The sequence below is a fragment of the Oceanicola sp. 22II-s10i genome, assembly GCF_002210105.1.
Classification (GTDB): Bacteria; Pseudomonadota; Alphaproteobacteria; order Rhodobacterales; family Rhodobacteraceae; genus Pseudooceanicola.
Genome location: NZ_AQQU01000005.1, coordinates 1 through 56,158, shown reverse-complemented (window position 1 = coordinate 56,158; position 56,158 = coordinate 1). Strand labels below are relative to the sequence as shown.

The following is a 56,158-nucleotide window of genomic DNA, read 5'->3' as shown; positions in this document are numbered from 1 at the left end:
GTATTTTGACGGCGTCGCGATAAATGTTACTGGGGGTCTATAATGACTTTTAAGAAATATATGCTGCTCGCGACGGTGGCATCTATGCCGCTGGCCGCATTCGCGGATGAAAACAACGCCTATCTTGACCAATCCGGTCCCGGCAACACCGCAAGTATCGACCAGTCCGGGGGGAGCCGGAACGATGCTGGTTCCGCTTCCGGCAGCATCGAACAGTTTGCAGGCCAACCTCTGACGCAGGTCAACACGCTGACCATCGTTCAGAGCGGTGACGACAACAGCATCGGCCTGACACCGCTGGGCAGCAGCGGAACCGGATTCCGGCAGCAGTCGCAGAAGACCAACGGGTCGAGCGCGGACATCCTGCAGGCGTCGAACGACAACGTCATCGGGTCCGTTTTCCAGAGCACCCGCTTCGGGGGATCCTACCAGTCCGGCAACACCCTGACGGTGGAACAGTCCGGCGGCGACGGCAACACGATCGCCAAGATCACGCAGGACCGCGATGGCGGTGACAATGGCAGCACGGCCGACATCAAGATGCTGGGCGCCGGCAACGCCATCGACCAGGTCACCCAGGTGACGAAAGGCAGCGCGGCGACGCCGCGGCTGGGCAACGATCTGACCGTCACGATTTCCGGCGACAGCAACGGTACCCTGGGTCTGTCGGGTTTCGCGGCCGCATCCGGTGCAACCGACAGCAGCTTCATCCAGGGCACGCGGTACTACAACGGCATTCTTCACAGCAACAACACCGCGAACGTCGACATTTCGGGGTCGAACAACGAATTCGGCGTGACGCAGCTCGGCGATGACAACACCATCGGCACGCTGGATATTGATGGTAACAGCAACCAAGTCGGTACCTACCAGTACGGCAACCGCAACCTGATCACCATCTCGACGCTGTCTGTCGGCAACGACTTCAACAATGTCGGTGTCACGCAGTTTGATGACGACAACGAGGCCGATGTCACCGTGTCGGGCAGCACCAACAGCTTCGGTGTCTATCAGTCGGGTGACAGAAACGGTGTCATGCTGACCGTGGATGGCAGCGGCAACGGACTGGCTCCGCTGAATGCGACCGGTCTTGTCGGCAGCGCGCTGACGGCGTCGAACGGTTCGCTCATGTTCGAGGTGGGCATGATCAAGCAGTTCGGCGACGACAACGATGTGACCGCCGGGTTCTCGGGCGAACGCAATCTGTTCGGCATGGTTCAGGACGGCGCGCTCAACGTCATCACGGCAAGCGTCACCGGGAACGACAACGTGTCGGCGGTGGTGCAGGTCGGCGGCTCCAACGTTGCCAACTACACCCAGGGCGGCAACGGCAACAACGTGGGCATTCTTCAGTAACTGCCCGAACCGTATCGTCCCGAGGGATGAGCAAGCGCCCGCGATCAGGTATCGCGGGCGCTTCGCATATCCGGGCACGTTGACAGCGTTCCCTGTCCTGACCAGTCTGCAGCCGGACAGGGTGAGGGGACGGGAATGAAGACTTACGACTGCGACTGGGTCGACGCGTTCACGGACCGGCCCTTCGGCGGCAACCCCTGCGTGGTCGTGCACGGGGCCGACGATATCTCCGTTCAGAACCGGATCGCGTTGGTGCGCGAAACGCGGCTGTCCGAATGCGCCTATGTGGTCGCCTCGGACCGGGCTGATTTCGGCGCGCGGTATTACCTGCCGGATGGAGAAATCCCGATGGCCGGCCACCCGACCGTCGCCACCGTCGTGTCGCTGGTCAGCCGCGGCATCGTCCCGCTGACGGACGGCCGGGCCGCCTTCACGCTCGAGGTCGGGGCGGGCGTGCTGCAGATCGAGGTGGAACAGGTTGCCGATGGCCCGGCCGTGGTCACCATGACCCAGCTTCGGACGGAGTTCGGCAAGACCTACGATCCGGATCGCATCGCCCGCCTCTTCGGCCTGTCCGGTGAGGATGTGTTGGACACCCCGCAGACCGTCTCCACCGGGTCGCGGTTCTGCATCCTGGCGCTGCGCACGCTCGACGCGCTGCGCCGTGCGGGCCCGGATCATCCCGCGTTCGAGGCGTTTCTTGCCGATCCCGAGACCGACTGCCGGATGGTGTTCTTGACGGTGCCGCAGGGCACGACCCCGGCGGGCGATACATCGTCACGCCTGTTCATGCGCCAGCCGGGCCCGTGGGAGGATCCCTTCACCGGTTCGGCGACCGGCTGCATGGCCGCCTATCTCTGGGCGCGAGGGCACCTGCCGGGCCCATGCTTCGTCGCCGAACAGGGGCACTTCATGGACCGCCCCGGACAGGCGCGGGTCGAGGTGCTGGGGCCGCCAGACGATATTTCAGGGGTCAAGGTCGGCGGGTCGGGCGTCGTGCTGATGCGCGGCAGCCTTGGTCTGTGAGCGGTCAGGGCCAGATGCCGTAGGTCTTTCTGAAGTATTCGATACAGGCGCGGTTGGCGGCGCTGCGGTCCATGCCCGCATGAACGGCCTTGTGCAGCGGATCAAAGACGTCGGCGGGGGCCGTCGGGATGTAGCGGTGGCTGGCATCCAGCCAGATCGGCACGCCGTTCTTGCCCATTTGTCCCGCCAGCCAGACATCGTCGACTGACCGCAGTTCCCACGGAATGTCGTAGGCATCCTCGTCGAAGAACTCGGGCCGCACCATGACGCCACCGTGGCCCAGCACGATGTCGACATAGCCCGATCTGAGGTGCGCACGTCGACCGGGGGCGGGCTGTGGTCGGCCGGTGAGCCGGGTCATGATCCAGCGCTTGAAGCGACGGGTCTGAAAGAAAGGGTCCGTCTTGCGCCACAGGCGCAGGGCGCGCGGCTGATGCTCCCGTTCCATCGTGGCGGGCGCGTCGTCGCGCGCCTCGGTGCCGTCAGTGGCGATCGCCTCGTTCGGGCGCTGTCGACGCATCCTGACGAAACGGGCCGTCCAGTCGCGGGGGTAGAGCACGTCGTCATCGCAGAAGATGATGTCGACATCCTGCCCTTTGAATTCACGCACCGCCGGCAGTGCCTTGGTCGCGGGGCCGTAGTCCGTGTCACAGACGTGGACCTCGACCCCTTCGGGCACCTCGGGCAGGCTGCCGTCGTAATCCGGGAAGCGCGCGTAGGTTTTCGGAACGTAGACGATGATGCGGTCTGCCTTCACCGTCTGGTTCAGCAGGCATCTGAGGGTCGGACCGATCTGGTTGAACCTGGAAGGGATCGTTGACAGCGAAATGATCAGCACATCCAGAACCTCCGTGATGGCCCGCGCAGGCCATACAGCCAAACGGCGTCAAACCAAAGCGGCAATCTGCACCCCGGTCACTTCGCCATATTGGCGTCGCGCCGGGCGCGCGGCGTCACGTCCAGATGGCGAAGGTCTTCCGCAGGTGCTCGGCCGCCTGTCGGTTGATGTCCAGCCGCCCGAAACCCCCGACGACCATGTTCACGAGCGGTTCCGCAAGTTCGGCCTCGGTCGTCTGCACTGTCTGCTGGCCGGCATCGAGCCAGATCGGGATCCCCCGCCGCGCCAGCATTCCCGACAGCCAGACGTCATCGACGTGACGGCAGACGTCCGGAATAACAAAGGCCTCTTCGTCGAAGAACTCGGGCCGGACCAGCACGCCGGCGTAGCCTTCGAAAATGTCCACATATCCGGACCGGATGTGGGCGTGCCGCCGGGGCTTGAGCCCCGGTTTTCCCGTCAGACGTTGCAGCATGGCCCAGTGCATCAGCCGAGCCTGATAGGCCAGGTCCGCCTTGCGCCATGTTCGCATGGCGCGCGGGGTCAGGAGCCCTTTTCGCGCATCCGGCAGCAGGCCGCCGACCTCGAACCCGTCGCCCGCGATGGCCATGCCCGGACGCTTCCGCCCCTGAGACTCGAAACGGGCGGCCCAGTTGCGTGGGTAGAGCCCGTCGTCATCGCACAGCAGGAGGTCTACGGGCTGGCCGGCGAACTCGCGCACGGCAGGCAGGATCTTGGTCGCGGGGCCGAAATCCTCGTCCACGATGCGCAATTCGACGCCGTCGGGCAGGGCGGGAGGCGGTCCATCAAAATCCGGCCAGCGTCGATACTGCCGCGGGATGTACAGGATCACGCGGTCAGGGCGTCTGCTTTGCATGGCAAGCGTGCGGAACATGGGCGCAAGCTTCTGGAACCGCGGCGGGATCGTGGAAAGCGAAACTATCAGCATGTGGCGGGAATCGACCAAGGGGACTCCGCGGCAATATATGCCGATCCGCCGACATTTGGCGTGCCGAAATGCAGGACCGGCGCCCTATTGCCGCCCGCACCGCCGCACTATCGCGGAACCATAAAGGCGGTCAGCTGTTTTGCCCGGACGCCCCAAACAGGAGACATCCCATGAACCGCATCATCTGGCTCGTCGGTCTTATCGTCATCGTGCTCTTCATCCTCGGCTTCCTCGGCCTGCGCTGAGGCCCGGAAACGAAAAACCCCTGCCGGTCGCCGGACCGGCAGGGGTTTCGCAGTTTCAGCGCATCGCGGCTCAGTGCGCGGCGATCAGGCCCATGCTTTCGAGCTTGAGGATCACCTGGTGGGCGCAGTTGTCCACGTCGGTGCCTTCGGTCTCGACCCGCAGCTCGGGCTTTTCGGGAACGTCATAGGGATCCGAAATCCCGGTGAATTCCTTGATCTTGCCTTCGCGCGCCAGCTTGTAGAGCCCCTTGCGGTCGCGGCGTTCGCATTCCTCGATCGTGGTCGCGACGTGCACTTCGACAAAGGCGCCGAACTGCTCGACATCCTCGCGCACGGCCCGGCGGGTGGTGGCATAGGGCGCGATCGGGGCGCAGATGGCGATGCCGCCGTTCTTGGTGATCTCGGACGCGACATAGCCGATGCGGCGGATGTTCAGGTCACGGTGCTCTTTCGAGAAGCCCAGCTCCGAGCTGAGGTTCTTCCGCACGATGTCACCGTCCAGCAGGGTGACGGGACGGCCGCCCATCTCCATCAGCTTGACCATCAGCGCGTTGGCGATCGTCGACTTGCCCGAGCCCGAGAAGCCGGTGAAGAACACGGTGAAGCCCTGCTTGGAGCGCGGCGGCTTGGTGCGGCGCAGTTCCTTGACCACCTCGGGGAACGAGAACCATTCCGGGATCTCCAGCCCTTCGGCCAGACGGCGGCGCAGTTCGGTGCCCGAGATGTTCAGGATCGTGATCTGATCCTTGTCCTCGATCTCGTCGATGGCTTCGTACTGGGCGCGCTCCTGCACATAGACCATGTGTTTGAAGTCGACCATCTCGATGCCCATTTCCTCCTGATGCTGGCGGAACAGGTCCTGCGCATCATAGGGGCCGTAGAAGTCTTCGCCCTTGGAGTTGGAGCCGGGGCCGGCGTGGTCGCGGCCGACGATGAAATGGGTGCAGCCGTAGTTCTTGCGGATCAGCCCGTGCCAGACGGCCTCGCGCGGGCCGGCCATGCGCATGGCGAGCGGCAGCAGGCTCATCGTGGTGGTCGAACCCGGATACTTGTCCAGAACCGCCTCGTAGCAGCGGACGCGGGTGAAGTGGTCCACGTCGCCCGGCTTGGTCATGCCGACGACCGGGTGGATCAGCAGGTTGGCCTGCGCTTCCTTGGCGGCGCGGAAGGTCAGTTCCTGGTGTGCGCGGTGCAGCGGGTTGCGGGTCTGGAACGCGACGACGCGGCGCCAGCCGAGCTTGCGGAAGTAGGCGCGCAGTTCGTTCGGCGTGTCGCGGCGGGCGCGGAAATCATAGTGCACGGGCTGCTGGATGCCGGTGACCGGGCCGCCGAGGTAGATCTTGCCGGCGGTGTTGTGCAGGTAGTTGACGGCGGGATGCGCGCTGTCATCTGCGCCGAAGACCTTCTCGGCCTCTTTCGCCTTGTCCGGCGTCCAGCGGTCGGTGACGGTCATGGTCCCGAGGATCACGCCTTCCTGGTCGCGCAGGGCGATGTCCTGGCCGATCTCGATGCTGTCGGCGAACTTTTCGCTGACGTCGAGCGTGATGGGCATCGGCCACAGGGTGCCGTTGGCCAGCCGCATGTTGTCGACGACGCCGTTGTAATCCTCTTCCGACAGGAAGCCCTTGAGCGGGTTGAAGCCGCCGTTCATCAGCAGTTCCAGATCGCAGATCTGGCGCGGGGACAGGTCCCAGCTGGTCAGGTCGGCGGCTTCGACCTTCAGTTTCTGCGCGCTGTCGTATGACACGAACAGCTCGGGGATCGGTGCAAGGTTGTTCTGCATGAAAGTAGTCCTGTCGTTTAAGGGGATCAGGCGCGCGCCCGATCCAGTCAGTTCGGCATGTAAGCTCTGATATTCGGCGAATTTCCGTGCGAGGAAGCGGTCGGCCAGCCTGGCTTTCTCGGTCGCGCCGCGCATGGTCAGGGTATAGGCGAAGCGCTGGCGCCGGTCGGGCCCCTCGCGTTCGCTGATCGTGATGAACCCGGCCTCTGCGGCGGACCTGAGCTGTGCGTTCAACCGGCCCAGCGACACGCCAATGGCCGAGGCGATGGACCGCTGCGATGCCTGGGGCGCCATGTCCAGATGGCGCAGGAGGCGGAACAGCTGACCTTCCTCGTCAGTGATGATATGGCGTTTCAGGGCGGTCAAGGCGGGCGACTCAAGTGTGTTCACGGCTGAACGCATCACACAGTTCTGCGGCGCAGCAAAGCATTTTCTTTCGGGGCTTAGGATTTTATTCGGCCGGACCACTGGTCAGTGGCCCAGTTGCCACCGCCGGCTTCAGCGCCGGGACAGTATGATCGGCAGTCCGCCCTTGGGGCGGGGAATGGGCAGGCGTTGCCAATGGACCGGCGCATCGCCCGCGGGCGCTATGCGGTAACGGGACAGAATGGCGCGGACCAGCATTTTCATCTGCATCGTCGCAAAGTGCATTCCGATACACTTGTGCGCGCCGCCGCCGAAGGGGGTCCATGCGAACCGGTGGCTGCGATCTTCGGCCCGGTCGGGTGCGTAGCGGTCAGGGTCGAAACGGTCGGGGTCGGTGTAGTGGCGCTCGGACGTGTGGATGACCCCCACCTGGACGTTGATCATCGTTCCCGCCGGGATCGGAATGCCGGCCCATTCGAAGGCGCGCAGGCTGCGGCGCGAGATGACCGGCGCCGGGGGGATCAGGCGCAGGCCCTCCTTCATCACACGTTCGGTGAGCGGCATGCGCTCCAGCATATCAGGTGTGAAGGGGCCATCGCCGAGGGCTGCGGCCTCCTCCGCCACCCGATCCTGCCAGTCGGGATGTTCCGCCAGGGTCCAGATCATGCTGGTCAGTGCGGTGGCGGTCGTGTCATGCGCGGCCACCAGCAGGAAGGTGAAATGCGCGACGATCTCGTCGGTGGTCCAGGCGCGCCCTTCCTCATCCTCGGCGCGGCACATCTCGGAAAAGAAGTCGGTGCCGTCGCCGCCGCGTCGTTCGGTCATCAATTGGGTCAGCAGCCGGGTCATGTCGGCCCTCGCCTTCAGGCCGCGCGCATAGGTGGAGCCGGGCAGGGGCACGCGCAGGATGGCCATCGACGAGGCCACCAGCGCCATGAAGGCCCTGTTCAGCTCTTCCGCGCGCGGATCGTCCAGCGGCAGTCCGGCAAATACGTTGGCGCCCAGCCTCAGCGTCGCATCCTTGATGGCGGGATAGAAGGTCATCGGCGTGTCCACGGGCCATTCGTCGATCAGCGGCCCGATCACCGGCGCCATCAGGTCCAGGTAGCTGTCGAGCGCCGGTTTGCGGAACGCGACCTGCATGATCCGGCGATGCGCCCTGTGGTCGTCGAAATCGCGCAGCATCAGCCCGCCGCTGAAGGTGCGCGTCAGCAGGTCCCAGCCCAGCGTGTTCGAGAAGAGTTTGTCCGGATCGGTCAGCACATATTGCGCCGCTTCCGCCGAGGTGAGCGAGACGCGCCAGCGGCCCATGAAGCGCACACGGTAGACCTCTCCGAACTGCGCCGCGTTGCTGCGTGTGAAGGCTGCGAGGTCCTTCAGGCTATCGAGCGTATTGCCGAAGAAGAGGGTCTGCGGAGGCGCCGGAATATGCGCCAGTTCAGCGGGCGTGGGATCCTTCATCGAAAATCACTCCTCGTAAAACCCCGCCAGATTAAGGCGGAGCCGAAGAGTTTTCACCAGTTTTCTGGGTTTTCGCCGGGGGGCGGCCGTCAGGTCCGCCCGCCGGGCATGGCCGGAAAGCCCTCTACGCCGTCAGCCGCCGACCACGGCCACGGGTGCCTCGGGCGCGGTGCCGTCGGCGACATCGTCATCCACGGCCGCCAGGAAATGCTCGGCGTCGAGCGCGGCCATGCAGCCCATCCCGGCGCTGGTGACGGCCTGGCGGTACTTGTGATCGGTCAGGTCCCCTGCGGCAAAGACACCGGGGATCGATGTTTCGGTCGAGCCGGGCTTCACCTTCACATAGCCGCCGTTGTGCAGTTCCAGCTGGTCCTTCACCAGCTCGGACGCGGGCGCGTGGCCGATGGCGATGAAAACGCCCTTGGCCGGGATTTCGGTCACTTCGCCCGTATCCACGTGCTTCACGCGCACGGCGCTGACGCCCTTGGGATTGTCCTCGCCCACGACCTCTTCCAGCACGTGGTGCCACAGCGGTTCGATCTTGGGGTTCTTCATAAGCCGGTCGATCAGGATCTTCTCGGCCCGCAGTTCGTCGCGGCGGTGGATCAGCGTGACCTTGGACGCGAAGTTGGTCAGGAACAGCGCCTCTTCCACGGCGGTGTTGCCGCCGCCGATGACCACGATCTCCTGCCCGCGGTAGAAGAAGCCGTCACAGGTCGCGCAGGCGGAGACGCCGAAGCCCTTGAAGGCCTCCTCGCTGTCGAGGCCCAGCCATTTCGCCCGCGCGCCGGTCGCGAGGATCACGGCGTCGGCCACATATTCGGTGCCGCTGTCGCCCTTGGCGGTGAAGGGGCGCTTGGAAAGATCCAGATCGGTGATGATGTCCCCGACGATCTCGCAACCCATGGCCTTGGCATGGGCTTCCATCCGGACCATCAGGTCGGGGCCCTGCACCTCGGTGTCGCCGGGCCAGTTCTCGACCTCGGTGGTGGTGGTCAGCTGACCGCCGGGTTCGATCCCCTGCACGAGGATCGGCGACAGCATGGCGCGGCTGGCATAGACGCCCGCCGTATAGCCCGCCGGGCCCGATCCGATGATGAGAACCTTTGTCTTGCGCGTCTCGGCCATAATGCGTCCCCCATGATAGGTGTCAGCGGGATATAGGCGTTCGGCGGGCCGAGTGGAACCCCGCCACGCCTCCGGTCTGGCAGCCATGCGCGGGGCGGTATGCTTGGGAAACGGGCAGGGATATGCGGGCAGCTGCAAGAAAATTTCCCCGCCTTGAAAGAATCTTGCGCGCAGATCCCGCGCTGTTATAAGAATCGCAAATTCTGGGGAGCATGATGATGACGGCGGGGCGGCTCGATCCGATCGACCGAAAAATTCTGGCTGAACTGCAGGCCGACGGACGCATGACCAATGTCGAGCTTGCGCGCCGCGTCGGCATATCGGCCCCGCCCTGTCTGCGCCGCGTGCGCACGTTGGAGGATCAGGGCTACATCCGCGGCTACCACGCCAATGTCGACACGCGCGAACTGGGGTTCGAGGTTCAGGTCTTTGCCATGGTCGGTCTGCAGAGCCAGGCCGAGGCGGACTTGTCGCGTTTCGAGAAGCGCTGCCGCGAGTGGTCACTGGTCCGGGAATGCCACATGCTGAACGGCGAGGTGGATTTCATCCTGAAATGCGTGGCGCCCGACCTGTCGACCTTCCAGACCTTCCTGACCGAGGAACTGACGGCGGCCGACAACGTGGCCAGCGTCAAGACCTCGCTGGTGATCCGCTGCGCCAAGGACGAACCCGGCGTCCCCTTCGACGTGCTCGAGGCACGGCTCGCCCGGAACGCCTGAGCGATCCGTCCGGCTGTCCCGGCGGATGTAATTGCCATCGGTGCCTGCGGCTAACAAGCCTGAACACTCTGCATGCCTTGTCTTGTCGCTGTCCGGCCCGGATGGATGCGCGACGGAGAGTCCGGCGGGCGGCAGTTCAACGTGAGTTGTCGGCGTTAGGGGCTGACCGGGACCAATTGACCAGCCGCTCCCGCCTGATCGGGATGCGGCCGGCTGCTGTTCCCGATCAGGCGCGGAATCAAGGCGAAGCCGCCGCGCCTGGCGCCTGCCCGTCCCGGCGGGTAGGCGCCGTGTCATCCGCGCGATGACCTTGGGCAGACGCGGTTTGTGGCGAGGATAAAGCGCGCCGTTCAGTCGTTGTGGGCGCCCACCCACGGGCAGGTTACCCGGCCGATTGGCTGGGGCAAGGGAAGCCTGCCAAGATGGATGCATTTCCCGACCGGGCGCGGAATCAAGGGCGAAGCCCGCCGCGCCGAGCGCCTGCCCGTCCCTGCGGGTAGGCGCTGTGTCATCCGCGCGATGACCTGTGGCGGAGGAGGTTTCTGGCGGGGATAAAGCGCACCGGTCAATCGGCGGAGGCGCCCACCCACGGGCAGGCACCCCAGGGGTCCGATTGCGTCGAAGGATCCCTTTGCGTCAGCATCGCGATCCGGCACGAACCGGAAACTGGACGGTCGGATATCTTCGCCCTCAGTTCCCCGGCGTCACCGCGATCTTGCCGAAATGGGTGTTCGCCTTCATCTCGTCCAGCGCCTCGCGGATCTGCATCAGCGGCATCGTCCGGTCGATCGGCAGGCTGTAGTGCCCCGCCTCGAAATCCGGCCAGACATCGCGCTGCACCACCTCGTTGATCGCCGCCACGTCCTCGACCGTCCGGGTGCGGAACGTGACCCCGATGTAGTGGATCCGCCGCAGCGCATGCAGGTCGAAGTTGAACTCGCCCATCTGTCCCGCCAGACGGCCGACGTTGACGATCCGGCCCTCGTAGGCGGTGCAGGACAGGGCGTCGTTGATGTAGGGGCCGGACAGCATGTCGACGATCACGTCCACGCCGCGCCCGCCGGTCAGCTCCAGCACTTTGTCGGCCCAGCCCTCGGCGGTCGGGTCGATGGCGTGATCCGCGCCGAATTCCGCCAGCCGCGACCGCCGCGCCTCGGTCGTCGAGGTGCCGATCACCAGCGATGCGCCGCGGCGCTTGGCGATCTGCATCCCCAGCAGGCCGACCCCGGACGAGGCCCCGAGGATCATCACCGCGTCCCCGGCCTTCATCCGCCCGTTGATCAGGACGGCATCGGTCATGGTGCGCAGCGCGACCGGGTAGCAGGTGGCGGTGGTCCACTCCATCCCCTCGGGCACCGGGAAACAGCGCCGGTGATCGGCCACCGCGTATTCCGCGAAACCGCCATTGCCCGAGCACATCACCCGGTCGCCGGGTTTGTATCCCCCGGCATCCGGTCCGGCCGAGACCACTTCGCCCGCCCATTCCAGCCCGATCGGCTGGCCGGAATGGCTGTGGAACCCGTGTCGCCCGCCTGCCGCGATCAGTAGGTCGGCGCGGTTGAGCGAGGCGGCGCAGACCCGCACCAGAACCTCGGTGGGGCCCGGTTCGGGCACCGGCATGTCCCGGATCTCGGGCCCGTTGTCGCCAAGTACGGCGGCTTTCATCGTCATCTTTGCTCTCCTGTCCGGGGGCGGCTCGTCGGACCTTGCGGTCCGCCTCGCCTCAGCCTTCGCGGTGACGCCCGGCGGTGGCGCCCGCATCGACCGGCAGCACGACGCCGGTGATCCAGCGCGCGGCGTCCGAGGCGAGGAAGGCGACCGCGTTGCCCACGTCCCAGCCCGTGCCCTCGACCTGCAGCAGCGACCGGTTCTTGCGGCTTTCGCGCAGCTTGTCGTCCATGCCGCGGGTATAGACCATCGGCGTGTAGACCATGCCGGGGCAGATGCAGTTGACCCGAACCCCGTCGCGCCCGTGATGCGTGGCCATCGCCCGGCTCATCTGCACCACCGCGCCCTTGGAGGTCGGGTAGAGCAGCTTGGGGTGGCCGCCGATCAGCCCCGCGACCGAGGCGATGTTGACGATCGAGCCCGAGCCGCGTTCGATCATCGCGGGCAGGCAGGCGCGCGACATCAGCACCATGGAACTGACGTTGACGCTCATCGCGTGGTCCCAGGCCGCCATGTCGACGTCCAGCGCGGTGCCGTCCGGGCCGCCGAGGCCGACGTTGTTCACGAGGATGTCCGGCGCGCCGAGATCGGCGGTGATGGCCGCGATCGTGGCCTTGCACTCCGCCTCGTCGGCGACGTTGCACTTGTAGACCTTTGCCGTGCCGCCTTCGTCCTCGATCATCTTCAGTGTGGCTTCGGCCCATTCGACGTTCTCGTCGATCAGCGCCAGCTTCGCGCCGAGGCGCGCCATGGTGATCGAGGCGGCCCGTCCGTTGCCGATCCCGTCGGACCGCGACCCGGCTCCGGTGACGACCGCGACCCGGCCGTCGAGCGAAAAGGGCGTCATGCCCGGCTGTGCGGCGCTCATGCGGCGGTCTCCCCGAGCGATGGCTTCAGGCTGGTGCGTGTCATGGTCAATCCTCCCCTTGGTCCGGCCTCCCGCGCCGGATGTCCCGGCCATCATGCTGAACCACGGGTAAATTGGAATACCGGCTCGACGGTATTCGTGCATGTGGCGGGTGATGCGAACGCTGCGGTTCCGGATCGAAAACAATCGGTCACATTCCCGCCCAATTCCGGGGGTAGGACATTCGGGACGAAAAAATATGCGGCCCGTATGCCGTACCGACTGAATCGAGAAGGGTAGATCATGTTCTCCAGAATGATGCAGGTGGCCGCGCTCGGCCTGCTCGCCTTGTTCGCGACGCCGCAGACGGCCTCGGCGCAGTGGTGCTGGTTCTTCTGTTCTGACAGTGGCAGCAGTGGCGGTGGCAGCAGCAGCGGTATCGTGCCGGCGACGCTCGGCAACGGTGCGCTGATGCAGACGATCGAGGAAAGCGTGCCGTTCACGGGCGTGACCCACCTGGTGATCCTCACCGGCAAGGGCGCATTCCCCGACCGGTCCTACGTCCAGAACGGCGACCGCTTGCTGTTCGTGAACAAGGCCTCCGGCTCTATCAAGATCGAAGCCTCGAACGCCGAGTGGAACACCGGCACGCTCGGGAACAAGCAGGGCTTCCTCCTGTTCGTGCAGCCCGGCGTCCAGACCGAATTCCGCAAGGTCACATCCTGGTGGGACAACAATGGCATCAGCGGCGATTTCAAGGTGAACCAGACTCCGAGCCAGGTGAACTATCCGAACTCGCAGGTGGGGATCAATTCGATGCTCGGTCTGCAGAAGGTCCCGACCGCCGTGCTGACCAATCTGCTGTCGGAAATCAACGGTCTCCAGGTCGCGAAAGGTGTCACGAACACCGTTTCCGCATCCACTGGCGGGCTGCTCGGTTCACTCTGAGCGCGTCAGGCGTGCAGCGGTTTGATCAGCCCCGCGCCGCTCGCCCTGTTGGAATTCACTTCGGTCCCGACCCGATACATCTCGATCACGTCATCCGGCGCGGCTGTCATCAGCCGCGCCGCGCCCTTTCCGGCCTCGCCCAGCCACAGCGGCCAGTCCTCGGGCTCGAGGATCACGGGGATCCGGTTGTGGATCTCGGCCATCTTGCCCCCGGCCTCGGTCGTCACGATGGCGCAGGTGGTGAAGCTCTCGTCCCCGCGCGCCCAGTCCTGCCAGATGCCCGCCACCACCATCGGCGCCCCGTCGGCCCGGTGGATGAACCACGGCAGCTTCTTGTCGCCCGCCCGGTCCCATTCATAGAATCCGTCCATCGGGATCAGGCAGCGCCGTTCCCGCGCTGCGGCGCGGAAGGCGGGTTTCTCGGCGATCGTCTCGGCCCGTGCGTTGATCAGCAGGGGGCCGTCGTTTGTCGCCTTGTACCAGTGCGGCAGGAAGCCCCACCTCATCCCCGTCAGCCGCCGCCCGCTTTCAGACAGCGAGACGGACATGACGCTGTTGGTCGGGCAGACGTTGTAATTCGGCACCTCGGGCATGGCGTTGGCGGGTGCGGCTTCGAAAAGCTGCGCCATCGCGTCGGGCGGAAGGGTCACGGCGAAACGTCCACACATGGGCGGACAGGGTAGCGTGACGGCGGCGGGGCGCAATCCCCGGCGATGCGCGTGGGGTAGGGTCCTGTTGCCGGTTTCCGAGGGAAACCGGCAAGCCTCCGGCGGGAGTTTACTTGGCCAGATGAAGCAGGGGATCACGCTCTTGAGGGGCGGGGCGGCGGCTTGTATGGGGACAGGGTCATTGACGGAGGTCGCGATGCCCCAGTTCCTGTCGACCGCGGATGCGGATTTCGAGACGCGGTTCGCCGCGCTGCTCGGCGCCAAGCGCGAGGACAGCCCGGATGTGGACGACGTGGTCGCCGGGATCATCGCGGACGTCCGCGCGCGTGGCGACGACGCGGTGATCGAACTCACCGCGCGCTTCGACCGCCTGGCCCTGACGCCCGACACGATGCGATTCTCGCCCGCCGAGATCGAGATGCACGCCGGACGGGTGCCACCCGCCGAGGCGGCGGCGCTGGAAACCGCCGCGCAGCGCATACGCGCCTACCACGTCCGCCAGATGCCCGAGGATGCCAGCTGGACCGACCCCGACGGCGCGACGCTGGGCTGGCGCTGGTCCGCGGTGTCGGCGGCGGGTCTCTACGTGCCCGGCGGGCTGGCGTCCTATCCGTCCTCGGTCCTGATGAACGCGATCCCGGCCAAGGTGGCGGGGGTCGGGCGGCTGGCGATCTGCGTGCCGACCCCGGACGGAGAGGTGAACCCGCTGGTGATCCTCGCCGCGAAGATCGCGGGCGTTGACGAGATCTACCGGATCGGCGGGGCGCAGGCGATCGCCGCGCTGGCCTATGGCACCGCGACCATCGCGCCGGTCGACAAGATCACCGGCCCCGGCAACGCCTTCGTTGCGGCCGCCAAGCGCCGGGTGTTCGGCCGGGTCGGCATCGACATGATCGCGGGCCCGTCCGAGATTCTCGTGATCGCCGACGGCGACAACGATCCCGACTGGATCGCGCTCGACCTGATGAGCCAGGCGGAACACGACGAAAGCGCGCAGGCGCTGCTGATCACCACCGACGCCGCCTTTGGCCGCGCCGTCGCGGCGGCCGTCGACAAACGCCTCGAAACGCTTGACCGCCGCGCCATCGCCGCCGCCTCCTGGCGCGACTTCGGTGCGGTCATCACCGTGCGCGACCTGACCGAGGCCGCCGCCCTGTCCAACCGGATCGCGCCCGAGCACCTTGAGCTTTGCGTCGCCGACCCCGACGCGCTGGCGGCCGATTGCACCCACGCCGGGGCGATCTTCCTCGGCCAGTGGACGCCCGAGGCCATCGGCGACTACGTCGGCGGGCCGAACCACGTCCTGCCGACGGCCCGCTCGGCCCGGTTCTCCTCCGGCCTGTCGGTGATGGATTTCCTCAAGCGGACGACCATGGCCCGGATGACGCCCGAGGCGCTGGCGGCCATAGGTCCCGCGGCCGAGACGCTGGCGCAGTCGGAAAGCCTCGAAGCGCACGGACTTTCCGTCCGCGCCCGCTTGAACCGGCTCAATGCTTCGTGAATAGTCCGCGGACCGGTTAACCGGCTTGCATTTTTCCTGCTGGCTTTTGCTGCAATGCAGCATAAATAGACGCCAGAAGGGGAGGCCCACGCAAGCCAGAGGGGGTCACTGACCATGTCCCATATTGCGCATATCGAACTGGACGACCGGAACCTTCCGCCGCCCACGCCCGAGATCGAACAGGAACGCAAGGTCGCAATGTTCGACCTGATGGAGGAGAATTCGTTCTCGCTCCCCAAACGCGACGACCGGCTGGTGCCGGACGGGCCCTACAAGGTGGGCCTGTCGATCCGCGAAAAGCGGCTGGTGTTCGACATCCGGACCGAAGGCGACGAACCGGCGGCCGAGTTCCACCTGTCGCTCGGGCCGTTCCGGCAGGTGGTCAAGGACTACTTCGCCATCTGCAAGAGCTACTTCGATGCCGTGAAGACCCTGCCGCCGCACCAGATCGAGACCATCGACATGGCCCGGCGCGGCATCCACAACGAGGGTGCCCGCGTCCTGATGGAGCGGCTGGAAGGCAAGGCCGAGATCGACAGCGACACCGCGCGGCGCCTTTTCACCCTGATCTGCGTGCTGCACTTCGGAGGCTGACCTTGCCGCATCCGCTGCCCCAGTCCGTGCTGTTCTGCTGCGACCACAACGCGGTCAGATCGCCCATGGCCGAGGGCATCATGAAGCACTTCTACGGCACCGGCACCTACGTGCAGTCCGCGGGGGTGCACAACGACCTGGAGATCGACGGATTCGCGATCGCGGTCTGCAAGGAGATCGGGGTCGAACTGTCGCGCCACCGGTCGCGCAGCTTCGACGAGATGCAGAAATGGGGCGACGACCTGGGGTCCTTCGACCTGATCGTCGCGCTGTCGCCCGCCTCGCAGAAACGGGTGCTGGACCTGACGCGCTTTTATCACCTGACGGTCGATTTCTGGCCGATCATGGACCCGACCGCGATCGGCGAGAGCCGGGAACAGAAACTCAACGCCTACCGGCAGGCGCGGGACCAGATCGTCTCCGCGCTCAGGGACCGGTGGGGCGATCCGATGCCGGGGTAAGGCGATGCACGACGTGATCCACCGCTACTTCAACGCCTTCAACGCCAAGGACACCGAGGCGATGCTGGCCTGCGTGACCGAAGACCTCGCCCATCACGTGAACGAGGGGCAGGTCCGCACCGGCCGCGCGGCCTTTGCCGAGTTCTGCGCCCACATGTGCCGCTGTTACGACGAGCGGCTGACCGAGATGGTGATCTTCACCGCCGAGGGCGGCACCCGCGGGGCGGCGGAATACATGGTCAACGGCACCTACCTCGAGACAGACGCCGGCCTGCCCGAGGCGCGCGGCCAGACCTACCGCCTGCCTGCCGGTTCGTTCTTTACCCTGACCGACGGCCTGATCTCGCGCGTGACGACCTATTACAACCTCGCCGACTGGCTGCGGCAGGTGAAGTGACCGAAGTCCGGGTCCTCACCGGCCCCGCCCTGCATGCCGCGCTGGACGATGTCGCGCGGCTGAGGATCGAGGTCTTTCGCGCATTCCCCTACCTTTACGACGGCGACCTCGCCTACGAACGGCGCTACCTCGAAAGCTACCTCGCCCCCTCGGCCATCGTGGCGGCGGCTTTCGACGGCACCCGGATCGTGGGCGCCGCGACCGGCACGGCGATGGAGGATCACTCGGACGACTTCGCCGCCGCCTTCGCCGACAGGCCCGAACCGCTGACCGAGATCTTCTACTGCGCCGAGTCGGTCCTGCTGCCCGAATACCGGGGCAGGGGCATCGGCCACGCCTTCTTCGACGCGCGCGAGGCGCACGCCCGTGCGCTAGGGCGGCGGTTCTCGGCCTTCTGTGCCGTCTCCCGGCCGGACACCCACCCGCGGCGACCGGTTGATTACGCCCCGCTCGATGCCTTCTGGCGCAAACGCGGCTGCGCCCCGCTGCCCGGTGTTTCCGCCAGGTTCGCATGGCGCGAGACGGGGCAGATCAATGAGACGGATCACACCCTCCAATTCTGGATGCGCGGCCTGTGAAAGGCCGAATGGGGCGGGTCAGGGATTCCTGACTGTCTTAAATGGAGCGGCCTGACGTAGCGTAAGGGCGCGCCCCGTTTCGGGCGAATGAATTTTCCAGATCTCAATTCAAGCGCATATTTTCAGGAGGAGATTGTCATGCCCTCGACCAGGGAAGTGGAAGACCTCAAGCTCGTCATTCGGGATGGATACCGGCAACCGGACGCCGAATTCGGCCATGGACCCAAGGATGTCATTCAGTGGCCACTGGACGCCGCCAGCAATCAATGGTGGCGGGCGATCCGCGTCCAACTTCTGGCTTACGCTTATGGCAAGGGCGACGAAGGCTCTGACGACGAGCCGGAATTCGTCACCCTGACACGCATCGACAACAGCAACTTCCTGACGCACGAGCCGCCGGAGGCGGAACCGCCCGAACTCGATTCATGGACCCGCGAGGAAGGTGTCGGGCCGCCTGCGCTGCTGTTCAAGGATCTGGACGACCAGCAGGTTCATGAGTTCCGGGTGACCTCGACGGCGTTCGATTCAGACTCCGATACGGCATGGGCCGGGGTCGTGGAAGGCCTTCAGCAGGACATCCGCACGATTGGTTCGACTGCGATCAGCAGCACGATGCTGTCGCAATTCGCGACACCCGGTGCGTTGCTCAACTTCATCATCAAGCATTTCGGCGATGCGGCAACCGACGATCCGGAACAGATCGGCGGGCCGGAGGTCGTGGTCGATGTGCGTGAAGAGTGGCGCCGGCCTGAAGGCGTGACCGAATGGGAATGCCTGAAGTGGACACTTTTCGAAGGCCGCGATGCAGATGACCCTTGGTATATGGCGCTCTGGCGGATCAACCTGTCCGCCAATGCGGGTGCGCTGATGGCGCGCGCGGCGCCGGATTCCCGAGGCGACGACGTGATCGGCCCTGCTCGGCTGCGCGACATGCTGACCCCGCGCCCCGGCGAACTGGCCGCCGCACGTGTCCTGCGGGGCGAGCCGCGGACCAAGGTGGCCGCAGCGTTCGACATGTCCGAGGCCGAGGTCAGGATGGTGACCCGTGCTTTCCTGCGCCAGCCCGCTTCGGTCATCCGCGAACGGCTGTCGATCGCCGCGCTGGCCGAAGCCGACGCCATGCGCTTGGGCTGAGCGGCGACAGGCGGCCATCCCCCCGGCCTTCGACGTCGGTTCGTTCGCCGGGGCGCTGCCTCTCTGATGGGCTTATGCCGGCCAGGTGTGGGCCCATCGATTCAGCACGACCGTTGCGTTCCGTCAGCTTCTCGACCCGACGCTCGTAAGTGGTCGGCACGGGCCTCCCACGCGTCGCCAGATCGGGCAGGCCCGGTTGCACGCCCCTCCGACAGTGGCACCATCGCGTCACCGACGTTATACCGGCGCCAGACCGACACCGCTCCGGAGCCCCTTATGAAGATCGCCGCCGCCTCCTATCCGCTCGACTGGTTCGCCTCGTGGGCGGAGTACGAGGCCAAGCAGACAGCCTGGGTGTCCGAGGCGGCGGGGCAGGGCGCGGACCTCCTTGTCTTTCCGGAATACGGCGCGATGGAGCTTGTCTCTATCGCGGGCGAGGCCACGGCCGCCGACACGCAACGCGCCATGACGGCGGTGTCCGGGATGATGCCCGACGCGAACGCCCTGCACCGCGACCTGGCCGCGCGGTTCGGGGTGCATATCCTCGGCGGTTCCGGCTCGGTCATCGATGACGGCAAGTTCGTGAACCGCGCGTTCTTCCACACCCCCACGGGCCAGACCGGCTTTCAGGACAAGCAGATCATGACCATGTGGGAGCGTGACCAGATGGGCGTGGTGGGCCAGTCTCCGCTCAGGCTGTTCGACACGGCGCTCGGGAAAATCGCGATCAACATCTGCTACGACTGCCAGTTCCCGCTGCTCACCCGCGCCCTGCGCGAGGCGGACCTGATCCTGATCCCCTCGACCACCGAGGCCGCATACGGCTACTGGCGGGTGCGCATCGGCGCGCGGGCGCGGGCGCTGGAGACCCAGTGCGTGACGGTCATGTCCTCGACTATCGGACCTTACGAAAAGCTTGATCTTCTGGCGACAAGCCACGGCGGGGCCGGGGTTTTCTGCCCGCCCGACACCGGATTTCCCTCCGACGGCATCCTCGCCTCCGCCCCCCAGAACCAGCCCGGCTGGACCTATGCCGAGGTCGATCCCGCCGCCATCGCCCGTGTCCGCGCGACGGGCGTCGTCCGCAACCGCAGCCACTGGCCCGAGTCGGAACCGATGGCCACCGAGGTCGAACGGATCACCCTGCGCTGAGCGCGACCCCTGCGTGTCCCGCATGCCCGGCCCCCGCGTTCTGCCGGGCCGCTCGCGCAATATTGCCTTGAAAAAAGGCCGCGATGGCACCATATCACGCGCACTCGCGCGAAATGCGCGGGCCGCAACGAAGGAGATCACATGGCCAAGGAAGACATTCTCGAATTCCCCGGCGTCGTGAAGGAACTCCTGCCTAATGCGACTTTCCGGGTCGAGCTCGAGAACGGCCATGAGATTATCGCACATACGGCAGGCAAGATGCGCAAGAACCGCATCCGTGTTCTCGCCGGCGACAAGGTGCAGGTCGAAATGACCCCCTACGATCTGACCAAGGGTCGGATCAACTATCGCTTCAAGTAATCCCGCACGGGGCCCCACGGGGCCCCGGCGCATGTCGGCCCGGACGGGGAACAGATGAAACTCATCCTCGGATCCGGCAGCCCGCGCCGCCTCGAACTTCTGGCGCAGATCGGCTTGACGCCCGACGACATCCGCCCCCCCGACATCGACGAGACGCCGCTCAAGGGCGAGTTGCCGCGCCCATACTGCGCCCGCATGGCGCGGGAAAAAGCGCAGGCCGTTCAGGCGGATAGCGATGACATCGTGCTCTGCGCCGACACCACCGTCGCGCTTGGCCGCCGCATCCTTGGCAAGCCCGGCGATGCGGGCGAGGCGGCTGAGTTCCTCTATGCCATGTCCGGCCGCCGCCACCGCGTCGTGACCGCCGTGGCCGTCCGCCGCGGCGATCGCCTGTGGGAACGCGATGTCGTCACCAGCGTGATGATGAAGCGCCTGTCGGACGAAGAGGTGAACGGCTACCTCGCCACCGGCGACTGGCAGGGCAAGGCGGGGGCCTACGGCATTCAGGGTCCCGCCGGGGCCTTTATCCCGTGGCTCTCGGGCAGCTACACTGCCGTCGTCGGCCTGCCTGTGGCCGAAACCGCGAACCTGCTGACCGCGGCCGGATGGCCGCTCTGGAGACCCCTATGAAGGGCATGACGATACTGCTGGGCGAATGGAACGGGGCGGAGGCCGCGGCGCTGCTGCGCGACGGGCGACTCGAGGACCTCGTGATCGACACCGACGCCCCGCGCCCCGGCACCATCTACCGCGCCAAGGCGGACCGGCCGGTGAAGGGGCAGGGGGGCATGTTCCTCTCGACCCCCGACGGCAGCGCCTTCCTCCGTCAGGTCAAGGGCCTCAGCCCCGGCGAGCCGATCCTCGTGCAGGTCACCGGCCATGCCGAGCCCGGCAAGGCGATCCCGGTCACCAGCCGCATCCTGTTCAAGTCCCGCCACGCCATCGTCACCCCCGGCGCCCCCGGCCTGAACGTCAGCCGCGCCATCCGCGACGAGGCCCGCCGTGACGACTTGCTGGCGCTGGCCAACGAGGTTCTGGCGGGCCACCCGGTCCTCGCGCTCGATCCGCCCGCCGGGCTGATCCTGCGCTCCGCCGCCGAGGCGGCCGAGGATCATGACATCGCCACCGACATCGCCGCCATGGCCGATCTCTGCGCCGCCGTCCTCGGCGATCTCGCCGGACAGCCCGAGAAACTGGTCGAAGGCGACGGCCCCCACGATTTCGCCTGGCGTGACTGGCCCGACGCCCCGGTCGACGACAGCGCAACGGCCTTCGCCGACCACGATGTGGCCACTCTGATCGAGGCGCTGCACCGCCCCGAGGTGCGCCTGTCCGGCGGCGCCTCCATGTGGATCGAGCCGACCCGCGCGATGGTCGCGGTGGACGTGAACACCGGCGGCGACACCTCGCCCGCGGCCGGGCTCAAGGCCAATCTCGCCGCCGCCCGCGACCTGCCGCGCCAGCTGCGCCTGCGGGGCCTCGGCGGTCAGATCGTGATCGACCCGGCGCCAATGCCCAAGAAGGACCGCAAGAGCTTCGAAGGTGCCCTGCGCGCCGCGCTCAAGGGCGAACAGTTCGAGACGGTCCTCGCCGGCTGGACCCAGATGGGTCTCTACGAGCTCCAGCGCCAGCGCGCCCGCGCGCCGCTGCCGCCCCTGACGGATGGGCCGGCATGAGCTGCCCGATCTGCAACAAGCCGACCGATCCGGCGACCCGCCCCTTCTGCTCGAAGCGCTGCGCGGATCTCGACCTCGCCCGCTGGCTGAACGGCAGCTACGCGGTGCCCTCAACGGACCCCGAGGACATCGAGGCCGCCTTCGACGCACTCGCCTCGGGCGAGGGTGCCAGGCGTGATCCGGACGATCCCGACACGGGTTCGGGCCTGCACTGAAAAACTGCGAAAACCCCTCTGGACACCGCCCGGAGCCTCGCCTAGAACGCTGCAACCCGGAGGCCCCGCCTCCTCCCGTGCCCGGGTAGCTCAGGGGTAGAGCAGTGGATTGAAAATCCTCGTGTCGGTGGTTCGATTCCGCCCCCGGGCACCATTTTTCCAGCCCGCAAATCGCAATCTGACCTTAAAAGCAAGCTTGGTCAGATGGTTGGGTGGGTTGCGCCAAGTAATTTGCTACAGTTTTTGCTACAAAACTTGCTACAGGTATTGGTTCGATCCAACCGTGTTCCGGCATCTGGAGATCACTGAACAGGACAAAGCATTGGCATGTAGATGGGAAAGTGCCGACCAAGCTTTCCTTCGGTTGGCAACAGTATGATGGGTTCCATGAGGCCGAGGAGTCACGCGATGTAGAGCGACTTGGCGTTGACGAACTCCTTCATTCCGAATCCACCGTGTTCACGGCCGTAGCCGCTGTTCTTGACGCCGCCGAAAGGCATGTTTGGGATGGCGAGGTTGTATTTATTGATACAGACCATACCGGTGTCGAAGTGCTTGGCCGCCAGTTCCTGCGCGCGCTTCGCATCTTTCGAGAAGATGCCGCCGCCAAGGCCGTAGCGGCTGTCGTTGGCGATCCGCATCGCATCCTCGTCATCCTTGGCTCGGATCACCGAAGCGACCGGGCCGAACAGCTCGTCATCGTAGGCGGGCTGACCGGGTGCGACATCGACGAGAACGGTCGCAGGATAATATGCGCCGTCACAGTCTGGCACCTCGCCGCCGCACAGCACCTTCGCGCCTTTTGCGACACTCTCCTCGACCTGCTTGGCGAGGTCGTCGCGCAGGTCTGTCCGGGCCATCGGCCCCAGCCCGCTGTCAGCTTCGGCAGGATCCACCATTTTCATTTGCTTCATCTGATCGGTGAAGCGTTCGACAAATGCATCATAATTGGCCTCGGTCACGATGAACCGCTTGGCGGCCACGCAGGTCTGGCCGTTGTTGTAGAGGCGGCCAGCGACACAGGTCTCGACGGCAAGATCCAGATCGGCATCGTCCAGCACGACGTAGGCATCGTTCGATCCGAGTTCGAGCACGGTCTTCTTCAGATATTTCGCGGCCTGCTGAGCCACCACGCGGCCGGCGGCATCGCTGCCTGTCATGGTGACGCCGCGCACCAGATCATTTGCGATGACCTTGTCGGACTGGTCATGGTCGATCACCAGAACGGTGAACAGGTTCTCCGGCAGCCCGGCGCGGTCCATCAGGTCGCGCAGGAACAGACCGCTTCCGGTGCAGTTCGATGCGTGTTTCAAAAGCACACCGTTGCCGGCCATCAGGTTGGCGACGGCGTAGCGGATGACCTGGTAGCACGGGAAGTTCCAAGGCTGCATGCCGTAGATCACCCCGATCGGTGCGTAGGTGACTACGCCTTGGCCATCGGGAATGTCACGCTCCTCATCCGCCAGTTCCTTTGGTCCCTGAGCGGAGGTAAAATCGCAGATCGCGGCGCAGAGATCGACCTCGTCCCGACCGTCGCCGACCAGCTTGCCGACCTCGCGGGTCATCAACTGGGCGAATTCTTCCTTGCTGTCACGGAGCGCCTGGCCGATCGCCTTGATCTTTGCGGCGCGGTCTTCGAGAGACACCAAGCGCCATTTGTCGAAAGCGTCGTGGCAGGCGCGGATCGCATTGGTCACTTCGCTGTCGGACATGAGGTCGTATGTCTCGATAAGATCGCCGGTGGCGGGGTTTATGGTCTTGATCGGGCTGCTCATGGGACGCTCCTGTTGTGTTCTGGGTCCGTGGAAAACGCATCGCAGCGGGTATGTTTCCCTCTCTTGCGAAAAGTTGAGCGGCGGACTGGCGGGGACTGTCAGGGCATGCGGCTCAGAACGCCGTCTGCCCATCTCGACGAGGCCTCGCCGAAGCAATCGTGCAGACTGTCGGCGGCAATGACGCTTCCAAGCGCGAGGCGCCCCAGAAGGCTCAGCCCCGGAACGGGCTTGTCGTTCCGGTCGATCAGCCGTCCGTCCGGTGCGGTGCGGGCGCCGAGGTCTTCCAGCGTGGTGAGGTAACCGCCGTGTATCAGGCCAGACACCAGTGAGGATGTGACCTTTGTCGGATCAGGCGAGGGCAGGACGCCGTCGATCATGATCTCTGCCGCGGCGCTGTGGTCCCCGTTGGCCAGATGCCAGCCGGTATCGGTGAGCGTGATGTCGGGATCTTTTGCCAGATCGACTGTGACGATCCCGGCCTGGATCAAAGCCAGCAGTTCGCGGCAGGCGCTGACTGGCGGGCCGTAGGAATAGCGTTTAAGCCCCTCGTCGAAGCCGACGATCACCGTCGCCGTCTCTGGTGGCGTATCGGCCGGGTTGTAGCCCTGACGCAGCGGGTCCTGCCATTTCCGCCAGAGCTGCCCGACGGCATACCCGATCGTGGGCGGGAGGCTGCCGTCGGCCATGGCGATGCCCTGCGTCAGGGTCTCCTGCGCCGGGGCGGTTTCCTGGGCTCCGGGATCGGTCCATTCCCGGTCCAACCAGTCGCGGATCGCCGTGTCGTTCGTTCCTTGGGAGAAGGCTGACAGGATGCGGTGGACCGGAGAGATAAGCGCGTCGGTCAGGAGGGCTTTGGCCTCCGCCGCCGATCCGACTGAAGCCTCAAATACGGCCCTGGCGAAAAGCGCGGTCTCGTCCGGGGTCGGTTCGTATCGGGCGTTTATGTCGTCGGTTTCCGGTTTGGGGTAGGGCGGCTGTCCGTCCAGCGAAAACGGAATGATGCAGGCGGGTTCTTTGCCCGAAGGGATGTAGCCATCGTCGGAAAATTCCCCGCCCAGTCCAATCGTCAGCACACGGATGACATCGAAGGACGACAGGGCGAAGCCCCTGACCGCGACTCTGTGCCCAGCCCAATTCTCCGCAGCCGCTTGCAGTCGGCGGGCCGGGTATGCTTCGGCGAGCTCGGCGTCTGTGTGAGCTGCATGCTCCTGCCATTCCGCAAGCTGGTCGTCGGGACGGATCGGAGGCTGGCCGGGAACGATCAGAACCTCGTCATAGGGGCCATGCGATTTTGGCCCGACGCTGAGTTGCCAGCCGTCTTCGCCTCGCAGGACGCGTTCTATGGTCTCCGGCACCCGCGTTATCCGCAGGTGCGACGGGGCGTGCGCCAGTCTCGTAAATCGTTGGTGAAGATATTTGCCAAGATCGGCCCGCGGAGGGAAAGCGTCCTCATCCATTGACGGGGTCATCCAATCGGCGAATGAACGCACGTCGAGCTCAGCCGGTGCCCGAAGATGGATATCCCGGAGTGGAATATTCAGCAAGCAGTGAGTGGGTTCGCGTGGATCAAAGTTCGGACCGGCACCGGGGTGCGCATGGGCATCGAAAATATCGATCTGAAGATGGCGTTCGCTTGATCCTGCGGCTTGCAACAACGCTTCGAGGGCGCCGAGGCCCCTTGGTCCAAGGCCGATGATTGCGATCTTTCCGGCGGTCTGTCTGTCCATAGAATGCTATTCGTTATTAGTTCAGGGTCGGTATAAGCGTGTTTGGCAAAATCCTCAGGTATTGATTGATGCAATGCGATAGACAGACGGCGAACGGGAATACAGGTCTTCAAGGTCGTTCTTGAAATAGCCCGGATCGGAACTCTGGCACTCTCTATTTGGTTCCTCTCTCAACCGAGTTCAAAATTCGAAGACCTGACTGACCTAATGACTGATATTTTACAAACACTTACGACGGAATTTTCCGGACACAGCACGCTGCCCTGGCCGGTGGTCATGGTCCGCATCCTCGGCGCGCTGTTGTTCGCCGCCATAATAGGCTTCGAACGTGAAACCAAAGATCATGCGGCGGGGCTCAGGACCCATATGCTCGTCGGGTTGGCAGCAGCCTGCTATTGCCTTCTGGCCCTTGATCTTGTCGGCAGGGATTTCGGCGATGACGTGCGCATGGACCCAGTCCGGATGATCGAGGCTGTCACGGGCGGTGTCGCGTTTCTGGCGGCGGGTCTCATCGTCTTCACACGCGGTGAGGTCAAGGGGCTGACCACCGGTGCGAGCCTCTGGCTTGTCGCCGCGATCGGGACCGCCACCGGCCTTGGTGTCTGGTCCATAGCGCTGGCCGCGACAGGGCTGTCGCTTTTCATCGTGGGGGTTTTGAAAAAGTTCGAGAGCAGGGTGGCGTGAACGGCCACGCCACGCCGCCGGTCTTAGGTAGAACGGCGTATAGCCCCAGTCAGGGCATAGGCCATCGCGCGGTCTTTCAAACCTTTGGGCTGGTCCAGCCCCATCCGAGCCAGTAGGCCATCCGGCCGTTCTGCGGTCATTCCGTTGAGGATGAGCCTCGCCAGCCCCATGGTATCGCCCTGAATGCCCGACAAAACTGCGAGGGCCGGCAGCAGGCGGCGTTCTTTTGCGTCGAAGTCTGTGCCGAAGGGAAAGTCCGGCAGGTCGAAAGGGCGCAGCCACTGCCTGACCGTGTCGGGCGTGTTGCGCTTTGCCCTTTCGGGCAGGAGATAGTCCGCGGCAATCTTGCCCGATGATTTGGCCCGCTCCATCAGGTCATCCTGAAACCGGCCGTCCGTGATGGCCAGCATGCGGGCAATCGCGTCCTCGTCACGCTGGCCGCGAAGGTCGGCGATCCCGTATTCGGTCACGATGATGTCGCGATAGGCGCGGGGCACGCTTTCATGCGGGTGATCCCAGACGATGTTGGATACCGTCTTGCCCTTGCTTGTCCGGGTTGCGGGAAGCGTCAGGATGGATCGGGCGCCGTCCAGCGCAAAGGCTTGTTCGATGAAGTTGAACTGGCCGCCGATCCCGCTGACCTCCTGCGCTGATGACGTGATATCGCTGACAGCGCCGCCAAGAAGGGTAACCTTCATGGCGGCATTTACGAAACGGGCATCGGTTCGGGCGGCGCGCTTGGCGGGCTCGTTGCCGTAGAGCTGGTTGGTGAAGCTCACCGGCATCATTCGGATTTTGTCCCGTTTAGACTGGGGCAGGGACCGGAGGCGGTGGTAGAAGTCCCGGCAGTCGACGAAGAACCCGGCATGGATTGCGGCGCCATCCACCTCGCGCCGGATGACACCGTTTTCGAACAGGTGAAGAAGGCCGTCGACCAGCATTTCGGTGACGGCATAGAGGCCTGTGTCGAATGCGCCTTCTTCATCGTAGCCCTCTCGTGCGAAAGGATTGGCCGCATGGATTTTCGGGAATCTCCCGGATTGCCGGAGCAGCAGGGCGTGCGCGACGGCGTCACCAATCGCGCCGATGCCGATCTGAAGCGTGCCGCCATCAGGCACCGTGCTGGCGACATGCAGGCCGATCGCATGTTCCGCCAGACCAACCGGACGTTTGACGACTGAGAAGAGTTCGAAGTCCGGCGCGGAGTCGAGACAAAGGTCGACTTCGTCCCGCGGTAGGCGAGCCTCGGGTCCGGACATGGCGGGCAGGTTGGTATTGGTTTCTCCGACGACAAGGAAATCCTGCTGCCCCTCACGCCGGGCGCGCAGCAGGTCCGCAGATATGTCTGTGTTGCAGGACAGGCTGAAATCGTTGCCGAGCGGAGCTAAAAGCTGCATCAGAACGTTCGGCTTCCAGGCGGCCAGCACATCGTAGGCATGGGTGTAGTTCGAGGGGATATATCGCCGCTGCATTACGGGCACGCCGATCCATCGGCCGGCCAGAAGGAAGAACTCGGAGACCTCGATGTTCGGGGGCAGGGTCCCGTCACGCATCATCGTCGCGTAGTCGAGGGCCGGGTATCTGCCGAACAGCCGGTCCGCGGCGGGTTCAAGAAAACGGCGCGCCATGTCCTCGGACATGTCCGGTCGCTCAAGCGTCAGCGCGGTCAGGATCGACAGGCGCGTGTCCGGGCGCTTCGCAACAGCACGAGTGAGCGCGTTGACAAGCGTGACTGGCTTGCCGAGGCCAAGGGGCAGGGCAAGCCGGATGTCGCCCCCGGTCCGGTCGATGATCTCGGCGGCGATGGCGTCGGCTGTGAGCGGCTCAGCCAAGGCTGTCCCAACCGGGATCGGGATCGAACCGCGGCCCGTGTTTCTCGGCCAGTCGCCGCAGTGCGTCAGGGACGTCGCCGCGCACCTTCGCGTAGTGCAGAGGGCCGCCGCGGAAGGGTGCCCAGCCGGTGCCGAAGATCATCGCCGCGTCGACCGTGTCCGCATCCGGCGCGACACCCTTGCGCAGCACCTCGACCGCGGCATTGCACATGGGCAAGACCAGCCGGTCGATCACCTGCTGATCCGGGTCGTCCTCGGGGGTCTCGGGCGGGTCCTCGCTGTTGTAGTCGTAAAGGCCCTTGCCGGCCTTCTTCCCGGTCTCGCCTCGTTCGACCTTCTCGCGCAGCCAGTCGGGCGTGTCTGCAACCGGCGTGTCGAGGCCTTCCTTCAGCGACCGCCCGACCTCGAGGCAGATGTCCAGCCCGACCTGATCGGCCAGCGTCACCGGCCCCATGGGCATGCCGAATGCGAGTGCTGCGCGGTCTATCGCGGCCTTGTCGTGGCCTTCGTCCAGCATCAGCATCGCCTCCATCATGTATGGCGCAAGGACGCGGTTGACGAGAAAGCCGGGGTAGTCGGTGACCCGTGCGGGAAGGCGGTCGATGCCTGTCGTGAACGCCGCCAAGCGGTCGAGCGTGTCCTGCGAGGCGAGGTCGTGAGAGACGACCTCGACCAAAGGCATGCTGCTGACCGGGTTGAAGAAATGCAGACCGGCAAAACGTTCCGGGTCGGGGGCCGCGTCGAGGAGGGAAGCGAGGGGCAGGCTCGACGTGTTGGTCGCGAGGATCGCGCCGGGCTTCATCTCGTTGGTCCGTTCGGCATAGATCGCTTCCTTGACCTCGGTCTTTTCAGGGCCGGCCTCAATGATCAGGTCGGCGCGCGCACGGCCCAAACGATCCGGATCGGGCATCAGCCGGTCCAGTGCATCGCGCGTGTCTATCCCGCTCAGATGCTTGCGCTCGTATATCCGGGTTGCGCGGCGGATCGTCTGACCCAGAGGGGCAAATTCCACGTCCTCTATCGTCACCCGTTTGCCCTGCATGGCGGCCCAAGCGGCGATTTCTCCCCCCATGGCACCAGCACCGATGACGTGGACATGGGCGATGCCGTCCTCGCCCTTGCCTGTCGATTTCAACCGCTGACGCAGGAAGAACACCCGGATCAGGTTCTGCGCCGTGGTGCTGTCCAGCAGGGTCGCGAAGGAGGCGATCTCGGCCTTCTGCATCTCGCCAGCGTCGCCGCCGTGGCCTTCCCACAGGTCGATCAAGGCGAAGGGTGCGGGGAAGTGAGCGCAAGGCGCCTTCTTTTCGCTTTCCGACCGCATCCGCGTCGCCGCAAGGCCGCGCGCCGCGCGGGTGCGCAGGGCCGAGGCGCGAAAGCTGCCCTCATGGTCCAGACGACCGGAGGCTGCCGCAGCAATGGCCGCATCGACATGCCGTTCAGGCACAAGTGCGTCGATGATCCCAAGCTTCCTTGCCTTGCGGTCATGCGCGCTTCGGCCGGTAAGCATCATCTGCATCGCCTCGACGGGGTCGATCAGGTTGGTCAGCCGGAACGTGCCGCCGAGACCGGGATGCAGGCCAAGCTGGATTTCCGGAAAGCCCAGCTTGACGCCGTCCACGCCGATCCGGTGATCGCAGGCCAAGGCCAGTTCGAAGGCGCCGCCGAGCGTCGTGCCGTGCACCACCGCGACGGTCGGGAAGGGCAGGGCGGCCAGCTTGTCGAGCACGCCGTGACCCTGGCGGAGCATCGTCACGGCGTCTTCCCCGCTGAGCTCGGAAAAGCCTTCAATGTCCGCGCCAGCTCCGAACCCGCCGTGCTTGGCGGACCGGATCGCCAGAACATCGGGGCGGGCCATCTTTGCCTCGTCCAGCAGGGTGTCGAGTTCCCTAAGGACCACTTCGGAGATGACGTTGGTGCCTGTGTCGGCGCAGTCGAGCCAAAGAGTGAGGGTTCCGTCACGCTCCTCTCGCCGCCAGTTTGTCGCATCGGGCGCTTTCTGCGCGTCGGTCGTTTCATCAGGGGTGATTTCGTCGAGAACGTCGGTCATGCGGCCTCCAGCAACATCGCGCCGCCCTGGCCGCCGCCGATGCATTCCGTTGCGATCCCGCGCTTGGCACCGCGCGCTTTCAGGGCATTGGCCAGGTGCAGGACGATGCGGTTGCCACTGGTCCCGACCGGATGGCCGAGGCTAATCGCCCCGCCATCGACATTCAGATGCCCTCGATCGATCCGGCCGAAGGCGGCATCGTAGCCCAGAACGTCGCGGCAGAAATCATCGTCCTGCCACGCAGAAAGGCAGGCCAGAACCTGCGCGGCGAAGGCTTCGTTGATTTCCCAGAGGTCAATATCCCCGCAGGCCAGACCGTGGCGTTGTGCCAGAGGCGTGGCGGCAAGAACCGGGCCCAGCCCCATGATGCCGGGATCGAGAGCGGCCCACTGGCTGTCAACGATCCGCGCGATCGGCTCCAACCCATGCGCCTCGACGGCGGTTTCCGAGGCGAGGATCACCCAGGACGCGCCGTCGGTGATCTGGCTGGAATTGCCCGGGGTAACCTTGCCGTAGGGTTTTTCAAAGGCCGGGTCGAGCTTGGCCAGCTTGTCGACGGAGGAATCCGGGCGCACGCCGTCGTCGTGCTCATGCGCCTCTCCGTCGCGGTCGAAGACCGGCAGCACCTCGCCCTTCAGTCGACCTTCGGACTGGGCTGCGGCGAGGCGTCTGTGGCTTTCGACGGCATAAGTGTCAGCGGTCACCCGGTCGATGCCGAAACGATGCGCCAGCACTTCAGCTGTCTGGCCCATGTTGAGTGAGGTGATCGGATCGGTCAGACCACGCTCGAGCCCGATGACGGGAGAGAAGAAATCGGGGCGCACCTCGGCGAAGGCCTTTGCCTTCTCCATAGGCCCTTTCGCGCGGGCCATCTGACCGAACCATTCGGTGGCGTCCCGGCTGTAGACCAGCGGAGCGTGGCTCAGCGCTTCGGTGCCACCGGCGAGGATCATCTCGTGGCTACCGTCGCGAATGTAGCGGAAGGCGGTGTCGATGCTCTGCATGCCCGACCCGCAGTTGATCTGAACGGTGAAGGCGACCTGTTGTTCGCCCATGCCAAGGCGCAGCGCCGCAACGCGGGCAGGGTTCATCTCGTCCTGGATCACGTTCACGCAGCCGAGGATGACAAGGTCGAAGGCGGTCGCCGCAAACGGTTGACGCATGAGCAGAGGCCGTCCAGCCTGAACCGCCAGATCGACCGGAGTGAACGGGCCGGGCTTGCCGCGTGCTTTCAGGAAGGGCGTCCGGGCGCCGTCGACGAGGTAGACGCGGCGGCTCATTCTGCCGCCTCCGGCCAGGTGGCCCGGCTGGGCCTTTCGGGGAACAGACGCGCAAGTTCGTCGGGCGTGTAGTCGTCCACGGCGATCACTTTCTGCACTGCGTCCTCGACCCGCTTTAGCTGTTCGAATTCGGCATCGGACAGGATACCGGCCTCGAGCGCTTCACGCGGCGTTTTGCGGGCGGTGCGCAGCCGTTTCGTGATCGGTTCGGCCTCCATCACCAGTTTGAAAGCTGTATTGAGCAAGCCAAGACCGCTGTCAGGCTTTGGCGGATAGGCACCCTTGACCAGACGCTCGCGCGATGCGCTCGGTTCATAGACGAGTTTCGCCACGGCCTCCGTCACCTTGTCGGACGGACCCCGTGCGCGTGCGCCAGGTCGGATGATCGGGCGCAGCATCCAGCCGACCCATTTCGCTGGCATGTTGGCGATGGTCTCGTCGAGCGCCCGGCCGATGCGGGCAAAGCCTGTGTCGGCGGCGTGGTGCACGAGCGGCAGGTCTTCCTCGTTGCGGCCTTCATCCTCCCAACGTTTCAGCGTGGCGGCGATCAGATACATTTCCGACAGGGCGTCGCCGAGGCGGGCAGAGATCATCTCTTTCCGCTTGAGGGCCCCGCCGAGGGTCAGGAAGGCCATGTCGGCGGTCAGGGCGAAGGCCGCGGACCAGCGGGACAGGCGACGATAGACCGGAGCAACCTTGCCCGCATCCGATGGCGCAACGCCGCGCCCGGTCCAGGCAGACCAGCCAGCGCGGAACGTGGTGCGGACGGAGTGGTTCACATGGGCCCAGAAGTGCCTGTCGAAATCAGCGAGCGACTTATCTTGGTCGGGCTCCTGGAGAGCCTGCATTTCGTCCAAGAGGTGGGGGTGGGCCCGGATTGCGCCCTGACCGAAGATGATCAGGTTGCGGGTCACGATGTTGGCGCCCTCGACCGTGATCCCGATCGGAATGGTCCGGTAGATCGGTTGCAAATAGTTCAGCGGGCCGTCGATAACCGATTTGCCGGAGTGCACGTCCATCGCGTCGTTGATCGCGTCGCGCATCCGGTCGGTCGCATGGTATTTCATGATGGCCGAGATGACGGCCAGCTTGTGTCCTTCGTCCAGCGCCGCCGTGGTCAGCCGACGGCCAGCGTCGATGACATAGGCGCTCGACGCGATCCGGGCCAACGGCTCCTGCACCCCGCCAAAAAGGCCGATGGGCAGGTTGAACTGGGTGCGGATGCGGGAGTAGGCACCTGTTGTATGCGCCGCCATGGCTGTCGCCGCCGCCGACAGAGAGGGCAGGGATATGCCGCGCCCGGCGGCCAGTGCGCTCATCAGCATCATCCAGCCGCGTCCCGCATAGTCCGGTCCGCCGATAATGTGGTCGAGCGGGATGAACACGTCTGTGCCGGTGGTCGGGCCGTTCTGGAACATGGTGCCCGAGGGGAGGTGGCGTCGTCCGACCTCGACCCCAGGCAGGTCGGTCGGGACGAGAGCGCAGGTGATGCCGTGTCTTCGGTCTCTCCCAACAGGCCTTCCGGATCGCGCAGCTTGAAGGCGAGCCCAAGGACCGTGCAGACCGGGGACAGGGTGATGTAACGCTTGGCCCAATTAAGGCGGATGCCGAGCACCTCTTCACCGTTCCACTGGCCTTCGCAGATGACCCCGTCGTCAGTCATCGCCGAGGCGTCGGAGCCGGCATCTTCGCTTGTCAAACCGAAGGCGGGAAGCTCCTTGCCGTTGGCCAGCCGGGGTAGCCATTCCTTCTTCTGGTCGTCGGTGCCGAACTGGAGGATCAGTTCACCGGGGCCGAGGGAATTGGGAACCATGACGGTCACCGCCGCAACGACCGAATGACTCGATGTAGCGCACCACCTCGGAGTGGGCGTAGGCGGAAAATCCAAGCCCCCCGTGCTCTTTGGGGATGATCATACCGAAGAAGCCGTTTTCGCGCAGGAAATCCCCCGCCTCGGAGGGAATGTCGCCGGTGTGGTGGTCAATCTCCCACGGGTCGATCATTTCGCAGAAGGCGCGGCAGGGGCCGTCAATGAAGGCGGCTTCTTCGTCGGTTAGTTGCGGCGCCTTCATGTTGCGCAGTAGAGTCCAGTCCGGTTTCCCGGTAAACAGTTCGGCTTCGAAGTGGACGTCGCCGGAGTTGATCGCTTCGGCTTCGGTCGCAGACAGGGTTGGAAGCACCCCTTTGGCCCATTTGTGAATTGGTCGGGTGAGGTAACGTTTCCGAAATGACATCTGCGATCCTCCTGCATTGGGAACGCTCTCGCTTCGGAGGAGGTTCCTGACAGATCGGGAAAGCCTCGGAACCCTGCCCGCGAGGTCTCCGTTGGCCTTCCATACTTCTGAAGGAGGAACGTCATGAAATATGGTTGGAGACTTATATTCATTCCGCTTTGGGCCCTGTGCATTGCGGGCGCGGCGGTAACTGCGTTCCTGGCGCTCGGATGGGTCGGTTGGGAGGCTTTTGCCGTGGCTGCGGTCATGGGCGCGGTGGCCGGTATCCCGGCGGGACTATGGAACACTCACAAGGTCCGGCGCGACGATCCTGCGTGGTCCTGAACTCTGTCGAGCCATCCTGAGGGAATGCAGCCGGGATGGGCGAAGGCGGTGTTATGGGCCAGCCGGGATCGTCGCGCTGGCCTGACAGGCCCGGGAACTTTTGCGCACCACTCACGTTCTCGTGTCATGGTCGCAATCATGAGCGTGCGATGCGCTCGCCGCAGTCCGTATGGACATATTCTGATTTTGAGCGTCCCGCTTTTGGCTTTAGCCGGTTGCGGGGGAGAACAGTCCTCACTGAATCCAGCCGGGCGCGATGCCCTTTCGATTTCCACACTTTTCTGGGTGATGCTGGGTGGCGCCGTGGTGCTCTGGTTGCTGGTGAATGGCGCGTTCTATTACTTGTCTCGCGTCAGGACGGGCGAGTTCGATCAGCGATATGCCCGCCATATCCTAATAGGCGGCGGGATCGTGTTGCCGGTCGTCGTGCTGACCGCGCTTTTGGTCTGGGGCCTGAGCATATTGCCCGACCCGCGCCGCCCGGGTGACGGGCTGGTGGTCCGGGTGACGGGCGAGCAGTGGTGGTGGCGGGTGGAATATTGGCCTGAGGGGGCGGATGCACCTGTCCTCACAGCCAACGAGATCCGTCTGCCGGTCGGGCAAAGGACCGAAATACATCTGACCTCCGACAAGGTCATTCACTCGTTCTGGATACCCGCACTCGGCGGGAAGATGGACATGTTCCCCGGCCGCGAGACGATGATCAGTCTGCTCCCCGAAAAATCAGGAACATATCGCGGCCAGTGCGCCGAATTCTGCGGTGCGTCGCACGCTTGGATGGCCTTTGCCGCCGTCGTGATGGAACCCGCCGACTTCGACCGGTGGCTCGCGTCCGAGGCCGCCGATGCGGTCCCCCCATCCACCGACGCCGCAGCACGAGGCGAGCGGCTGTTTCGGTCCGAGGGCTGCGGTGCCTGCCATGCTGTGCGCGGCACCGAAAACATCGGGCAGGTCGGGCCTGACCTGACCCATGTGGGCAGTCGGCAGACCCTCGGTGCCGGGCGGTTGAAAGTCACTATTGATGACCTTTCGACCTGGATCAGTCACACGGACGTTCTCAAACCCGAGGTAAAGATGCCGACCTACGATCTTGAACTCGATCAGCTTTCCGATCTCGCCGCATATCTGGAGGGATTGAAATGACGCGCCCGTCCGGTTTGCCGCAGCCCGAGGGCCCGTATCCTCCGACCGACGAGATGTTGGCTGAGCCGGTACCCAAGGATGTGCAGGAGGCTCAGGCAAAACGGTTGCGGGCCGCCTGGGAGACGCCGAAAGGCTGGCGATATGTTACGGCGGTCAACAACACCGAGGTTGGCAAGTGGTATTGTCTGACAGCGCTGGTCTTCATGCTGCTCGCCGGGGTTATGGCGCTGATCATCCGGCTGCAACTGGCGGTTCCGGAAAACGATCTGGTCTCTGCCGACCGTTTCAATCAGCTCTTCACCATGCACGGATCGGCGATGATGTTCCTCTTCGCCGTGCCGATGTTCGAGGCGGTTTCGATCCTGTTGCTGCCGGGGATGCTCGGGGCGCGTGACATGCCGTTTCCTCGGCTCTCGGCCTTCGGTTACTGGTGCTTCCTGATCGGCGGGGTCTTCGTCATCGGCTCGATCTTCTTCGACGCCGCGCCACGCGCCGGGTGGTTCATGTATCCGCCCCTGGCGACCGAGGACGAGGGGCCGGGGTCGGACATCTGGCTGCTTGGTCTGTCGTTTATCGAGGTGGCGTCGATCGCGGCAGCGGTGGAGTTGATCGTCGGCACGTTGAAATGTCGGCCGCCCGGCATGAGGGTGAACATCATGCCGCTCTACGCCTGGTATGTGCTGGTGGTCGGGGGAATGATCCTTTTTGCCTTCCCGCCGCTGATCGCAGGGGATTTCCTGTTCGAGCTCGAACGCTCCTTCGACTGGCCCTTCTTCGATCCCACACGCGGCGGCGATCCGATGTTGTGGCAGCACCTCTTCTGGATCTTCGGTCATCCGGAGGTCTACATCATCTTCCTGCCCTCCATCGCCATCGCCGCGATGATAATCCCGACCGTCGCCCGCCGCCCGATCTTTGGCTATTCCTGGATCGTGCTGTCGGCCGTGGGCACGGGGTTCCTGAGCTTCGGGCTCTGGGTGCACCACATGTTCACCACGGGGTTGCCGTCGATTTCGCTTGGTTTCTTTTCGGCGGCATCTGAGGCGGTGGTGATCCCGACCGGCATCCAGATCTTCGCCTTCCTCGCCACGCTGATGGCGGGGCGGGTGAAGATGACGCTGCCGATGCTGTGGATCTCGGGGGCGTTGGCGATCTTCACCATGGGTGGGCTGACCGGCGTGATGCTGGCGCTGGCACCTTTCGATTTTCAGGCGCATGACACTTACTTCATCGTGGCGCACCTGCATTACACGCTGTTCGGCGGCATGGTCTTTCCGGTGATCGCCGGGGTCTATTACTTCTTCCCGTTCATCCAGAAACGGCTGATGTCGGACCGGCTGGGGAAATGGGCCTTCTGGCTGACCTTCAGCGGGTTCAACCTCTGCTTCCTGCCGATGCACCTGACCGGGCTCTGGGGCATGCCGCGCCGGGTCTATACATATCCGGGCGGGCTTGGATGGGACTGGCTCAACCTGATCTCGACCGTCGGAGCCTTTGTCATTGCCGCAGGGTTCGCGACCTTTGTCTGGGACCTGATCCGGCCCAAGCATAAGCAGGCGCAGATCCCGCGCAATCCATGGGACGGGGGCACGCTGGAATGGACCCATGACGTGCCCGAAGAGGCCTGGGGCGTGCGGTCCATCCCACATGTGACGACGCGCTATCCGCTCTGGGACCAGCCCGACATGCTGGCGCGGCTGGATGCGGGGCGCTACTACCTGCCTGATGCGGAGGAGGGCAAACGCGAGACGCTCGTCACGTCGGTCATCGATGCAGAGCCGGTGCAGGTGCAGCGGGTCACCGGGCCGACGTGGATTACGCTCTGGGCCGCGGCCTTCACGGGCGGCGCCTTCATTTTCCCAACCTTCAGCTGGTATACGCCCGCGACCATCAGCGGGGCGCTGGCGATCTGCTGCATCATCTGGTGGCTCTGGACGGCAACCGCACAGGTGCCCGAGGCGGACAGCAAGGATGTTGGGCTCGGGCTGCGCCTGCCGACCTATTCCGCCGGTCCGGCCTCTGTCGGGTGGTGGGCCATCTGGATCACCATGCTGGGGGATGCGACGGCCTTTGCTTCGCTGGTCTTCGGGTTCTTCTTCTACTGGACCGCGTCGCCCGATTTCCCGCCCGACGGTGCGGCCCATGCGGTGCCGGGCCTTATCGCGCTGGCGGCAGCGGCCTTTGCGGTAAACTGGGGGCTGACAGTCGGGGCCAGACAGTTGAACAGGGCAGGGCGGGTGACCCCGGCGCGGATCTGCCTCGTTGGAGCACCGCTGGTGGCGGCCGCCGGGGCCGCGGCGCTGATCTACGCGGTGGTGGAGCTGGAGCCGGCGTCCCATGTCTATCCGGCGATCCTTTGGGCGCTTGCGATCTGGATCGCCGTCCATTCCGGGGCCGGGGTCATCATGCAGGTCTACTGTCTGGCCGGATCGCTCTTCGGCAAGCTGACGCCGCGCTATGATGCCGACATCTGGAACGTCTCGCTCTTCTGGCATTTCGTCACGATCTCGGCGCTGGTGACCTGCGCGGTATTGGGCCTGGCACCGGGGGCGCTATGACGGAAGAGCATCAGCCACGCCGGGATGAGGACCAAAAGGAGTTCGCCGAAGAACAGGCGAGTCTGTTCAAGATCACGCTCGCGCCGCTGATTTGGGCCGCGCACTTCGCCGCCTGCTATGGGCTGGTCGCGGTCACTTGTGCGAAGGGATGGGATATCGATGCCGTCCGGTTCGGTCTGCTGGTGGCCAGCGGGGCCGCGCTTTGCGGGATTGGCTGGGTCGGCTTGACGGCTTGGCGGCAGTGGAATGTCGCACAAACTGGAGATTTCGTGAACCGTGGCGGGCGGGCGGAGGACCGGCACCATTTCCTCGGCCACGCCGCCTTCCTCCTCTCGATCATCTCGCTGATTGGTGTGGTCTTCGTCTCCCTTCCGCTGGTGCTCATCGGGGGGTGCCAATGAAGGCGGGTCTCCTCATTCCCGCGCTTTCGCTGCTGGCCTTCGTCTGGTTGGTTCCGCTGGACAGATACATGCCGATCTTCGCCGCGCATATGATCAGGCACATGGTGCTGGTCGCCCTGGCGGCGCCTCTGCTCGTGCTTAGCCTGCCGGATGCCGCCGATCGGATGGCGGTGCCGCCGCTCGCCGCAGCCCTTGCAGAGTTCGTCTTGGTCTGGGGCTGGCATCTGCCTGCCGCGCATGCCCTCGGGCGGTTGCAGGGTCTGGGGTTTGCGGCCGAACAAGTCAGCTTCCTGGTTGTTGGCCTATTGGTCTGGGCAAGCTGTCTGCGGCGTGACCAGCCCCTCGCCGGGGCAGGGGGGCTGTTGCTGACCTCGATGCACATGACCTTGCTGGGGGCGCTGCTGGTTCTGGCGCCGCGCGACATCTATGCCGAGATCTGCGGCACTGCGCCCGACCTCTCGGGTCAGCAGATCGGGGGGATGCTGATGCTGGCCATCGGAACTCCGGTTTACCTGATCGCGGGTCTGTGGCTGACCGGGCAGGCGTTGCGGGAACGGGGGACGGCATGAGGCGTGGTCTGCTGACACTTGCAGTGCTGGGCGGGCTCGGCCTTGCGGGCGCGGCGGCGATCGTGGGGTTCGGCCTTTACAACGTTTCGGCGCAGGTGGGGCATCTGCCCGGTGTGTCCTGGGTGCTGCACACGACCTTCCGCAACTCGGTCAGCCTGCGCGCACCCGCGCCCGAGGAGGTGCCGCCGCTGGACGACCCGGACCTGATCGCCCTTGGCGCCGGGCACTACGCAACGGCCTGCGCGATGTGCCACGGCGCTCTGGGTGAATTGCAAAGTGCAACCGCCCGCGCCATGGTGCCCGCGCCGCCGCCGATCAACGAGGCCGTCGCTCATTGGGAAGCTAACGAGCTGCACTGGATCGTCGAGAACGGGGCAAAGATGACCGGCATGCCGGCCTGGCCCGCAGAGGCGCGAGGTGACGAAGTCTGGGCCGTCGTTGCGTTCCTAAAGTCGATCAAACGCGATACGGCGCCCCGGATGCCTTCGCCAACCCTCACCGGCACGGCCTATTGCCAAAGCTGTCACGGAGATATCGGTGGCCCGGTGCCCCGGCTGGACATTCAGTCTGCCGAATACCTCGAAGCGCAGCTTATAGCCTATCTGACCGGAGATAGGCCGAGCGGGATCATGGCGCAGGCGGCTACTCGGGTGCCCGAGGACAGCTTTGCAGAACTGGCGGAGGCGTTCTCAAACAAGCCCGCCGCCCCGGTTCTGGACCCGGTGCCGGGCGAAGGGCCGGGCGCGGCGCTGGCGCGGGCGGGCACACGTGATGTGCCTGCCTGCCTCGCCTGCCACGGTGGACAGCAGCCCAGCAAGGGCCCGCGCCTCTTCGGTCAGAACGAGGCCTACCTCTTGGCCCAGTTGAAGCTCTGGCGGGACGGAACCCTTGACCATGATGCGCTCATGGCCGCGGCGGCGCGGGATCTGACGACCGAGGATATCAAGACCCTGAGCCGCTATTTTGCTGGTGTCGGGCGATAGATAAGCCGACGGCGACCGGAACATCGCGGATCACGTAGCGTTGATCTGTCATCCACGCACCATTTCCAAGCCAGCCGGAGGCCTCGATGCCATATCTCCGTTTTGCCCTCATGATCCTTACGTCTACCATCGTCATGCTGGTTCTGATGTATCTGAACACCTACTCCTCCGCGCATGTGTTCTATTCCGAAACACGCGTCTACATGGCGATCCTGATGGGGGGCGTCATGGCGATCGTCATGATGCTCTGGATGTGGGGGATGTATCCGAACCGGACAGCCAACTTCGCTATTCTCGCGGGGGCTGTCGTCGTGTCGGGGGTCGCGCTCTGGCTCGTGCGGAGTCAGGCGACCGTCTCGGGCCCGAGTTACATGCGGGCCATGATCCCGCATCACTCGATTGCGATCATGACCTCGGAACGCGCTGGAATCGAAGATGCCCGCGTAGCGCGACTGGCCGATGAAATCGCGTCGGCTCAGCGCAAGGAAATCGCCGAGATGCGCTATCTCGTGGCCGAGACCGCAGCCGGCCGGACCGTCGCGGATGCGTTTCAGGATGATCCGGCCCGTGTCGGGACGATGGAGGACGCGCGACGCAACGTGCAGCTGTCGCCCCTTGATCCGGCGCCGGTTACCCGTGAGGATGCCGCAAAGGTGATCTCCGGGATGGGTTGTCAGTTCCGCCGTGCGCCCGAAGCCGATCCGATCCTGTGGACGGACGGCGCGGGACAAGCGGTGGCCCAGGTCAGTGGCGTGCTTCTGCCGCTGGAAGGTGAGGATGGGACGTGGGAGACCCAAGGTCTCAGCATCTCCGTCGCGTCGAGGGACGATCCGGATTTCCGGTCTGACGCGACCCTGACCTTCGCCTTCGATCCCGGCCCCTCGTCGGGGTATCGCGGGTGGTGGTCCTGCGACGGCTGACCGGATCAACCGGAAATTTGTTGGGTGTCCGCAAATCGTGTCAGGCACCCCTACAGTGCACAGGATGTGACCCGCGTTGCGGCTTTCTTGAAGACGGGCCGCCTTGAACTGACTCCATTTACTATTATATGATAACTATCACGTTATAGCAAGTGGCGGGTGTCATGGCTGAAAGACAGTCTACGGAGCTTTACGAACTGGTTGATCTGATCCACGCGGTAGCGCGGCGGCTCCCGGCACCGCTCGATCTGGAGCCGGGGCCCTGCACCCCGATTGAAATCAGCGTGATGCGGTTCGTCGGGCGAAACCCCGGAGTATCCGCCCGTGCCGCGGCCGATGCCTGCGGACTGCCGACCAGCAATTTTGCACGCGTGTTGAAAAGTCTGGTGGCGAAAGGTCTGCTGGAACGGCGGAGTGATCCGAACGACGCGCGAATAGTGCATCTGCACCCGACCGACCTGGCCGACAAGAACAGCCTTCGCATGCGCGAGCATTGGGCAGCAGCCCTGAACGGTGTCGGGCTGGAGCGTGACACGGTCGCAGCGACGACGCAGGCACTGCGCCGCATCGAAGCGCGCCTCTCAGACCAGCCGCCGGCGGGCGGCCGCCACGATATGAATGGCCGGAAGCAAAGGAGACCGACCGATGACGGATGAGCTCACCTTCGATGTCACCTCCAATGGACTGCAATCCACGATCCGAGGTCTGCACGGGACCCCGAGTGCACCGTTACCCTTCCTCGACGGCGTGGTAGTTCGCGCTTTCGTGCTTGAGAGGCCGCAGGGCAACGTCATCGTCTACAATGCCCCGGGCATCAGTGAGGCTGCTGACGAGATCCGTGAAATGGGGTGGCCTGAGTGTCTTCTCATGAACCACCATCATGAAGCGATGTATGGCGCGCCGCGCCTCGATTTGCCTGTCTGGATCAATGAGGCGGACCGTGCCGATGTCGACATGGCCATCGCGGGCACCTTCTCGGAACGCCACATGATCGATGATGATCTGGAAGTTATCCCGACCCCCGGTCATACGCCGGGAACGACGACTTTCCTCTGGAACAACGGCGAACATCGTCTGCTTTTTCCGGGGGATAGTCTGTGGGTGCAGAATGGTGAGTGGAAGGCGGTTGTGCTCGGCGACAGCGATCGGGCGGCCTATATGGGCAGCCTCGCGGCGTTGAAGGAGATCGATTTCGATATCCTCGTGCCCTGGGGTGTCGAGCACGGTGCGCCTTACGGCTATGCCGTGACCCGGGAAGAGGCCACGTCGAACCTCGACCGGATTATCGGGCGGCTTGAAGCCGGGGAGAATGCCTGAGCGAGCGCGGGAAGTCGTCCCGTGTGTCGGCTCGGTCTACAGTGCCACCACGAGCACGATCAGCGCGATCACGGCGACGGCGGCAATGACGAGAACCCGCGGACTTAATCTGTTGCCCTGCAATCCTGCCGGACCTTTCTTTCTGTCTTCCGGTTTTGCGCGCGGAGTTTCGACAGCAGCGGCCCGTTTGACCTGATCGCGGTCCGGCGGGTGCCCTCCGGCCTCGTCATCTGTGCCCAAGGGGGCCGCCGCAGGGTCGGAGAACGCGACCTTGTCGCCGGTTCCGCCTCTGTCGATCTCATCGCGCAGTTGGGCGGACGTCTCGGTCGTGCGGTCTTCGGGGGCTTTCGTCTTGTTATCGGTCATAGGATGTGCTCCTCGCTCCCACATGATCAACGGCAGTCTGCTTGCAGAGTTCCAGCGACGCCAACGCGGGGCGGCCATCTGTCTGGGGGAGGTGGGAGCTGAAGAAACAGTTGCGGCTGTCCACGACCAACCCCGCAGGATCAGCAGGTGTAGCGGCGGCGGCAAGACCAAGGTCTGCCGCCGCGCGCCTTGCTATTCAGGGCGTTCAGTTCTCGGGAAGGGCCCAGGCGATCACTTCGTCGCCAACAGGCGTTTCCATGAAATGATGACCCATGGCCGACACCATCACATATTGGCGACCATCGACCTCGTAGGTGATCGGGTTCGCCTGTCCACCAGCTGGCAGAACTGTCGACCAGACGGTCTCTCCGGTCTCGATATCGATTGCCCTGAACAGGTTGTCCGTCGCCGCGGCGATGAAGACCAGTCCGCCAGCGGTCACCACGGACCCGCCGTTGTTCGGCGTGCCGATGTCAAAGGGCAGGAAGGACGGGATGCCGAACGGACCATTTCGCCGGGCCGTGCCCAGAGGGCGGTCCCAGAGGGTTTCGCCGGTTTCAAGGTCGATCGCGCGGATACCGCCGTAAGGAGGACGCGTGCAAGGCACCCCAGTCAGGTCGTTCCGCCAACCCGCATTGACGCTGATCCCGTATGGGGAGCCGGATTGCGGGTCTGCGGCACCTTCGGCATTGGCTCCGCCGCTTTCGCCAGTCTCCATCTCGTTGATCGGCTTGGACGTCACCTCATCACGCGGCACAAGCCGGTTGTAATTGGGCACATCGTTGTAATTGGCGATAATGATCCCGCGGTCCGTATCGATCGCCACCGACCCCCAGTCGGACCCACCATTATAGCCGGGATACTGGATCCACGGTTTGTCGGTTGAAGGCGGTGTGAAGAACCCGTCGTAGTTCGCGCGGCGAAACTGAATGCGGCACCAGAGCTGGTCGATCGGGGTGAAACCCCACATGTCCTTTTCTTCCAGCGGATCCTTTCGCAGTGTGTGCCACTCGCTTACCGGCTGCGTATCTGAAATGTATTCCGGTTCGACTTCACCTTTCGGCAGGTCGGTCAGTTCCCCGACCGGCGTCAGCGGCTCACCGGTCTCTCGGTTCAGGATGTAGATGTCACCCTGTTTGGACGGCAGAAGCACCGCCGGGGTGCCCTGATAGTCGATCAGCGAGGCCTGAGAGCCAAGGTCGTAGTCCCAGACGTCGTGGCGCACGGTCTGGAAGTGCCAAGCCTCTGCGCCGGTGGTCGCGTCCAGTGCGACGAGCGACGTGGCGTATTCGTTCTCGGCATCGCTGCGGTTGGAGCCGTAATAATCGACCGAGGAATTGCCCATTGGCAGGTAGACCAGTCCGAGCTCTTCATCCGCGACGGCCGTGGTCCACATGTTCGGCGTGCCGCGGGTGTAGACCTCGCCCTCCGGCGGGCCATTGCGGTTCTCATCCGGTGCAGCCAGGTCCCAGGCCCATGCCAGTTCACCGGTCACAGCGTCATAGCCGCGGATCACGCCTGAGGGTGCGTCTTCTGCCTGACCATCCTTGACCTGTGCACCGGAGACGACGATGCCACGCACAATGGCTGGGGGGGCGGTGACCGCATACCAGCCGGGCACGCGTTCGCCGATATCCTGCCACATGTCGACAGTGCCGTTTTCTCCGAAGTCTTCGCACGGCGCTCCGGTTTCGACGTCAACGGCGACCAGCTTGGCGTCGAGCGTCCCCTGGATCACGCGTGTTGCGCAGGCATCGCCTTCGGCAGCGTCGGGATTGCTATAAACCGAAACGCCACGGCATGTGGCGCCATAGGGGATCGCGTCGTTCGGCACGCCCGGATCGAAACGCCAGTTTTCCTCTCCCGTGGCGGCATCGACTGAAATGAGGATGTTCATCGCGGAACACATCAGCAGGTCGTCACCGACCTTGAGGGGCGTGACTTCGGGTGAATATTTGCCTTCCGCCGTGCCTTCGGGAAGATCGCCGGTGTGGAAGGTGAACACCTGTTCCAGCTGATCTACGTTTTCGGGCGTGATCTGGTTGAGCGGTGAATAGCGAGTCGCCTGTGCATCGCCGCCCCAGTAGGGCCAGTCGGTCCCGACCTCCATCAGCGGTTGCGCGGCTGTGGCGAAGGCGTCGTCTGCCGTGTCGTCTTCCGTGGTCTGTTCTGCGGGGGGCTGCGAAATCGTCGCGTTTTCTGTGGGGGAGGGACCTTCGGCGGCACCGGTCGTGGGTTGCTGCGTGTCGGGGGTGGTCGCCTGCTGTGCCTGAAGCGGCAATGTGCCAGCCAGAAGGACGGCAGCGGCAAAGGGGACAAAACGTGTCATCTGAAGCTAATCCGTATCAAAGTTTGGAGGGGTGGCGTCTCAATGCGGGTATGCAGAGCAGCACGAGGACGAGGATCAAGGTCGGAGCGACAAGGCGCGGGACTTCGGCCCACCAATTGGTTCCGACTTCCCACCAGGCCCAGGCAACCGTTCCGACCCACACCACGAGGTAAAGCCAGACGGCTTCCATCATGTAGCGGTTCAGCAGTATGCCGGTGGCAGCGAGGCCAAGGCCGGCGAGGCCGTAATACCAGCTCCCTCCAAGAAGGATCAGCCAGACGCCGCCGGCCAGAATGACTGCACCGAACAGGACACAGACCCAGCCGAGGATCTTGACGCCCCAAGAGGTTTCATGTCCGGGGGGATTGGCGGGGGATGCGGCGATGTCGGACATGGGGGCCTCCTTCTGATCGGTCGAGGATAATCAAGCGCACAGGGGGGCGCTTGATAGACCAACGGGTTGTCTGCTGGTCTGTTCCGTTCCGGGCCGGAAACGTCGCAAACGTCCGAGCCGGATCAGACGAAATAAAGCGTGACCGGAACGACCAGAAGCAGACCGAAAGACAGACAGGCAAGCACGCCGTCTCGGGTAAGGAGGCTCGCTGCGAAAAGGGCGATGACGGCGGATGCGATGGACCCGGAAGTCGGCACGATCTCCATGAACGGCATGAAGAGCGTCAGCAACGCAATGAGGATCATCGGCAACCAGAGCCATGGCCGGTGGAACAGGAACGTCAGTCGCGGTTTGATGAATCGTTCGACCGATGTGACCGGTTTTCGCAGCCAGTTGACGCCGCGCTCCACTTTGTCTGCGTCCATGCGTTTGCGGGAGACAAAGTCGGGGAGCCAGACGCTCTCTCGTCCGATCATCATCTGGATGATCAGAAGCAGAACCAGCATCGCAACCACCGCCGTGACCCCGGGAATGGCACTGGCCGGAGAGGTCGAGATCAGTGAGAAAATCAGCATCACCGAGGCGAAGGATGCGCGGCCCAGTTTGTCGACGACATGCTCGACCGTAACGCTTTCGCCGTCCAGCGACGCCTCGAGGGTGTCGAGGACATCGCTTAACGCGTGTGTCGGATCACTCGCCGTATCACCCATGTGGCCAGCCCACCCCGCTACGATGGCAGTGCGGCCAGCACCCGGTCCGGCGTCGCGGGCATGTCCCGCACGCGCGCCCCGCAGGCGTTATAGACCGCATTCAGGATCGACGCGCCGGCTCCGCAGATGCCCAGCTCTCCGATCCCCTTGGCCTGCGTCGGACCGGCCCAGTCGTCCAGTTCCTCGACGAAATGCACCTCAAAGGGTGGCACGTCGGCGTTGACGGGCAGGTGATAGCCCGCAAGATCCCGGTTCACGGCATGGCCGTCGCGGCGGTCGTGCGTCAGCTCTTCGGTCAGAGCCATCCCAATGCCCCAGGTCATACCACCATGACACTGCGACCTGGCTGTGCGCGGGTTGAGGATGCGGCCGGCTGCGAAACTGCCCAGCATGCGCCGGACGCGGACCTCGCCTGTGACATCGCTGACCGCGACCTCCGCGAAATGCGCGCCGAAGGTGGCCTGCCGGACCTTTTCCGCCGCCTCGCCGGGTTCGACATGGCCGTGGCCCGTAATCGGCTCATGCGACAGCAGATCGCGCAGGGAGGCGCGCTTATTGGCATAGGTGGCCATGCCGTCCTGCAAGGTCAGTTCCGCTTCGGAACAACCGAGCCGGTCGGCGATCTGCTTGCGGATCTCCATCCCCGCCAGCCAGACGGCGGTGCCAGTCGAGGCCGCACCGAACGACCCGCCAGAGCCGGAGCCGGGCGGGAATCGGGTGTCGCCCAGTTGCACTTCGACGCGATCCAGCGGGAGGCCCAGCAATTCGGCGGCGATCTGCCCGAAGATCGCGTAACTCCCAGTGCCAATGTCGGTCATGTCCGACATCACGGTTGCGCCGTCACGCGTCAGGTTGATACGCGCCTCGGCCTCGATCACCATGTTGACGCGGAAGGCGGCGGCCATCCCGGTGCCGATCCACCACTCGCCCTCGCGCTGCTGGCGCGGCGTGGCGTGGCGGTGCGACCAGCCGAAGGCGTCTGCGCCTTGGCGCAGGGCCGCTTCCAGACGGTGCGAGGAGAAGGGCTTGCCGCTCTCGGGGTCTTTCTCGGGGATATTGCGCACGCGCAGGTCCACCGGATCAACCCCTGCTGCCTGCGCCAGTTCATCCATCGCGACCTCGAAGGCAGTTACGCCGACAGATTCCCCCGGTGCGCGCACCGAGCCGGCTGCGGACCGGTGAATGCGCGCGATCTTCATGCCGAGCGTCCGGTTCGCGGCGGCATAGGCGAAGTGGCTGCCCTGAATGACGGGTTCGGAAAATTCCTCGTCCGGTAGGTTCGACACCAGCGCTTCGTGGCCCAGCCCTGTCAGGCGGCCTTCGGCATCGGCGGCCAGACGGATGTGCTGGCGGGTTTCGGAACGCCGGGTGTTAACCTCGAACACGTTGCGGCGGTGTTGGACGACGCGCACGGGCTGTCCCAGTTCCATCGCGGCGAGCGCAGCCGCGACGCAATCCGCTGAAATACCAAGTTTGGACCCGAAGCCGCCGCCGACATAGGGCGCCAGCACGCGGACATTTGCAGGGTCGAGCCCCACGCTGTCGGCCAGTTCATTGCGGTTGAACTTCAGCATCTGGAGTGATCCGCGCAGCGTCAGTGTCTCTCCATCCCAGTGCGCGGTGGCCGCGTGCGGTTCCATTGCCGCCGATACCATGGAGGGTGTGGTGTAGACGGCATCGATCCTGAAGGCCGCCTCGGACATGGCCCGGTCCAGATCGCCGATCTCCGTCTTCTTGTCTTCGGGCTCCTCCGGCTCGACTGCATCGGGCAGGACCGGCACGTCGTCTTCTTCGACGGATACAACCAGCGCCTGCGCCGCATGGCGGGCCTGTTCGAAGCTGTCGGCTACAACAAGCGCGATTGGCTGACCGACGTAGGCCGCTTGGTCGACACCCTGAACCGGGGCTTCATTCGCGGTGCCCTGGGCGGCGTTGCGGATCATGCGCCGGTCCCGCAAAACGCTGCGGACACCGTGCATGGCGCGCACCTGCTCGAGGTTCGGGCAGGAGACCGCCCCGACTTTTGGCGCGCGGACGAGGAACCCGTGCAGCATATCGTCGGCCTGTTCCTCTGCCGCGTATGTCGCGCTCCCGGCTACCTTGAGCCATCCGTCGGGTCGGTCGTTGTCATGCCCCAGCACGCTCTGTGTAAGGCCGTCGGCGCGGTGATCGGGATGCGGTTCGTCGATCTTCAGATCAAAAGTCATTGGGTCATCTCCGTCAGGGTCGCGGTCAGCAGGCGGCGGACAAGTGTGTCCTTGAATTCCAGCCCCTCACGCAGGACAGCGTCCTTCATCAGAATGTCTCCGGCCTTTTCGAAAAGCGCTGTGGTGGGGGCTTCTCCGGTCAGCAGATCCTCGACGTCGTGATCACGCCATGGCCGCGTGCCGATGCCACCGAACGCCAGCGCGACGTTCGAAATAAGATCATTCTCCATCCGCACGGTCGCGGCGACCGAGACCAATGCGAAAGCATAGGAGGCGCGGTCCCGGACCTTGCGGTAGGTCTGCCTGCCGCCGAAGGGGGCGGGGAGGATCACGCCAGTGATCAGGTCACCGGCGCTCAGCGTCGTTTCGCGATCCGGGCGGTCGCCGGGCAGCCGGTAAAAGTCGTCGAGGGCAGTCTCGCGGCGGGTTCCGTCCGCACCCTCAAGCTCGACCGTCGCGTCGAGCGCGCGCATCGCCACCGCCATGTCGGACGGGTGCAGGGCGAGGCAATGCTCGGAGGTCCCCAAAACCGCATGGTTGCGCATCTCTCCGCCGAAAGCCGCGCAGCCAGAGCCGGGCCTGCGTTTGTTGCAGGGCGTGGCAGTGTCGTAGAAATAAGGACAGCGGGTCCGCTGGAGTAGGTTGCCACCGGTGGTCGCCTTATTCCGAAGCTGTCCGGAGGCCCCCGCGAGGAGGGCGCGCGCCAGCACCGGATAGTCCCGACGAATGCGCAAGTCGGCCGCGAGGTCAGAGTTGGTCACCGTCGCCCCAACGTGCAGACCGTCGCCGTGCGGCTCGATCCGGTCGAGGCCCAGCCGCGAGATATCGACGAGAGTATCGGGCGCCATCACCTCGAGTTTCATAAGGTCGATCAGGTTGGTGCCCCCGGCGATGAAGGTCGCGCCGTCACGGGCGGCGCCATGGGCACCAGAGAGGGTGTCGGGGCGCTGATAGTCGAAAGGTCTCATTCCGCAGCCTCCGCGTGACCGGCGTCTTCCTCGGCAATTTCGAGGATCGCCGCGTTGATCCCCGGGTAGCAGGAGCATCGGCAGATATTGCCGCTCATTCGTTCGGCCAGCTCCTCCCGGGTCAGCGCGTAGGGGCCGTCGAGCGTTTCGCTGACATGGCTCGGCCAGCCATCTGCGATTTCGCGAAAAACAGCGGTGGCGGAGCATAGCTGCCCTGGCGTGCAATAGCCGCATTGCATACCGTCATGACGCACAAATGCAGATTGCAGGGGAGAGCGACCATCCTTGCAAAGACCTTCGACCGTTGTGATCTCGTCGCCGTCGTGCATCACGGCGAGGCTCAGACACGCATTGATCCGGCGACCGTCGACAAGCACCGTGCAGGCTCCGCATCGACCGTGGTCGCAGCCCTTCTTGCTGCCCGTCAGGTTCAGGTGGTCGCGCAGGGCATCGAGGAGTGTCACGCGCGGGTCGATATCGAGCGAAAAAGGCGACCCGTTCACGGTGAAGGACGTTTTCATGGAGCTCTCCTTTGGGGTGCTACCAGCCCAACGAATGAGAGAGGCCTCCGTTCCAACAACGGAATGTGCAGTCAACTCGGATGGGAGACCGCGAGACCGTGCAAGGCGGCGTCGTCGTAGTAGATCAGCCTGAGCGGCGGCAGCTATTCGGCACGCAGAACTACGCGGCCGCCTTCTTTTCAATGAGCAGCCCGTGTTCGTCCGCCATGGCCTTCGCAGCCGCTCTCAATTGCCGACAAGCTTGTCGAGTTTTTCGATACGTTGCTCCGACAGGCCCGTCGGGGAGGGACGGTCGATATCAGACCAGCGCCTTTCCGCCACATCGGCAATGCCAAATGCATCTGCGGATTTCAACTTGGCCAGTTCGCTCCAGGCGACCGGCGCCGCCACGGGTGCGCCCGGGCGGGCGCGAAGAGAGAAGGGCGCGATGGCGGTGGCCCCGCGCTCGTTACGCAGCCAGTCGATGAAGATCCGGCCCTCGCGGCGCGCCTTTGACATGGACGCGGTGAACCGATCGGGCTGGGTTTCGGCCAGATGGGTCGCCAGCACGCGAGAGAAAAGCTTGACCGTATCCCATCCCGCGATGCGGCGCAGCGGAACCACCACGTGAACGCCCTTGCCTCCGGTCACCAGCGCCCAGCTTGGCAGGTCAAGCTCGGACAGCATGTCGCGCAGGTCGGTCGCGGCAGAGGTGACGTCTGCAAAAGGAAGGCCCTCGTCGGGGTCGAGGTCGAAGACTATGCGATCCGGCTTTTCAAGATCGTCGCGTTGCGCCCCCCAAATGTGAAACTCCAGCGTGCCCATCTGCGCTGCGCCGACGAGACCGCCGGGGGTGGTGACATACATATGGTCCGCCCGGTCGCCGTCCGACCCCTCGATGCTGAGTGACTTGATATCCTTCGGAAAGCCCTTGGTCGCGTGTTTCTGGAAGAAGCGTTCGCCGTCCAGTCCCTCAGGCAGCCGGACCAGCGACAGGGGATGGTCGGCGGCTGTGTCCAAGATGCGGTCTGCCATCCTTTCGTAGTATTCCGCGACTTGCCGCTTCGTGACCTTGGCGTCGGGATAGACGATGCGGTCGGGATGGCTGATGCCGATCCCGGCAATGGCGGCGCGGTCTTCCGGCATACGGTCCTCTTCCAAATTCACGGTTTTCGCGGGCTTGTCGTCGCGCAGCGCAATGAACACGGCATGGCGCAGGCGGCCATCGGCGGTTATCTCGGCATAGCGGACCTCGGCCACCAGCTTGGGGGTGATCCAGGTGACGCCGCTGGCCTCCGAGGGCTCGACCTCTGCCGGAGGTGTCTTGCGCTCAAGCCCGGACATCGCGGCCGCCAGCGCCTCCATCGTGTCCTCGTCGAAGCCGGTGCCGACCTTGCCCACGTAAACCACATTGTCGTTATAGTAGGCACCCAGAGCCAGCGAGGCGAAGGCACGCCCGCGCTTGTCGCTCTTCTGCCAGCCCAGCAGGACGAATTCGTCGCGGCGTTCGCATTTTATCTTCAGCCAGCCCCGCGTGCGGGTGCCGCGATAGGGCAGGTCGGAGCGTTTGGCGATGATGCCTTCGCCGCCCGCCTTGCAGATGGTGGCGATGGCCTCGTCCGGGTCGGCGTCGATGACCGGCGACAGCTCGACAGGCCCGAGAGGTGGGGCAGGGCGGAGCAGGTCCTCCAGCGCCGCGCGGCGGTCGCGGAGGGGCTGGTCCGTAAGGAGTGTGCCGTCCAATTCCAGCAGGTCGAAGGCGTAGAATTTGAACGGACCGCCCGCCTTGATCGCCTTCTGAAGGTTCGAGAAACCGGCCAGGCCTGCCCCGGCGACGATCTCTCCGTCGATCAATGCAGAACGGCAGTCCAGAGGATCGAAACCGGTAAGAAGCGCTTCGAAGCGGTCTGTCCAGTCGTGCCCGTTCCGGGTGAAGACCCGCGGCCCGCCTTTGCCGAGGGCGACAAGCGCGCGGTAGCCGTCGAACTTCACCTCGTGCCACCAATCGTCGCCTTCAGGCGACTCATCGACCAGCGTTGCCAGCTGCACCTTGCGGAACGCTGGCCGTTTGCCATCCCGATCGTTCGCAACCGGAGCCTTGTCGGCGGCGATCTCCCGCAGCGTCCGGTTGGTCGAGGCGCTGCGCCGGTAACGGTCCACCGGATCGCGGTGTCCGGCGGCCTCATCCTCTTCCTTCATCAGGAGCCAGTTTTCGCGGCCCTTGTCGCCGGATTTCTTTCCGTCCATCCGGACGAGGTGCCAGCCCCCGGTCAGGCGCTGCCCGTGCAGGCGGAAATGAAGATGGCCCTTCTTCAGCCCCTTTTCGACGGGCTCCACCGGTTGCCAGTGCCCGATGTCGAACAGCATGACCGTGCCGGCGCCATAATTGCCCCTGGGGATCGTCCCTTCAAAACCGAGGTAGGACAGGGGGTGATCCTCTGTCCGGACGGCAAGCCGTTTTTCGGCCGGGTGGAAGGAGGGGCCGCGCGTGACCGCCCAGCTCAGCAGCGCGCCATCCCACTCCAGCCGCAGGTCGAAATGCGTCCGGGTCGCCTCGTGCTTCTGCATCGAATAGCGCAGGGCGAGGGATGTCCCGGTGCTCGTTTCCCGTGGTTCCGGCGTTCGGTCGAAGTCGCGTTTCTCAATATACCGGTCGAGCCGTCCCATCAGGCGGACTTCTTGCTGCGCGAGGAGCGTGCGGTTTTCTTCCCGCCGCCATCCTTCTTCAGGCTTTCTTTCAGGGCTGACATCAGATCGACCACGTTGTCCGAACCGCCACCCGATCCGTCGTCCCCGGCCTTGGTGCGCGGGGTCTTCTTGTTCTTCCGCTTGCGGTCGATCAGGTCCCGCAAGGCGGAATCGTAGTGATCCTCGAAGTTCTCGGCATTGAACGCCTTGGTCTTGCGGTCGATCAGTTCGGTCGCGACAGAAAGCAGTTCCTTGTCGGCCGGATCGTCCTCGATATCTGAGAACAGCGGGTCGGCGTTCCGGATCTCGTCGGCATAATGCAGGGTCTCAAGCAGCAGGCCATCGCCACAGGGGCGGATCGCGCAGAGATACTCCTTCCCGCGCATCGTCAACTGACCCAGCCCAATCTTTTCCGATTGGCGCAGCGCGTCGCGAACGACGCGGTAAGCGTCTTCTGCCAGGTCGTCACTGGGCACGATGTAGTAGGGCCGATCAAAGTAGAGCGGAGGTATCTCGCAATTGCCGACGAATTGCACCAGTTCCAGCGTCTTCTTCGTCTCCAGCTTGATCGCGTCCAGTTCTTCCGGCTCGATAAGCATGTATTCGTCATCGCCCAATTCGTAACCCTTCAGGATGTCTTCGCTCTTGACTGGGCCGACGCCGGGGACGGTTTTCTGGTATCGCACCCGTTTGCCGGATGGTCCATGGATTTGCCGGAACGAAACGCGGGCCCCGGATTTGGTTGCCGCATGAATCTCCACCGGGATCGAAACAAGCGACAGGCGAAGCTGCCCCTTCCAGATTGCGCGTGATGAAGCCATGGTTTTCTCCGATGCCGTTGCCTTGACAACGCAGATGTGGTTGAGTTTGTTCAATGTTGGTGGGATGAAATGCCTTGATCTGCCGGAGCCTGAACGACATCCGAGGTTGAGAGGCGAAGTGGCGAAGCTGTGCCTGGGGCTGAGTTACTTCGCCATATTAAGGGTCTCGCTGCTGAGTTTTCGTGTCGATTTTGAACTATCGCTTGGGGCGGGGCGCGATGAAATTCGATCAAATCGGACTTGAGCAGGCCTTCGGATTTGCCGGGTTCGGTAGGTGGGAAATCGAACCGGCGACCGGCTCCATGGTGATTGACGAGCAATGCCGGGCCTTATTCGGCGCCAACGCCGAAGAGGCGCAGTCCAGGGATGCGGTCATCGCCCGGCTGTATCCGGAAGACCGGGATCGGGTGGCATCGGCGTTGGCAAACCTTCAGTCTGTCGGTGACGTTTTTGACGAAACCTTCCGCGTCATTCTTCCAAACGGTCGCCAGCGTTGGATCCGAGGGATAGGTCAGCTCGGTCTACACTCCGGACAACCACGTATTCTGGGCGTGAGCATGGATGTGACAGAGGAGCAGGAACTGCGAGCGCAACGGCAGCTCCACCTCGACGAGATGAACCATCGGATTAAGAATCTGTTCGCTCTGGTGTCCTCGATGATTTCCAGCGCCGGGCGGGAAAGCCAGAGTAAGGAAGATCTCATCGCAAACCTAAGAGGGCGGGTCTCAGCGCTGGACCGTGCGCACTCTATGATGCTCCGGACGGACACGTCAAAGCCGCTGCCGCTCCGGGAACTGATCGACAATGTTTTGGCTCCCGCGCGAAGTGATCAATCCATCGTCGCGCACGGTGACGACGTCATGGTTCCCGCGCAATCGATTACTTCGTTTGTGCTCATCATCCACGAATGGGTGACGAATTCAGCTAAGTATGGTGCGCTGAAGCATTTTGAAGGGGAGATCGAAATCGCATGGACAGTCATCGACGGGGCGCTTGAACTGATTTGGCGAGAGAAGGTGCCAGATTACAACGACGACGCGGAGAAGGGGTTCGGCTCGCGTCTCCTTCAGGCATGCGCATTGCAACTGGGCGCCGAGAAGAAGCGTTGCTTCGAGGACGGATTTCTGACGATCCGATTGAAGTTTCCCGTTGGCGAATAGAAGACTGATTTGAGGAGGGCACTTGCGCCTGTCCAGACTTTCAAATGCCACTCGTCGGGGCGTTAATTTCAGGTGAGCGGGATAGTGTTGAACCTGGCCAAATTTTGGAGGGGCTTTAGTCGGTAATGATTTGGGATTGATAGTCGAAATTTACTTAGGCCCCGCCAATGGTGGCGAGGCCTGACTGCGAATTACAGGTAGTATCGGAGCTCAGTCAGCCTTGCTCCATACCACAAGAGCATCGAGTTGTATTTCCTGCCCGGATGGCATGCTTCTTCCAGGTGGCGAACCATGCGATCGATTGCTTCCCTCAGTCGCGGAACATCAGGACTCGGCGCGTCGACCGCGACCAATGCCTCATAGTAGGGTTCCAGGGCAGCGTCGCCGCACACAAAATACAGCAATTCGCCGAGTCCTCCGCCATTCAGGGCCAGAAAATCTGTAACCTTCTCTGCCGCAGCGTTGGAGAAAGAGCTCATGGGAACAACGGTCATTACCGTCTCCTTCGGCATCGAGCGCACGCCGTCAGGGCCGCTTGAAAACTCGTGCCGTCAAGCGCCGTCGACGAGCATTGTCGACGGCTTCAGACTGCATCATGCAGCCGTTCTGATCCCGGGATCGTCATCGGACAGCGTTCTTGCGAGTGCTTCGGCAAGGAACTCGGTCAGGCAACAGACATCTTCGATCCATGGATCGGCCGGGTCGATACGGGCAAAATATGTTGCTTCCGGCCGCTCCAGATCGTCCACATGGCGCAGCGACAATACATCGAGTAGGTCAGACGCAATCCGTATCGCGCGGCGGGTAGGGCGAGAGTCCAGCCTGAGTTGATCAAGCAGATCCTCTGCTGCTTCTTCGCCACGCTTGCCAGCGAGCAGAGTCGCGGCGTTTGTTAGTGCTTCCCTGTAAAGTGCCATGAATAGATGGAGCGGTGAGACTTGGTCCGGTTTGCAATTCGGGTTCGTGAACATGGAGTTTCCTTTCGGGTGGGTCCCGGCTTTGCGCCGGGGTCAAGCACTCCAAGTCCCCTTCCGCATTTTCCCTGAGCGGGGCTGGTTGCGGGCCAGCGATCTCTCACCCGAGGAGATCGATGACCTGCACACCATACATCGCTCTTCCCTCGCACCCGTCCACTCATGAGCGCTCGTTGCACGCGAGCATTCTTCTGGATTTTGAAGTTGCAGACCCACGTGTCCTCTCGCTTCGACTATTTCTTGGCTGAGGTAGCGTCCACATCGTGAAAACCCGCCAATATCGGGTTTGGACAAACACATTCTCCGATAATGTGGCGCAGACTGTTTGAGAGTGTTGCTGTCCAATGTGGGTTTCATCGGTAGATGCCGCGGAAAAACCGGACAAACCCCCGATGTCTGGAAATGAAGCCTGAGTGACATGCTCCCCTGAAAAGTCCGCGGTTTGAAGTTAGCCTGTTCTCCAGACGAGGAGGCAGACGATGAAGAGAAGCCGGTTCAGCGAAGAGCAGATCATTGGCATCCTGAAGGAGCACCAGGCCGGGCTGGGCGCGAAGGAGCTGTGCCGCAAGCACGGAATCAGCGACGCGGCCTTCTACAAATGGCGCTCGAGATATGGCGGCATGGAGGTGTCGGACGCCCGTCGGCTGAAGGCGCTGGAGGCCGAGAACGCGAAGCTGAAGAAGATGCTGGCCGAACAGATGTTCAATGTTGCGACGCTGAAGGAGATGCTGGGAAAAAACTTCTGACGCCCGGTTCGAGGCGGCGTGCCATGGACTGGGCCTTAAAGGAGAAGAGCTATTCGCAGTGGCGGGCCTGTGCATTGGCCGGGATCGATCCGCGCGTGTGTCGGCGACAGCTGGTCAGGCCAGAGGGCGGGGAGTTGCGCAAGCGGCTGCGGGAACTGTCCGGCGAGAGCCAGTGGTTTGGATATCGGCGTCTTCACATCCTGCTGCGGCGGGAAGGCTGCGCGCTGAACTGGAAGAAGCTCTACCGGATCTACCGCGAGGAGGGCCTCACTGTGCGCAAGCGTGGGGACTGCAAGCGGGCGCTGGGAACCAGGGCGCCGATGGCGATCCCTCAAGTGCCGAACCAGCGCTGGTCTCTGGACTTCGTCTCGGACTGTCCGTCGTCAGAGTTTTTCGGACTTCTGGGGCCGTTTTGTAACGAAGGCTCT

Annotated in this window: 51 protein-coding genes, 1 tRNA gene and 1 pseudogene; 27 read left to right on the top strand and 26 right to left on the bottom strand. The window is 64.2% G+C overall.

Features of this window, described 5'->3' with window-relative positions; all coding sequences use genetic code 11:
- Positions 1-42: 42 nt before the first annotated feature.
- On the top strand, positions 43-1,356 hold the full coding sequence (locus ATO6_RS13750) for a hypothetical protein (protein ID WP_141102001.1): 1,314 nt from the start codon (positions 43-45) through the stop codon (positions 1,354-1,356).
- Positions 1,357-1,491: 135 nt separating this feature from the next.
- Entirely contained in the window at positions 1,492-2,382 is an 891-nt protein-coding gene (locus ATO6_RS13745; protein WP_088624593.1) for a PhzF family phenazine biosynthesis protein, read from the top strand.
- A 4-nt stretch (positions 2,383-2,386) separates the two neighbouring features.
- On the opposite strand, the gene ATO6_RS13740 is transcribed toward ATO6_RS13745, so the two are convergent.
- The 5 genes from ATO6_RS13740 to trxB all read right to left on the bottom strand — a co-directional run bounded on the left by ATO6_RS13740 (position 2,387) and on the right by trxB (position 9,152).
- The gene (locus ATO6_RS13740) at positions 2,387-3,220 is read right to left on the bottom strand and encodes a glycosyltransferase family A protein (RefSeq protein WP_088624592.1); all 834 of its coding nucleotides are present in this window, start codon (positions 3,218-3,220) and stop codon (positions 2,387-2,389) included.
- Positions 3,221-3,335: 115 nt separating this feature from the next.
- Positions 3,336-4,115 (bottom strand): glycosyltransferase family 2 protein, encoded by a 780-nt coding sequence (locus ATO6_RS13735; protein WP_141102000.1) that lies wholly within the window; start codon positions 4,113-4,115, stop codon positions 3,336-3,338.
- 369 nt (positions 4,116-4,484) lie between these two features.
- Positions 4,485-6,587 carry a bifunctional sulfate adenylyltransferase/adenylylsulfate kinase gene (locus ATO6_RS13730; protein ID WP_254919155.1) on the bottom strand — a complete coding sequence of 701 codons (2,103 nt, stop codon included), beginning with the start codon at positions 6,585-6,587 and terminating at the stop codon, positions 4,485-4,487.
- Between the two features lie 108 nt (positions 6,588-6,695).
- Complete coding sequence (locus ATO6_RS13725; protein ID WP_088624589.1) at positions 6,696-8,024, bottom strand: cytochrome P450; 1,329 nt, start codon at positions 8,022-8,024, stop codon at positions 6,696-6,698.
- Positions 8,025-8,156: 132 nt separating this feature from the next.
- Positions 8,157-9,152, bottom strand: a complete 996-nt coding sequence (trxB, locus tag ATO6_RS13720) for a thioredoxin-disulfide reductase (RefSeq protein ID WP_088624588.1) — start codon at positions 9,150-9,152, stop codon at positions 8,157-8,159.
- 218 nt (positions 9,153-9,370) lie between these two features.
- Here trxB and ATO6_RS13715 point away from each other — a divergent pair, with 218 nt between their 5' ends.
- Positions 9,371-9,871 carry an Lrp/AsnC family transcriptional regulator gene (locus tag ATO6_RS13715; RefSeq protein WP_088624857.1) on the top strand — a complete coding sequence of 167 codons (501 nt, stop codon included), beginning with the start codon at positions 9,371-9,373 and terminating at the stop codon, positions 9,869-9,871.
- A 690-nt stretch (positions 9,872-10,561) separates the two neighbouring features.
- Here ATO6_RS13715 and ATO6_RS13710 read toward each other — a convergent pair.
- On the bottom strand, positions 10,562-11,542 hold the full coding sequence (locus tag ATO6_RS13710; protein WP_217899004.1) for a zinc-binding dehydrogenase: 981 nt from the start codon (positions 11,540-11,542) through the stop codon (positions 10,562-10,564).
- Between the two features lie 52 nt (positions 11,543-11,594).
- Positions 11,595-12,407 carry an SDR family NAD(P)-dependent oxidoreductase gene (locus tag ATO6_RS13705; protein WP_217899003.1) on the bottom strand — a complete coding sequence of 271 codons (813 nt, stop codon included), beginning with the start codon at positions 12,405-12,407 and terminating at the stop codon, positions 11,595-11,597.
- A gap of 282 nt (positions 12,408-12,689) precedes the next feature.
- On the opposite strand from ATO6_RS13705, the gene ATO6_RS13700 reads away from it, so the two are divergent.
- Positions 12,690-13,334, top strand: a complete 645-nt coding sequence (locus ATO6_RS13700) for a hypothetical protein (RefSeq protein ID WP_141101999.1) — start codon at positions 12,690-12,692, stop codon at positions 13,332-13,334.
- A gap of 5 nt (positions 13,335-13,339) precedes the next feature.
- Here the strand turns inward: ATO6_RS13700 and ATO6_RS13695 are convergent, their stop codons facing one another.
- On the bottom strand, positions 13,340-14,002 hold the full coding sequence (locus tag ATO6_RS13695; protein ID WP_088624855.1) for an SOS response-associated peptidase: 663 nt from the start codon (positions 14,000-14,002) through the stop codon (positions 13,340-13,342).
- A gap of 196 nt (positions 14,003-14,198) precedes the next feature.
- Here ATO6_RS13695 and hisD point away from each other — a divergent pair, with 196 nt between their 5' ends.
- The 12 genes from hisD to ATO6_RS13635 all read left to right on the top strand — a co-directional run bounded on the left by hisD (position 14,199) and on the right by ATO6_RS13635 (position 22,224).
- Positions 14,199-15,503 carry a histidinol dehydrogenase gene (hisD, locus tag ATO6_RS13690; protein WP_088624585.1) on the top strand — a complete coding sequence of 435 codons (1,305 nt, stop codon included), beginning with the start codon at positions 14,199-14,201 and terminating at the stop codon, positions 15,501-15,503.
- A 114-nt stretch (positions 15,504-15,617) separates the two neighbouring features.
- On the top strand, positions 15,618-16,097 hold the full coding sequence (locus ATO6_RS13685) for a UPF0262 family protein (RefSeq protein WP_088624584.1): 480 nt from the start codon (positions 15,618-15,620) through the stop codon (positions 16,095-16,097).
- 2 nt (positions 16,098-16,099) lie between these two features.
- A complete protein-coding gene (locus tag ATO6_RS13680; RefSeq protein ID WP_088624583.1) occupies positions 16,100-16,558 on the top strand; it encodes a low molecular weight phosphatase family protein in 459 nt (152 codons plus the stop codon).
- A gap of 4 nt (positions 16,559-16,562) precedes the next feature.
- Entirely contained in the window at positions 16,563-16,955 is a 393-nt protein-coding gene (locus ATO6_RS13675) for a ketosteroid isomerase-related protein (RefSeq protein ID WP_088624582.1), read from the top strand.
- The gene (locus tag ATO6_RS13670) at positions 16,952-17,533 is read left to right on the top strand and encodes a GNAT family N-acetyltransferase (RefSeq protein ID WP_088624581.1); all 582 of its coding nucleotides are present in this window, start codon (positions 16,952-16,954) and stop codon (positions 17,531-17,533) included. The genes ATO6_RS13675 and ATO6_RS13670 overlap by 4 nt, the downstream gene beginning before the upstream one ends.
- Before the next feature lie 138 nt (positions 17,534-17,671).
- Positions 17,672-18,667 (top strand): hypothetical protein, encoded by a 996-nt coding sequence (locus ATO6_RS13665; RefSeq protein WP_088624580.1) that lies wholly within the window; start codon positions 17,672-17,674, stop codon positions 18,665-18,667.
- A 276-nt stretch (positions 18,668-18,943) separates the two neighbouring features.
- Positions 18,944-19,819 (top strand): carbon-nitrogen hydrolase family protein, encoded by an 876-nt coding sequence (locus ATO6_RS13660; protein WP_088624579.1) that lies wholly within the window; start codon positions 18,944-18,946, stop codon positions 19,817-19,819.
- Positions 19,820-19,960: 141 nt separating this feature from the next.
- Positions 19,961-20,179, top strand: coding sequence for a translation initiation factor IF-1 (gene infA, locus ATO6_RS13655; RefSeq protein ID WP_010137880.1), 219 nt, complete (start codon positions 19,961-19,963; stop codon positions 20,177-20,179).
- A gap of 54 nt (positions 20,180-20,233) precedes the next feature.
- Positions 20,234-20,809: a nucleoside triphosphate pyrophosphatase gene (locus ATO6_RS13650; RefSeq protein ID WP_088624578.1), complete on the top strand. Its 576-nt coding sequence runs from the start codon at positions 20,234-20,236 to the stop codon at positions 20,807-20,809.
- Positions 20,806-21,855 (top strand): ribonuclease E/G, encoded by a 1,050-nt coding sequence (locus tag ATO6_RS13645; protein WP_088624577.1) that lies wholly within the window; start codon positions 20,806-20,808, stop codon positions 21,853-21,855. The genes ATO6_RS13650 and ATO6_RS13645 overlap by 4 nt, the downstream gene beginning before the upstream one ends.
- Positions 21,852-22,070 carry a DNA gyrase inhibitor YacG gene (locus tag ATO6_RS13640; RefSeq protein ID WP_088624576.1) on the top strand — a complete coding sequence of 73 codons (219 nt, stop codon included), beginning with the start codon at positions 21,852-21,854 and terminating at the stop codon, positions 22,068-22,070. The genes ATO6_RS13645 and ATO6_RS13640 overlap by 4 nt, the downstream gene beginning before the upstream one ends.
- A 79-nt stretch (positions 22,071-22,149) precedes the next feature.
- Positions 22,150-22,224, top strand: a tRNA-Phe gene (locus ATO6_RS13635).
- A gap of 247 nt (positions 22,225-22,471) precedes the next feature.
- On the opposite strand, the gene ATO6_RS13630 is transcribed toward ATO6_RS13635, so the two are convergent.
- Together ATO6_RS13630 and ATO6_RS13625 are read right to left on the bottom strand one after the other, a co-directional pair.
- Positions 22,472-23,845, bottom strand: coding sequence for an NAD-dependent succinate-semialdehyde dehydrogenase (locus ATO6_RS13630; protein WP_088624575.1), 1,374 nt, complete (start codon positions 23,843-23,845; stop codon positions 22,472-22,474).
- 98 nt (positions 23,846-23,943) lie between these two features.
- Positions 23,944-25,572: an FAD/NAD(P)-binding protein gene (locus tag ATO6_RS13625; RefSeq protein ID WP_088624574.1), complete on the bottom strand. Its 1,629-nt coding sequence runs from the start codon at positions 25,570-25,572 to the stop codon at positions 23,944-23,946.
- 207 nt (positions 25,573-25,779) lie between these two features.
- Between ATO6_RS13625 and ATO6_RS13620 the strand changes: the two genes are divergently transcribed.
- The gene (locus ATO6_RS13620) at positions 25,780-26,256 is read left to right on the top strand and encodes an MgtC/SapB family protein (protein ID WP_088624573.1); all 477 of its coding nucleotides are present in this window, start codon (positions 25,780-25,782) and stop codon (positions 26,254-26,256) included.
- Between the two features lie 23 nt (positions 26,257-26,279).
- On the opposite strand, the gene ATO6_RS13615 is transcribed toward ATO6_RS13620, so the two are convergent.
- The 5 genes from ATO6_RS13615 to ATO6_RS25450 form a co-directional block, all read right to left on the bottom strand.
- Entirely contained in the window at positions 26,280-28,088 is a 1,809-nt protein-coding gene (locus tag ATO6_RS13615) for an acetyl-CoA hydrolase/transferase C-terminal domain-containing protein (protein WP_088624572.1), read from the bottom strand.
- Positions 28,081-30,138 (bottom strand): 3-hydroxyacyl-CoA dehydrogenase NAD-binding domain-containing protein, encoded by a 2,058-nt coding sequence (locus tag ATO6_RS13610; RefSeq protein ID WP_088624571.1) that lies wholly within the window; start codon positions 30,136-30,138, stop codon positions 28,081-28,083. Before ATO6_RS13610 ends, ATO6_RS13615 begins: the two co-directional genes overlap by 8 nt.
- The gene (locus tag ATO6_RS13605; RefSeq protein ID WP_088624570.1) at positions 30,135-31,418 is read right to left on the bottom strand and encodes an acetyl-CoA C-acetyltransferase; all 1,284 of its coding nucleotides are present in this window, start codon (positions 31,416-31,418) and stop codon (positions 30,135-30,137) included. The genes ATO6_RS13610 and ATO6_RS13605 overlap by 4 nt, the downstream gene beginning before the upstream one ends.
- A complete protein-coding gene (locus ATO6_RS13600; RefSeq protein ID WP_254919154.1) occupies positions 31,415-33,013 on the bottom strand; it encodes an acyl-CoA dehydrogenase in 1,599 nt (532 codons plus the stop codon). Before ATO6_RS13600 ends, ATO6_RS13605 begins: the two co-directional genes overlap by 4 nt.
- Positions 33,014-33,202: 189 nt before the next feature.
- Positions 33,203-33,652, bottom strand: coding sequence for an acyl-CoA dehydrogenase family protein (locus ATO6_RS25450; RefSeq protein ID WP_254919153.1), 450 nt, complete (start codon positions 33,650-33,652; stop codon positions 33,203-33,205).
- A gap of 450 nt (positions 33,653-34,102) precedes the next feature.
- On the opposite strand from ATO6_RS25450, the gene ATO6_RS13590 reads away from it, so the two are divergent.
- The 8 genes from ATO6_RS13590 (at position 34,103) to ATO6_RS25075 (ending at position 41,867) form a co-directional block, all read left to right on the top strand.
- Complete coding sequence (locus ATO6_RS13590; RefSeq protein WP_254919152.1) at positions 34,103-35,119, top strand: c-type cytochrome; 1,017 nt, start codon at positions 34,103-34,105, stop codon at positions 35,117-35,119.
- On the top strand, positions 35,116-37,677 hold the full coding sequence (gene ctaD / locus ATO6_RS13585; RefSeq protein WP_088624568.1) for a cytochrome c oxidase subunit I: 2,562 nt from the start codon (positions 35,116-35,118) through the stop codon (positions 37,675-37,677). The genes ATO6_RS13590 and ctaD overlap by 4 nt, the downstream gene beginning before the upstream one ends.
- On the top strand, positions 37,674-38,078 hold the full coding sequence (locus tag ATO6_RS13580; protein ID WP_088624567.1) for a hypothetical protein: 405 nt from the start codon (positions 37,674-37,676) through the stop codon (positions 38,076-38,078). Before ctaD ends, ATO6_RS13580 begins: the two co-directional genes overlap by 4 nt.
- Positions 38,075-38,647: a cytochrome c oxidase assembly protein gene (locus ATO6_RS13575; RefSeq protein WP_088624566.1), complete on the top strand. Its 573-nt coding sequence runs from the start codon at positions 38,075-38,077 to the stop codon at positions 38,645-38,647. The genes ATO6_RS13580 and ATO6_RS13575 overlap by 4 nt, the downstream gene beginning before the upstream one ends.
- Complete coding sequence (locus ATO6_RS13570; RefSeq protein ID WP_088624565.1) at positions 38,644-39,630, top strand: c-type cytochrome; 987 nt, start codon at positions 38,644-38,646, stop codon at positions 39,628-39,630. The genes ATO6_RS13575 and ATO6_RS13570 overlap by 4 nt, the downstream gene beginning before the upstream one ends.
- A gap of 86 nt (positions 39,631-39,716) precedes the next feature.
- Complete coding sequence (locus ATO6_RS13565; RefSeq protein WP_088624564.1) at positions 39,717-40,550, top strand: DUF305 domain-containing protein; 834 nt, start codon at positions 39,717-39,719, stop codon at positions 40,548-40,550.
- A gap of 164 nt (positions 40,551-40,714) precedes the next feature.
- Complete coding sequence (locus ATO6_RS13560) at positions 40,715-41,206, top strand: MarR family winged helix-turn-helix transcriptional regulator (RefSeq protein ID WP_088624563.1); 492 nt, start codon at positions 40,715-40,717, stop codon at positions 41,204-41,206.
- On the top strand, positions 41,196-41,867 hold the full coding sequence (locus ATO6_RS25075) for an MBL fold metallo-hydrolase (RefSeq protein WP_088624562.1): 672 nt from the start codon (positions 41,196-41,198) through the stop codon (positions 41,865-41,867). The genes ATO6_RS13560 and ATO6_RS25075 overlap by 11 nt, the downstream gene beginning before the upstream one ends.
- Before the next feature lie 36 nt (positions 41,868-41,903).
- Here the strand turns inward: ATO6_RS25075 and ATO6_RS13550 are convergent, their stop codons facing one another.
- The 9 genes from ATO6_RS13550 to ATO6_RS13510 form a co-directional block, all read right to left on the bottom strand.
- Positions 41,904-42,233 (bottom strand): hypothetical protein, encoded by a 330-nt coding sequence (locus ATO6_RS13550; RefSeq protein ID WP_088624561.1) that lies wholly within the window; start codon positions 42,231-42,233, stop codon positions 41,904-41,906.
- Positions 42,234-42,438: 205 nt separating this feature from the next.
- Positions 42,439-44,562, bottom strand: a complete 2,124-nt coding sequence (locus ATO6_RS13545; protein WP_088624560.1) for a pyrroloquinoline quinone-dependent dehydrogenase — start codon at positions 44,560-44,562, stop codon at positions 42,439-42,441.
- A 16-nt stretch (positions 44,563-44,578) separates the two neighbouring features.
- Positions 44,579-44,956, bottom strand: coding sequence for a glucose dehydrogenase (locus tag ATO6_RS13540; protein WP_088624559.1), 378 nt, complete (start codon positions 44,954-44,956; stop codon positions 44,579-44,581).
- A 122-nt stretch (positions 44,957-45,078) separates the two neighbouring features.
- Complete coding sequence (locus ATO6_RS13535; RefSeq protein ID WP_088624558.1) at positions 45,079-45,666, bottom strand: exopolysaccharide biosynthesis protein; 588 nt, start codon at positions 45,664-45,666, stop codon at positions 45,079-45,081.
- Between the two features lie 17 nt (positions 45,667-45,683).
- Complete coding sequence (locus ATO6_RS13530) at positions 45,684-47,873, bottom strand: xanthine dehydrogenase family protein molybdopterin-binding subunit (RefSeq protein ID WP_088624557.1); 2,190 nt, start codon at positions 47,871-47,873, stop codon at positions 45,684-45,686.
- Entirely contained in the window at positions 47,870-48,841 is a 972-nt protein-coding gene (locus tag ATO6_RS13525) for a xanthine dehydrogenase family protein subunit M (protein WP_088624556.1), read from the bottom strand. The genes ATO6_RS13530 and ATO6_RS13525 overlap by 4 nt, the downstream gene beginning before the upstream one ends.
- Positions 48,838-49,362 carry a 2Fe-2S iron-sulfur cluster-binding protein gene (locus tag ATO6_RS13520; protein WP_088624555.1) on the bottom strand — a complete coding sequence of 175 codons (525 nt, stop codon included), beginning with the start codon at positions 49,360-49,362 and terminating at the stop codon, positions 48,838-48,840. The genes ATO6_RS13525 and ATO6_RS13520 overlap by 4 nt, the downstream gene beginning before the upstream one ends.
- 225 nt (positions 49,363-49,587) lie before the next feature.
- Complete coding sequence (gene ligD / locus ATO6_RS13515) at positions 49,588-52,008, bottom strand: DNA ligase D (protein WP_088624554.1); 2,421 nt, start codon at positions 52,006-52,008, stop codon at positions 49,588-49,590.
- Positions 52,008-52,904, bottom strand: coding sequence for a Ku protein (locus ATO6_RS13510; RefSeq protein WP_254919151.1), 897 nt, complete (start codon positions 52,902-52,904; stop codon positions 52,008-52,010). The genes ligD and ATO6_RS13510 overlap by 1 nt, the downstream gene beginning before the upstream one ends.
- A 164-nt stretch (positions 52,905-53,068) precedes the next feature.
- Here ATO6_RS13510 and ATO6_RS13505 point away from each other — a divergent pair, with 164 nt between their 5' ends.
- Positions 53,069-54,010 carry a sensor histidine kinase gene (locus ATO6_RS13505; protein ID WP_141101998.1) on the top strand — a complete coding sequence of 314 codons (942 nt, stop codon included), beginning with the start codon at positions 53,069-53,071 and terminating at the stop codon, positions 54,008-54,010.
- A 191-nt stretch (positions 54,011-54,201) separates the two neighbouring features.
- On the opposite strand, the gene ATO6_RS13500 is transcribed toward ATO6_RS13505, so the two are convergent.
- Together ATO6_RS13500 and ATO6_RS13495 are read right to left on the bottom strand one after the other, a co-directional pair.
- Positions 54,202-54,504: a hypothetical protein gene (locus ATO6_RS13500; protein WP_088624552.1), complete on the bottom strand. Its 303-nt coding sequence runs from the start codon at positions 54,502-54,504 to the stop codon at positions 54,202-54,204.
- A 99-nt stretch (positions 54,505-54,603) separates the two neighbouring features.
- Positions 54,604-54,981, bottom strand: a complete 378-nt coding sequence (locus tag ATO6_RS13495) for a hypothetical protein (RefSeq protein WP_088624551.1) — start codon at positions 54,979-54,981, stop codon at positions 54,604-54,606.
- Between the two features lie 482 nt (positions 54,982-55,463).
- Between ATO6_RS13495 and ATO6_RS13485 the strand changes: the two are divergent.
- Positions 55,464-56,158 (top strand): annotated as a pseudogene (locus tag ATO6_RS13485) (transposase); the annotation flags it as partial.

Excerpts from the sequence above, each read along its gene's own strand:
- ATO6_RS13750 (WP_141102001.1), top strand. The coding sequence starts at position 43 with ATGACTTTTAAGAAATATATGCTGCTCGCGACGGTGGCATCTATGCCG.
- ATO6_RS13745 (WP_088624593.1), top strand. The coding sequence starts at position 1,492 with ATGAAGACTTACGACTGCGACTGGGTCGACGCGTTCACGGACCGGCCC.
- ATO6_RS13735 (WP_141102000.1), bottom strand. The coding sequence starts at position 4,115 with ATGTTCCGCACGCTTGCCATGCAAAGCAGACGCCCTGACCGCGTGATC.
- ATO6_RS13725 (WP_088624589.1), bottom strand. The coding sequence starts at position 8,024 with ATGAAGGATCCCACGCCCGCTGAACTGGCGCATATTCCGGCGCCTCCG.
- trxB (WP_088624588.1), bottom strand. The coding sequence starts at position 9,152 with ATGGCCGAGACGCGCAAGACAAAGGTTCTCATCATCGGATCGGGCCCG.
- ATO6_RS13715 (WP_088624857.1), top strand. The coding sequence starts at position 9,371 with ATGACGGCGGGGCGGCTCGATCCGATCGACCGAAAAATTCTGGCTGAA.
- ATO6_RS13710 (WP_217899004.1), bottom strand. The coding sequence starts at position 11,542 with ATGACGATGAAAGCCGCCGTACTTGGCGACAACGGGCCCGAGATCCGG.
- ATO6_RS13705 (WP_217899003.1), bottom strand. The coding sequence starts at position 12,407 with ATGAGCGCCGCACAGCCGGGCATGACGCCCTTTTCGCTCGACGGCCGG.
- ATO6_RS13700 (WP_141101999.1), top strand. The coding sequence starts at position 12,690 with ATGTTCTCCAGAATGATGCAGGTGGCCGCGCTCGGCCTGCTCGCCTTG.
- ATO6_RS13695 (WP_088624855.1), bottom strand. The coding sequence starts at position 14,002 with ATGTGTGGACGTTTCGCCGTGACCCTTCCGCCCGACGCGATGGCGCAG.
- hisD (WP_088624585.1), top strand. The coding sequence starts at position 14,199 with ATGCCCCAGTTCCTGTCGACCGCGGATGCGGATTTCGAGACGCGGTTC.
- ATO6_RS13685 (WP_088624584.1), top strand. The coding sequence starts at position 15,618 with ATGTCCCATATTGCGCATATCGAACTGGACGACCGGAACCTTCCGCCG.
- ATO6_RS13675 (WP_088624582.1), top strand. The coding sequence starts at position 16,563 with ATGCACGACGTGATCCACCGCTACTTCAACGCCTTCAACGCCAAGGAC.
- ATO6_RS13665 (WP_088624580.1), top strand. The coding sequence starts at position 17,672 with ATGCCCTCGACCAGGGAAGTGGAAGACCTCAAGCTCGTCATTCGGGAT.
- ATO6_RS13660 (WP_088624579.1), top strand. The coding sequence starts at position 18,944 with ATGAAGATCGCCGCCGCCTCCTATCCGCTCGACTGGTTCGCCTCGTGG.
- infA (WP_010137880.1), top strand. The coding sequence starts at position 19,961 with ATGGCCAAGGAAGACATTCTCGAATTCCCCGGCGTCGTGAAGGAACTC.
- ATO6_RS13650 (WP_088624578.1), top strand. The coding sequence starts at position 20,234 with ATGAAACTCATCCTCGGATCCGGCAGCCCGCGCCGCCTCGAACTTCTG.
- ATO6_RS13645 (WP_088624577.1), top strand. The coding sequence starts at position 20,806 with ATGAAGGGCATGACGATACTGCTGGGCGAATGGAACGGGGCGGAGGCC.
- ATO6_RS13640 (WP_088624576.1), top strand. The coding sequence starts at position 21,852 with ATGAGCTGCCCGATCTGCAACAAGCCGACCGATCCGGCGACCCGCCCC.
- ATO6_RS13630 (WP_088624575.1), bottom strand. The coding sequence starts at position 23,845 with ATGAGCAGCCCGATCAAGACCATAAACCCCGCCACCGGCGATCTTATC.
- ATO6_RS13625 (WP_088624574.1), bottom strand. The coding sequence starts at position 25,572 with ATGGACAGACAGACCGCCGGAAAGATCGCAATCATCGGCCTTGGACCA.
- ATO6_RS13620 (WP_088624573.1), top strand. The coding sequence starts at position 25,780 with ATGACTGATATTTTACAAACACTTACGACGGAATTTTCCGGACACAGC.
- ATO6_RS13610 (WP_088624571.1), bottom strand. The coding sequence starts at position 30,138 with ATGACCGACGTTCTCGACGAAATCACCCCTGATGAAACGACCGACGCG.
- ATO6_RS13605 (WP_088624570.1), bottom strand. The coding sequence starts at position 31,418 with ATGAGCCGCCGCGTCTACCTCGTCGACGGCGCCCGGACGCCCTTCCTG.
- ATO6_RS25450 (WP_254919153.1), bottom strand. The coding sequence starts at position 33,652 with ATGTCATTTCGGAAACGTTACCTCACCCGACCAATTCACAAATGGGCC.
- ATO6_RS13590 (WP_254919152.1), top strand. The coding sequence starts at position 34,103 with ATGGTCGCAATCATGAGCGTGCGATGCGCTCGCCGCAGTCCGTATGGA.
- ctaD (WP_088624568.1), top strand. The coding sequence starts at position 35,116 with ATGACGCGCCCGTCCGGTTTGCCGCAGCCCGAGGGCCCGTATCCTCCG.
- ATO6_RS13580 (WP_088624567.1), top strand. The coding sequence starts at position 37,674 with ATGACGGAAGAGCATCAGCCACGCCGGGATGAGGACCAAAAGGAGTTC.
- ATO6_RS13575 (WP_088624566.1), top strand. The coding sequence starts at position 38,075 with ATGAAGGCGGGTCTCCTCATTCCCGCGCTTTCGCTGCTGGCCTTCGTC.
- ATO6_RS13570 (WP_088624565.1), top strand. The coding sequence starts at position 38,644 with ATGAGGCGTGGTCTGCTGACACTTGCAGTGCTGGGCGGGCTCGGCCTT.
- ATO6_RS13565 (WP_088624564.1), top strand. The coding sequence starts at position 39,717 with ATGCCATATCTCCGTTTTGCCCTCATGATCCTTACGTCTACCATCGTC.
- ATO6_RS13560 (WP_088624563.1), top strand. The coding sequence starts at position 40,715 with ATGGCTGAAAGACAGTCTACGGAGCTTTACGAACTGGTTGATCTGATC.
- ATO6_RS25075 (WP_088624562.1), top strand. The coding sequence starts at position 41,196 with ATGACGGATGAGCTCACCTTCGATGTCACCTCCAATGGACTGCAATCC.
- ATO6_RS13550 (WP_088624561.1), bottom strand. The coding sequence starts at position 42,233 with ATGACCGATAACAAGACGAAAGCCCCCGAAGACCGCACGACCGAGACG.
- ATO6_RS13545 (WP_088624560.1), bottom strand. The coding sequence starts at position 44,562 with ATGACACGTTTTGTCCCCTTTGCCGCTGCCGTCCTTCTGGCTGGCACA.
- ATO6_RS13540 (WP_088624559.1), bottom strand. The coding sequence starts at position 44,956 with ATGTCCGACATCGCCGCATCCCCCGCCAATCCCCCCGGACATGAAACC.
- ATO6_RS13535 (WP_088624558.1), bottom strand. The coding sequence starts at position 45,666 with ATGGGTGATACGGCGAGTGATCCGACACACGCGTTAAGCGATGTCCTC.
- ATO6_RS13530 (WP_088624557.1), bottom strand. The coding sequence starts at position 47,873 with ATGACTTTTGATCTGAAGATCGACGAACCGCATCCCGATCACCGCGCC.
- ATO6_RS13525 (WP_088624556.1), bottom strand. The coding sequence starts at position 48,841 with ATGAGACCTTTCGACTATCAGCGCCCCGACACCCTCTCTGGTGCCCAT.
- ATO6_RS13520 (WP_088624555.1), bottom strand. The coding sequence starts at position 49,362 with ATGAAAACGTCCTTCACCGTGAACGGGTCGCCTTTTTCGCTCGATATC.
- ligD (WP_088624554.1), bottom strand. The coding sequence starts at position 52,008 with ATGGGACGGCTCGACCGGTATATTGAGAAACGCGACTTCGACCGAACG.
- ATO6_RS13505 (WP_141101998.1), top strand. The coding sequence starts at position 53,069 with ATGAAATTCGATCAAATCGGACTTGAGCAGGCCTTCGGATTTGCCGGG.
- ATO6_RS13500 (WP_088624552.1), bottom strand. The coding sequence starts at position 54,504 with ATGACCGTTGTTCCCATGAGCTCTTTCTCCAACGCTGCGGCAGAGAAG.
- ATO6_RS13495 (WP_088624551.1), bottom strand. The coding sequence starts at position 54,981 with ATGTTCACGAACCCGAATTGCAAACCGGACCAAGTCTCACCGCTCCAT.